Raw genomic sequence first — 51,944 nt, 5'->3', positions numbered from 1 at the left:
GAATTGGTATCTCAAATTCGGTGGAGAGTAAGTTCTTGACCGGACGTTTTTGACATTTCCGAAGCTATTGACAAAGGCCCGCCCCATTACGGAAGCGGGCCTTTTGTCATGTGATCCCCGCCCTGGGGATTGGTCAGGCCGTTCCGAATGTTCGAACGGCGCAACATCTCAAAAGGACATCACATGACACATGCTCTCAAATCCATCTCGGTCGCCATTGGTGATCTCACGTCGCATCCTGCCAATGTGCGCAGCAATTCCCCTGAAACCTACGAGTCTGAGGCGATCTCCCACCTCACGGCCAGCATCGGTGTCTTGGGCATCATCCAACCGTTGCTTGTGCAAAAGATCGATGGCAAGTTTGGCGTCTTGGCAGGTGGTCGACGTCGCGCTGCCTTGAACGAACTGGTCGCCGACAAATCCGCCAAAGGCTTCACCAAGAAAACCAAGATCGAATGCCGCCTGGTGCCGGAAAACTGCGATGTGACCACGGCCTTGTCGCTGGCAGAAAACATCACACAGGCACCGATGAACGCTATCGACGAGTTCGAGGCCTTTGCGCGTATGATGGAAGTCGATGGGCAATCGCCTGAGACGATTGCCAAGACGTTCGGCACCACAGTCGCAGCCGTCAAAGGCCGTTTGCGCTATGGTCTCATTCATCCCGACATCCGCGCGGCAGCCCGCGCCAAGTCTATCACGCTCGATACGATGAAGGCCTTTGCGGACCATCCAAGCCATGCCGTGCAGCTTGAGGTGTACGAGGCGCTGACCAGCGATGACAGCTACGTGCAGGCTTATACGGTGCGTCAGGCGCTTAAAACCCGCGGTGTGCAGGTGAGCGACGATATCGGGGCCTTCGTGCGCGAGGAATACGAGGCGCAGGGTGGTCCCATCGCTGCCGATCTCCTCGAGGAGCATTCGGTGCTAGAAGACATCGCACTGGTCGAGGCTATCATGGTCGAAAAACTTACCGCGGCCGCCGAAGAGGCACGGGCCCACATGGGATTTGCGTGGGCAGAGGCATTGGTGCGCTACGATTATGCAACAATGGCAGAATATGGTCGCGTCTATCCTGGTCCGGTCGAGCCTGATGCCGCTGGTCAAAAGCGCTTGGATGAGATCACCGAGGAGCTCGAGAAACTGCAACTTGAGATGGAGGACGAGACCCTCGAGACCGATGCCTACAACGCCCTCTACGACCGCGTGGATGCGCTCGAAGAAGAGGCGCGGGATCTGCAGGAGGCCTACAGTGCAGACGATCTTGCGCAGGGTGGTGTCATCGCCTCCTGGTCGAACGGCAAGATTACCCTGCATGTCGGTTTGGTACGGCCAGAGGACAAGCCTGAGGCGACAGCGCAGACAACCAGCGCTGGCGGCACATCAAATGATGCACAAGACCCGACTGGCGATCACATCGTCTATCCCGCCTCCCTGACCCAAGACCTCAAGACCGAACGGGCAATGGCCCTCGGGGCGGCGATGACGCTGCATCCGGAGGCTACGCTTGATCTGACATTGTTCAAACTGGTCACGGACGTGCTTGGCGGCATGAGCACAACTCACGCCGTCAAGGTCGAGGCCCGCAAAGAATATCGCAGCCATGCCAAGATGGACGAGATCGACGGCACCTCACTGGAACAGGTGGCCGAGGCGCATGACGCACTCGATCTGTCCTGGGCGGATGAGGCGAAGTCTCCGGCAGATCAGTTTGCATCGTTCCGTGCCCTTGAGGCGGGCGAGAAGGCCAAACTGGTCGCCTATGCCACGGCTAGCACGACGCAATCGTGTTTTGCCCGCAGCGTTAAGAGCGACAGCCTGATGCACGACTTCGAGATCGAGGTGATGCCTGACATTCGCGCGCATTGGACGCCGAACGCGGCGCTGTTCAACCGGTTCAAAAAGGCATGGCTGCTCAAAATCCTTGGTGAAGAGCTAGGCCTTGCGCAGGAGGCGGTGACACTTGCCTCCATGAGCAAGAAAGAGATCGTCGCCTTTTGCGACAAGCTCTTCGCCGAGCCATTTGCGACCCTCACAGACGCACAACACGCGGCCGTTGCGGCGTGGTGCCCGCCGATGATGCAAACGACCGGTGGTGTCAGCTTGGATGTCGACGCGGCGGAAGTCGCCGCTCAAACCGAGCCCGTTCAAGCAAAAGCTGCCTGATCCATTGAGGCGACCCGCGCTTGGAAACATCAGGCGCGGGTCAGATCCCGACATTCCCTAGAAACACCAAGAAAGACATTCCCATGGCTATTCTCAAATTCTCCGCGTCCGCTGTTGCGGCGCAGATCGCGCATGCGCGCTCCTGTTCGACCTTCCTGCCCAATTGGAACGGGCCATTCGGCTGGCAACCGATGGCCATTCCATTCGCGTCTTCGTGCGCCGCGCCTCGGACTTTCTGATCGGCGGTATTTATGAAGTGCCTTCAGGTCTTGGCGGAACATTCCGAGTGGTCCTGAAGGACGCCTGTGACACCTTCGCCATCGTTCAAAACTGCGGCAACTGTGAGGACTTCGATGCCATGCAGCCGTATCGCGTGCCGCTCGATGTGTTGATGGAGCTTGATGAGCGGAGGGCAGCATAATGGGCTGGTTGTTTTACACCGACCGGCGGGTTCAGAGCTATGCCGATGAGAAGGCTGAGATCAGACGTCTCTGCACCTTCGAGAATGAAACCCGCCGCACCACACTGGTCAAAACCTCCAAAGTCGGCTCGACGTGGTATGCGGCGGCAAAGGTTGAAATCCTTGATGGCACGCCTTTGGAAGACAGGACTTACATGATCGACGATGACGGGTCATTCACCTTCGGTGCAGTGTTCCTGACGCGATACGACGACGGGTGCTGGGGCTATAAGGACATGGAGGAAAGCGCCGGCCCCTGTGAGTCCCGCGCGCCGCTGAGCATCCTCAATCTGCTGTCCGAGTTGAAAGACCCCGACAGCTATGCCCACGCCTGGCGGCAGCGGTGTCGGGACTGGGCCGCGATCCCTGACTACGCAGAGGGCGACAAGATCAAACTCGCCTCCCCTGTGACGCTCAGCGATGGCAGCACCTGCCAGATGGTCACAGCAACCCATTACAGGCGTGGGAGTCAAAAACGGCGCTGCTACCGCATTGCGGAAACCGGCGGCCTTGTGCGGCTTTCAAAGGCGTCACTGGTGGGATCGACGCTCATAAGTCGCGAAATAGCTGAGGGCAGTGCGGTGTTGGCGGAGTTTTTTGCGGCGCGAAGCTCTTAGAGTGGAACTTTCTGCCATCTTGATTGCGTATCTCATTTGAGATACAACAGCAACCAAAGGAGACTCCTATGCCCGCACAAACATCCATGATCCATGTCCGTGTTGATGATCAGCTTAAAGCACAGGCCTCGGATGCGCTCTCGGGCGTCGGCCTGACGCTCTCGGATGCCGTACGCATTCTTTTGACGCGCGTGGCCGCAGAGGGCGGGTTGCCAGCGGGACTGACCGCGGATCCAGACGCCTATGACGCATGGTTCCGTTCCAAAGTGCAGGAAGCATTGGACGACTCAAAGCCGACAACACCGCAGGCTCAGGTAATGCAAGACGCTCAGGCGCTGATTGATAAGAAGCGCCGTGCCTGATCTCGAATGGAAGGCCACGGCCATCGCTGATCTGCTGGCGATTATCGACTACATTTCTGACGACAATCCAGATGCGGCCCAAGCTCTCAAGGACGAAATCGAGGCCAAGACATCACGATTGCCAGAGCACCCCCAGATGCACCGTGTGGGACGTGTTGACGGCACCCGTGAAATGGTTGTGCGTCCAAATTACATCGTGATTTATGCTGACGAACCAAGTTCCATAGTGATCTTGCGGGTGCTGCACGCAGCTCAGCAGTGGCCATAGGTAGGCCTGTTTCAAAGCCATTCAGTTAAAAGCCCTCTCGGCACTCACAAAGTGCAAAGGGGGCTTTTTGTCCTGTGAACCACAAACCGGATCACAAAGGACAGACAACATGGCCCACGCCAACCAGAAGCAAACCATTCAATCCACATCCAATGCGCAGCTCAAATCAGCCCTGTCGTTGATCGCCGCCGAGATCGCGCGCGGTCCTCTGCGCAGCTCCTCTCTCTCAAAGATCATGCGCGACACCTTTGGCGGCAGCGATGCCAGCGGGGCATGGAGTTGGCGCATGGCCTACGACATGATGCAGACCGCTGCTGTTCAAACACTTCTCTTGGATGCGAGCGGGTCAGACCCACTTGGTGCTGCCAAGAACCTCGCTATGCGGCTCCTGACCGAAACCCGCCGCTCTGAGCAACAGATCCGCCTGCAACAGTTCTCGACCCCGCTGCCTTACGCAGCCCTCGCTGTGAGCGCGGCGGCTATCCGCAACGGTGAGACTGTGCTGGAACCCTCTGCGGGAACCGGCTCATTAGCGGGCTTTGCCAAGCGGGCAAGGGCCAAGCTTATGCTCAACGAAGTTGACCCGTTTCGCCAGCGACTGCTCGATGAGGTGTTTGCCGCGCAGGTGAGCGGACATGATGCGGAACATATTGATGATCTGCTGACACCAACAACAGCCCCCAGCGTTGTCGTGATGAACCCGCCGTTTGCATCCTCAGTCGATCGCTCCCGTGACAAGCACATTGCTGCCAAGCATCTCATAGGGGCCGCGAAGCGACTGGCACCCGGCGGAAGACTTGTTGCGATCATGCCGATGGGCTTCAGCCCCGAGCGGGATGCTGCACATTGGGCCCGCGCGGTGAGCCTTCTTACCCCGCGCCTGGCACTCACCATTCCCGGTCCTGTTTATCGCAAGCTTGGCACCAGTGTGGACACGCAATTGATGGTCTTTGATAAGGTCGATGATGACGTCGAGATGAGCCGCACCTCGATCGATGATCTCGACGCGGCGGTCGGTATTGTAGACCAGATTGCCAAGGCGCGTCCGATTGTGGCTTCTGTGACGGCGGCACGCTCATTGAATGTCGGGCGCCCTCTGATGGAACCCGCGCCCCACAAAGCGCGCAAGCCTGCAGTATCAAATCCATCTGGTGACAAAACTCCAAAACACGCAGCAATACCGCTGTCGTTCACCACGCTCGAGACGCCGCGCGAAAACACTCCCATATCCGAGATCTACGCCCGCTATCGCCCGCAGCGGATCGACATTGCGGGCGCACAGGAGCACCCAACGCCGCTCGTTGAAAGCATTGCGATGGCCTCGGTCGCACCCCCTGTGCCGTCCTTGCAGGCCGCCGAGGGGCTGCGCTTGCCGAACCGCCTGATCGCAGAGGGCCATCTCTCTGAGGCCCAGCTGGAAACCATTATCATGGCCAACGATGCCCATGGGCGGGATTTGCCCGGCAAGTTCACCATCGATGAGGATCAGACCAAGATGTTGCGCAGTGATGAGGATGCGGAAGCACGTGCCTACCGCTTGGGGTATTTTCTCGGAGACGGCACCGGCTGCGGCAAGGGCCGTGAGTGCGCGGGCCTGATCTTGGTCAATTGGCTCTCCGGGCGGCGCAAGGCCGTATGGGTGTCGAAATCCGCAACCTTGATTGAGGACGCCGTGCGCGACTGGACCGATCTTGGTGGCTCGCCTGCAGATATCCAGCCTCTCTCGAAATGGAAGCCCGACAAGCACGTCACCATGGGCGACGGTATCTTGTTCGTGACCTACGCCACGCTGCGCTCCGCCGGCAAATGCGGCACCACGCGCTTGAACCAGCTTCTCGACTGGATGGGGGGCGACTTTGACGGCGTGCTCGCCTTTGATGAGGCACACGCAATGCAAAATGCGGCCGGATCGGAGCAGGGCAGGGGGGCAAAGCCGTCCCAGCAGGGTCTTGCGGGTCTGCGCCTGCAACTCGCCACTCCGCGCGCCCGCGTCTTCTATGTCTCGGCGACGGGAGCCACATCGGTCCACAATCTCGCCTATGCGTCCCGGCTCGGGCTTTGGGGCCAAGGACCTGAATATCCCTTCCCGAGCCGCGAGAGCTTTGTCTCAGCGATGGAGGCGGGTGGTGTGGCCGCGATGGAAGTCGTGGCCCGCGATCTCAAAACACTCGGGTTCTACACCGCGCGGGCGCTGAGTTTTGACGGGGTCGAATACGATGTGCTGGAACATGCACTGACGCCTGCCCAAACAGAGATCTACGACGCTTATGCGGGCGCGTTCCGCACGATTCACCATAACTTAGAGGCTGCACTGACCGCGACAGGCGTCAATGATGCCTCGGGAGAGACAAATGCCTCTACCGCAAAAGCCTCCGCCAAGTCGCGGTTCGAGAGCACAAAGCAGCGCTTCTTCAATCATCTGCTGATGGGCATGAAAGCTCCTTCGATTGTCAGCGCCATTCAGCAGGACCTATCTGATGGCTATGCCTGCGTCGTCCAAGTGGTCTCGACGGGCGAAAGCCTCTTGAAGCGCCGATTGGAGGTGATGGACCCCGATGATGAACTGGTCGAAGGCGCGCTCACGCCGCGCGATTACGTACTTGGGTATCTTGAACAGGCTTTTCCGATCCACACCCAAAAGCTGGTAGAGATTGACGGCAATGTCGTTGCAGAGCCGCTGCGGGATGAAACAGAGGCCTTGGTCGTCTCTCGCGAGGCATTGGCCTTACGTGATGAGGCGATGACGGACCTGATGGCGCTGGCCCCGATCCCCGCGGCACTGGATCAAATCCTGTGGGCATTCGGGGAGGATGCGGTCGCAGAGGTGACGGGGCGGTCCATCCGCCCGCTCAAATCGAGCGGCGGCGCACTTTTCATCGAAAAACGCAGCCCGAGCAGTAATTCCTCCGAGACGCAGGCGTTTATGGATGGTGAGAAGGACATCCTGATCTTCTCGGATGCGGGTGGCACGGGGCGATCCTATCACGCGGCAAAAACGGCCAAGAACCAGAAGCGGCGCCGCCATTACCTGCTGGAGCCTGGCTGGCGCGCGGATGCGGCGATCCAAGGGCTTGGGCGTACGCATCGCTCCGCCCAGGTCAGCGCGCCGTTCTTCCGGGTCTGCACCTCGGATGTGCACGGTGAAAAACGCTTTACCTCAACAATCAGCAAACGTCTTGATCAGCTTGGTGCGCTCACCAAAGGCCAACGCGAGACAGGCTCGCAAGGCATGTTCCGTGAAGAGGACAATCTTGAAAGCTCCATCGCGCGCTCCGCACTGCGCGGATACTACGCCGATCTTGCCGCAGGGCGTGCGGAGGCAATCGGCTATGAGGTCTTCACCGATTGGACGGCATTGCGCCTGATCGACAAAGATGGCTTGCTGCTCGAAGAATTGCCGCCTATCCAGCGGTTCCTCAACCGGGTGCTGGCGCTACCGATCCATATGCAGAACGCGCTCTTTGCAGAGTTTATGCAGCGCATCGCGGACCAAACCGAGAGGGCACGGGATGCAGGTACGCTTGATCTTGGGGTGGAAACGCTGCGGGGCGAGACAATCAAACAGGTCTCGGCGGAGGATCTCTGGACCTGCCCGCAATCAGGTGCTGTGACACGTATCATCGGATTGGAGGTGACAGATCCTGTTCATATTGCGCGCGCCGATAGCGCCCTTCGCAATAACTTCGATAAAATCCCGATGGTCAATCCCGCATCAGGGCGGGTTGGGCTCATCTCAAAACGCCCGATGCAGATGTATGACGAAGACATTGTTACGCTGATGCGGAAGGTCGTCCGCCCAACTGGCAAATCCTATCTCGAGGAGGGCAAGTTCGAAGCATCGGCCTGGGAGGCGGTCGAGCAATCAGAGTTTACCCGGCTTTGGGACGATGAGGCCGACAGCTTGCCCAAAACTACCACGACAAAGCTCTACTTGCTCACGGGTCTGTTGCTTCCGATCTGGAAGACCATCCCGACAAGCAACGAGCGTATCTATCGCGTCACGCCCGAGGGCTGCGCCAGCATGATCGGCCGCACGCTCAGCGAGGACGGGGCCGCCGCCCTTCGGGCGCGGTTCATGACAGGAACGCCGGAAACACCGGGTGAAATGCTGACGGCTGCTCTTGGCACGACAGCACCGGTCGATTTGGGGCGTGGCCTGACGCTCACGCGCCGCCGTGTTGCAGGCGATGTGCGCTTGGAGATTGGTGGAGCGGATAAGGGTACGATTGAGGGTCTCAAGGCCCTTGGATGCTTTACCGAAATCATCGCCTTCCAGCTGCGGGTCTTTGTCCCGCACGGGGCAGGAGTTGATACGGCGGCAATCCTCGCCCGCATTGTTGGCGATGGGCATACGCGTATCCGCAGCGCAGCCTGACCCAAGTCGCTGACAGTCATTACAATCCCCCAAACGCATCAACCAAGAACCCGCCCATTCAGTCGGGTGCTTGGCCGGAGTTCGTCAATCTAAGTGGAGATAACCATGAACATCGCAGAAATCCAAACGGCTGTGGACGCAGAGAAGGCTGTTCATTGGTCAAACGAGGGATATGTGATCCGCAAGGATACACTGGGCCAGTATCTCATCGTCTTTGAGCACAACGGCAGTGCCATTGGTCTGACTGACCGTAGTGGAGGCCATCTAAATGGTCAGGAAGAGGAGTTCTTCCTTTCCGATCGTGATGTCTGAAACATCCCAACAGACCATTGGGCAAAGAATGGGTCGCGCTGGTGTTGTGGTGACGAGCGTCCATTTAGCGCTCTGCACCGTCTGAGAGGCCGGGAGAAAGTTGAAAGCAGGCTTTCTGTTTTGTGACTCCATGAGGGGTCGAAAAGCAATCTCGGATGGTCTGGCAAGATGTCGGGCCCCGATAACCCAAGAAGGATAAGACCCATGTTCGCAGGAACCCTTACCAAAACCGCCGACACCGCAGCCGCAGTCTTCACCGGCACAATCCACAACACCAAGTTCGACATCGCGATCCAGTTGGAAACCCGCGCAAAGATGTCGGAGCGCAGCCCGGACTATGACGTCACGGCGGTCAACAAATCTGGCCGCAAGGTGCGTATTGGCACAGCCTGGAACGAGACCGGCAACACCAGCGGTAATCCCTACATCTCGATGCAGCTGGATGTTGGTCTTGGGCCATTCCGCGTCAATGCCGTGCAGACGCAGGAAGCCCGCAATGCTAAGAGCGAAGACTACGAGATCATCCCGCTGGTCTCAAACGGCACGATGAAATCCGGCTCGATCTCGGGCGAGCTAACGGCGATGGATGCTGACAACGCCTTCGCGGGTTACATCGCCAATATGATGTTCGATTTGGACTTCATGCTCATCGAGAACGACTACAAGACCGAGGAAACCCATCCCGACTACCGGATCGAAGTGAGCTCCCCAAAAGGGAAGCCGATCCGTGTGGGTTCGGCCTGGATGGCGAAAAGCACCCGGACTGGTAATGAATACCTTTCGTTGCTGATCAACACGCCTGACGGTGATCTGCGGGTCAATGCCGTGCAGAACGAAGAGCAACGGGGTGGGCAGACGTTCTCGATCATTCCGTTTGTGCAGAGCGATGATCAGCAGCCGGACGCTAGCGGTGGATTGTCGTTGGTTGCTTGATCGGATCGAAACCATCGACTGACAGAACAGGGGAGCCGCGGCAACGCGGTTCCCCTTTTTTGTGTGAGTGTGCTTGAAAGACACCCGTGCCTAGCCCGGTGCTTTGATTGGCACCCGCAACACCATCGCTTGATATGTGCGGCCTTGTCGAACCACCCAAGTTTGCTACAAGGATATACTAACGTAGCATGGTTCTTGAGAGGGCGGATGGCTCGAAAACCGAAAACAGACCGCGTTTGGTTCGAAAACTTTGACCTCGAAGTGGAAATCACTGCGCTGATCACGCGCATTGAGACATGTACCAAGTTTGGGCTGCCAGACAAAAAGCGGGACATGGTGTTTTCTTACGCAGCGACGAAGCTGGGTAAAACGAAAGAGGCCTACGCCAACGCGAAGAGCGAGGGCAAACCGGTCTCTACATCTCGCCGTGACTTTTTAGAAACCATCCAGGATATGATTTTCTTGGCGATCCCGGCCGAGAATGTCGCGTTGATGCCAATAAGCGAATATGTCCTGAACGATCCATCGTATTATCAGGACGCGATGTGTCGCGCGGCATCCCTCACCGAGGACGAGCTCTTTATGGCCCTCTCTCCCATACTCAAAGATATGACGGTGCAGGATGCCCGCGACTTTGTATCGAAGCTTTGGCATGACGGGATCGACGGCAATGCCAGAAAGTATGCGGAAGCACTGAAGCGCCCCGAGCGTGAGCGTGTTCCATTGCGGCTGGATCGAATTGTTTAAGCTGCCGACGTTGTCTGGCCTACAGCGGACCTTCATTAAATCTGCGGCAAATGACTGCTCGGAGCCCATTTTGACCGATGCTGCCTCAAGGACAAACGACTGTTTTGATAGAATTGTGATCAGACGGTTGTCCCAACGCGTTGCACCCGAAACAGAACCAAAGAAGTCGCCGAGCCACGCGGATCAAAAGGCATATGGCCTAAATGACACGGCTTTATCCCCAAAGCCCAAATCCATGGTTGTTGAGCTGGATTGAACTGATTAGTTTAGTTTTTGAACTCGGGAATCAAGCCCAGTCATCTGTTGCGGTATGAAAGGGTCAAAATGAAACGGTTGAAGCTGGTGGTGCAAGGTATTGCGACCGCTTTTGTCTTGGCGTTGCCACATCAAAGCGAAGCGCAGACATCCATTGTGAAAATTGAAACCGTTGAAGCCTCGGGGTCTGGTCTCAGCCGTACTTTCTTCGGCCATGTCGTCGCACGGGAAACCGTGGATTTGGCCTTTCAGGTTTCGGGGCAAATCATTGATTTCCCGGTGGATGAAGGCGCTGATGTGCCCAAAGGCGGTTTGGTTGCCAGCCTTGATCTTGTCCCGTTCGAGCTGGCCCTGGAAGAGGCCCGCCTTAATAGCGATCAGGCCAATCGCACATTGGACCGGTATCGCCAACTGGAAGGCAGCGCCGTGAGCCAGACCACAGTTCAGGACGCCGAAACGCAAGTCGAACTAGCCAGCGTTGCGATGCGCAATGCTGAACGCGCGCTGGAACAAGCCACCTTGCACGCGCCTTTCGAGGCACTGGTCGCTTCACGTCTGGTGCCGAATTTTTCAACCACGAGCGCCGGAATGCCGGTTGTGCGGTTGCATGACATGTCCGATCTGCGGATCGAAATCGAAGTGCCCGAGACCTTGTTTCAACAAGCGGGCCGCGACCCAAACATCGAGATTTACGCCGAGTTTACGGGTAATCCGAACCGGTACCCCCTCGCGGTAAAGGAAGTGAACGCAGAAACGGCTGCGGTCGGCCAAACCTATTCAATCACGCTTGGCATGGCGCCAAAGAATGATTTGACCGTCTGGCCCGGATCGTCAGTCAAGGTCACGGCTAGCTTGTTCGCCGACGATGCCCCGATACTCGTTCCGGCGTCCGCGATTGTCATCGGCAATGACGGTAGCACCAGCGTTATGGTGTTCACTCCGACGGGCGGCATCGAGGGCACAGTCACACATACGCCCGTTGAGATTGCTGCCACCGAGAGTGGTGAGGTCGAAATCCTGTCCGGACTAGAGGTCGGGCAAGAGATTGTCGCCGTTGGCGCATCTACACTTGTCGATGGCCAAGACGTACGCCGTTTCACCGGTTTCGGGGGCTAAGGGCCGATCATGGATGTTGCTCGTTTCTCTATTGTTAATCCGATCTACACTTGGATCGTAATCCTGATGTGTCTGTTGGGTGGCATCTGGGGGTTCTCATCGCTCGGGCGGCTCGAAGACCCTGCGTTTACGATCAAAGTGGCTATTGTTGTCACACAATATCCCGGCGCCTCTGCCGAAGAAGTCGCGACGGAAGTGTCCGAGCCTATTGAATCAGCCATTCAAAAGATGGGTGAGGTCAAGCTGATCGAAACCATGAACCAACCGGGGCTGTCGTGGATCACCGTGGAGATGGAAGATCATTACGACGGCAGCGAGCTGCCAAGTATTTGGACAAAACTTCGCAATCGGGTCAGTGAGGCCGCGTTACCAAGCGGGGCAACCGCGCCCTATGTCAATGACAGTTTCGGCGATGTTTATGGACTCTACTATGCGATCACCGCGCCCGGCTTCAGTGATCGTGAAATCAATAATCTGGCTGATTTCTTACGGCGAGAGGTGCTCTCGGTTGAGGGCGTCGCCGATGCGGTGATTTCCGGCGCACCAAACGAACGCATCTATGTTGAGCCCGATCTGGCGCTGTCCACATCGCTAGGCATTCCGCCTGCCATGATGCAGGCCGCGCTGGCCAACGCCGATGAAATTGTCGAAGGCGGGTCTATTCAGGACGCCGAAGGCCGCACACTTATTCAACGCCCTGACGGGTCTGACAGTGTTTCAGCCATTGCGGCGCTTTCCGTTGGTGTTGGCGGGCAGATCGTGAACCTGTCAGATTTCGCAGATGTTTACCGTGGACGCGAAGACAACCCCGATCTGATTCTCCGCCACAATGGAGTTGAAGCGTTCAGTCTTGGCGTTGCGGGCCTTTCGACAGAAAACATCGTCGAAGTTGGCCATGCCGTCGACGCAAGACTGGAACTGCTAAAACAATCCATCCCCGTCGGTATTACGATCGAACCCATCTACCAACAACACGTCGTCGTCGAGGAAGCCTCGAACTCCTTTCTTGTGAACCTCGCCATGTCGGTAGCCATCGTGATCATTGTGCTCGCCGTTTTCATGGGTTGGCGGGCGGCTGTGGTTGTCGGGGTAACACTATTACTCACCGTCGTCGGCACTTTGTTCTTCATGGCGCTTGGCTCCATTGAAATGGAACGCATCTCGCTTGGCGCGTTGATCATCGCGATGGGGATGCTGGTGGATAACGCCATCGTCGTCGCAGAAGGCATGCAGATCAATATGCAGCGCGGCCAGACATCCCGTGAAGCCTCGACCGAGGCAGCCAGCAAGACGCAAATCCCACTTCTCGGGGCCACGGTCATCGGCATCATGGCCTTTGCCGGGATCGGCCTGAGTCCCGATGCGACGGGCGAATTCCTGTTCTCTTTATTTGCCGTCATTGCCATTTCGCTGATGTTGTCGTGGGTTCTGGCAATCACCGTTACCCCGCTGCTGGGCCACTACTTTTTCCGCCAAGGTGAAAAGGGCGCGAGCGGCGGCTACGATGGTGCCATCTTCCGCGGCTATGCCAGTCTGCTGCGTGCCAGCCTCAAACTGCGCTGGCTGGTTCTTGTCGGACTTATCGGCACGACGGTAGTTTGTTATGCCATGTTTGGCCAAATCAAGCAGCAGTTCTTTCCTGACAGCAACACGCCGCTCTATTTCGTGAACTATAAACTGCCCCAAGGCGCCGGCATCGATCAGACGTCCAGCGACATGCAAACGCTGGAGAATTGGCTGGTTGAACGCGACGACGTGATCGCCGTGACGTCCTATTCCGGTATGGGCGCGTCGCGTTTCATGCTGACTTACGACAGCGAAGACCCTAACCCCAGCTATGGCCACCTGATCGTCCGCGTCACCACGCTGGACGTGATCCAGTCCGAAATGGACGAGCTGGAGGCCTTTGCAGTGGAAGCAGTTCCGCAGGGTGAATTCCGCGTCAAACGTCTGGCATTCGGCCCCGGTGGCGGTGCCCCGATCGAAGTGCGGTTTTCCGGCGCTGATCCGGCGGTCCTGCGTGATCTGGCGGACGAAGCCGTTGAGCGGCTGAGTGCCGCGTCCCCCAACATTATATCCCCCCGTTATGACTGGCGTGAAAAAGAACTGGTGCTGCGCCCGATCTATGCCGGAGACCGTGCTCAGGAGTCCGGCATTTCACGCTCCGACATCACCAGCATCTTGCAGTTCGCCACCGAAGGCACCGCGGCTGGCGTGTTTCGTGAGGGCGACCGCCAAATCCCGATCATTCTGCGCACCGCGCCGGATGCGGGCCTGTCGCTGATGGACCACGTCATCTATTCCGAAAGCAACGATACTTTGGTGCCGATGGCGCAGGCGATCGACGGGTTCAGGTTCGAGCCGCAGGATACGTTGGTATTTCGCCGTGACCGCGCGAATGTCATCACTGTTGGTGCCGATATCCCCCGCAACCTGACGGCAGCCGGAGTTCTGGCCGAAGTGCGCGCCACCATTGAAGATATGTCCATTCCGGATGGGTATACGATGGAATGGGGGGGCGAATACGAAAGCTCAACTGATGCGCAGGCCTCTCTCGGCTCCCAGCTCCCGATGAGCATTATCATTATGGTGCTCATCACCGTTCTTCTGTTCAACGCTCTGCGTCAGCCGCTTATCATCTGGCTATTGGTGCCAATGTCGGTCAACGGGGTTAGCCTTGCACTGTTGGGCACTGGTTTGCCATTCACCTTCACCGCGCTTCTTGGCCTCTTGTCGCTGTCCGGCATGTTGATCAAAAATGGGATCGTGCTGGTCGAAGAGATCGACCTCACACGAAAGGCCGACCCCGACATGCCACTGGAAGACGCCATTGTAACCGCTTCGACATCGCGCTTGCGGCCGGTGTTTCTTGCGGCGGCAACGACGATCCTCGGCATGTTGCCGCTTCTTTGGGATGCTTTTTTCCAGTCCATGGCCGCAACCATTATGGGCGGACTAGCCTTCGCATCCCTGCTGACGATGGTTGCCGCACCGGTGCTGTATTACGTGTTCTTTAAGCGATCAAAGGGGCCCGTAGACAATTCCGCAAAAATGGTTGCGTGAACGGGTCCGGTGGTTCAGAGCAAGCGGGAGTTTGCGTGGTCGGCGGCAGGTTTATGTTTCATTTCATGACCCGGCGGCATGAGCGGTGCCAACGGCGAAAGCCAGCTTTTGCGCACCGAACGGCCGGAAAAGACAAACTTGTAATCATGCAAGGGAGCCATCGTTTTTTTGTGGACTACAGATACGACAGCTGTGGCCTGTTCGCCGAAGGTGTTATTCCGAAAACGGCCATTGGCGTACCTGCAGCGAAAGAGCGCTTTGTCCGCTCTACGGACATACGCACCGAAAGCAGCGAAGGGCCGGTATTTGAGCAACTCAGCACGCTCAAATTCTGGCAGCATGATGGCAAAGCTGCCTTTGACAGCGCTAGTAGTTCACCTGTTCGAAGCCGTAGTTGCCCTCATAGTCACGCCAATCGACGAAGACAGATCGGTGATAGATACCCGGGCAATTCTGGCCCCAACGTTCAAGTCCCACATGGGCCTCGGGCAGGGCAGTTATGGAAGATCGCTGCCATGAGAAATCGCCTTGGGTCCCGTAAGTGCCAAGGGCTATAGTCGCGCTGCGATTGCAGTCACCGTCACGACCAGATTCGTGCTGCCGCGCATAACGAACGTCAAAGACGCGGATGGACCGCACGAAGTTGAACTCAGGTCCGCTGATATCGATGTCCGCGCGGTCCTGAATGAGCCGTAGGGCCCAGTCGGTGGGAACGAGATCGTCGACTGGCAAGGATTGGAGAGGTCGATGGGTGCCGGGCCGGTATAAGACTTCAAAGATGCGGCCAGCGTTGTTTGAAGGCCGATCGCTCTCATAAGAGGCGCCCATGGGACAGCGCCAGATTTGCAGCGGTGGTTCGACTGGCCAAGGTGTAATCCGCCGGATAAATTCGGCGCGGGCTCGGGCGCAAGGGACGGAGGCAGGCCAGCCGCCAGACAGGCACAAGAGGATCGCGCAATCGATCGGGTATGTCTGCGCGCGGGCGGGTACCGGCAGCGAAAAACCGGTCACGGTCAAAGCGACTGCGACCGAGGGGAGGAGCTTCTTGAGTAAATGGCGCATGCTGTGGAGCCTCCTTGATAGGAGTTCAGCATACTTACAATAATATACTATCGCAACGCTAAGTATAAAGTCGCATAATGAAGTTTATGTTAATTATGAAAGTGCTCCTTCAAAAATCCGAGAGTCCATCTTATGTTAAATCTTTAATAAAATCGGCGCTGTTTGAATAGGCAACAAATTTAGAATCAAGTATTCTTCGCACCCACGCCATGGATGATTAGTTCCAGCATTTCATCTGCAATACTCTCTGGGTTAAGCGGCCCTTTCGGATTATACCAGATCGGCATCTGGTTGAAGGCCGAAAAAAGCACATGTGCGAGGCGCTTTGAGTCGCAATCGCGGATAGAACCGTCTTTGATCCCTTCTGCGATAATACTTTCAAGAAAATTCTGACCGTCTATCAGTGTCTGACGCAAATTCTTCTGATTTTCTCCGGTCAGATTGCGCCGCGCTTCGCGCATCAAGGCAGAGCCGAATTCGCTCACAACCATGTTCGCATAGACTCTAAAGAATACGCGGATACGATCAAGCCCGTTACCCTGAACTTCCTGTGCCGATGTGAAGCATAGCTCGACCCGCTCCAGCGAGATGCGGGCGCATTGCATCAGGATATCTTCTTTGTTTTTGGCGTAATAATAAAGCGCGGGCTTGGTGACTGCGAGTGCCGCTGCGATGTCATCCATCGATGTCTGTTTGTATCCGACTGTTGAAAACGAATGCGCGGCCAGATTGAGCATGGCCCGCCGTTTCAGCTTTTGCTGGCCTTTGGCATCTTTGGTTTTTTTGTGCCAATGGATTCTAGTCAAAGCTACTCTTTCAAAACCAACGGGCGGAACCGAAGCACCGCCCGCATTTATCACTGACAGATTAGTAGTCGAGCCCGCGGGCCGCAATAGTCCATTTACCGTCTTCGACTTTTGCCATAATCAGACTTTCGATGCCCTGATGGTCTTCCGGGCCAAAGCTGACCGACTGGCCGCCGATCGGATCAACATAGCTAGTGATCGCTTCGGTTGCGGCCAGAAATCCTTCGGTCGTCAGATCGCGACCAGCAGCTTCGAGCGCCACGGCAATCAGGTCGATGAAAACGTAACCAAGCTGCGCTTGTGGGGCCATCTTTTCACCGTAAATTTCGCTGTAACTCTCCAGGATACGTTTTGCTTCCCCTTCGGAGTCTCCTGCGTTCGCAAAAACAAAAGGCGATACCAGATATAGACCATCCATCGCGCCATCAGCGGCAGTCGCAACTGCATCCATATAGGACACCATTCCAGTCACGAAAGTCGGTTCAAAACCAAGCTTTTTAGATGTTGCAACAACTAGAATTGTATCGCGCACCCCACCCGCCAGAAACACGATATCGCAACCGGCGTTTTTCAATGTGGTTACAGACGAGAGCATATCGGATTCGGTTGCCGAATGCTCCGTTTTGGCCGCGACTTTCATGTCATACTCTGCCAATTGCTGCGTGACGCCAAGCGCCATTGATTCACCAGCTTCATTTGCGAGTTGCGCAATGCAGGGTGTTGAGAAATCACCATTTTCCTTGAAGTATGCAACGCCCGCGCGAAACTGGTCTGTATAGCTGCGAAAAAATGCGTATTTCATCGGATCCAATGGTTCATACATCTCGACCTCGGCCGACATCGGGAACATGTTGGGAATTCCCGCTTCAATTTGTTGCGGCATGATCGCTAGGTTCATCGGTGTGCCAAGCGCGCCAACCATCGCAAAAATCTGGTCGCGGCGCATCAGTTTGTTTGCAACCTGAATCGCGCGGGGCACCTGATATTGCGTGTCCTCGATTATAATCTCAAGCTGGCGACCGTGAATGCCGCCCGCCGCATTGATCTCGTCCACGCGCATGCGCAGGCCATTCGCCTCGGGCACACCCCAGACTGCCAACGGCCCGCTTAGGTCCGTATAGGTGCCAAGCGTGATCATGTCGTCGGTCACGCCCTGCAGCCCCTCGGCCATCGCGCCGGTGGCTGTCATTGCGGTAAACGCAAGTGCTGTTGCTAGTTTCTTCATTGGTCTCTCCCTTTGGTGTTTCAATACATCGTTTCGATCAGGTCTTTGTATTTGCGCTCGATCTCGTTGCGCTTAAGCTTCATCGTCGGAGTCAGCTCGTCGTCTTCGGCTGTCAAAAGTACGTCGATCAGCCGGAATTTCTTTACCTGCTCGACCGGCGCGAAACCGCTGTTCGCCTGTTCCACCTCGCCTTCGATCAAGTCCTGGATTTGGGTGTTTGCGCACAGGGATTTGTAGTTGGAAAACGGGATACGCTTTTCCTGCGCGTATTTTTCAACGTTTTCGTGGTCGATCATGATCAGCACGCTCAGGTATTTGCGCTTGTCCCCGATGATCACCGCATCAGAAATATAGGGCGAGAATTTGAGCTCGTTTTCCAACTGCGAAGGCGTAATGTTCTTGCCGCCTGCGGTGATGATGATGTCCTTCTTGCGGTCCAGAATAGTTAGGTCACCATTGGCATCCATCGTCCCAACATCACCCGTATAGACCCAGCCATCGACCACGGTTTCCGCCGTCTTTTCAGGCTGGTTCAGATAACCCGAAAAATTGCTGGATGAGCGAATGAGGATTTCACCGTCATCGGCCAGTTTCGCTTCGACATTGCGCATTGCCCGGCCGATGGAACCGATCGGTGATCTGCCCGGTATGGTTGCAGTCACAATGCCGGTTTCGGTCTGGCCATATGCCTCTTGTACTGTCACCCCAAGGGCATTGAACCAGCTGAGCAGTCGGGCTGAAATCGGTGCCGCACCCGATACGATCGTATGCGCGCGCGCCAGTCCCAGTTCGACCCTGATATTTCGAAGCACCAGAAAGTCCAGCACCTTATGCCTAAGCCTAAGCATCGTCGGCACAGATTTTCCCGCAGCAATCAATGCCTCCCTGCGTCCAGCCGTTTTCAGGGCTTGGTCATAGGCAAACCGGCCAAATGCGGTGGCATCATTCATCACAAAATTGATACGGGAATAGAATTTTTCCCACACGCGCGGCACCGCAAAGATGAATGTTGGCGCGACTTCCTGAATGTCAGCGGCAAATGTATCGCCGCTTTCCGCGATGTTGATGGTTATGCCGTGACGGATCGGCACGCAGACAGACAGGATCCGTTCGGCCGCGTGACACAGCGGCAGGAACGTCAAAACTTCATCGCCCGGTCCGAGCGGCAATTCGGGGTAATTATCCGATTGCGCTAGAAAGAAGCGGTGCGACATCGCGGCACCTTTGGGAGCACCGGTTGTGCCGGACGTATAGATCAGCGTTGCGATATCTTCGGGATCGCCCGCATCAACGCGGCGCTCAAATTCAACGCTCAGTTCTTCGATTTTAGCGTCCGACAGTGCGAGAAATTCTTCCCAGCCTATGACTTTGTCATGCTGGAAACTGCGCAACCCTTCCATATCAAATACGATAACTTTTTCGAGATGATCAAGCTGGTCCTCCACACCCAGATACTTATCTAGCTGCTCTTCATCCTCAACGAATAGCACCTTCGCTCCGCTATCGTTCAACTGATAGGCAACTTGCTTTTCCTGCAAAGTAGGATATAGCCCGTGAGTCGTGGCCCCGATGCACTGGATGCCAAGGTCGGCAAACACCCACTCCTTGTTGTCTTCACTAATGATCGCGGCCACGTCACCTTCACGGTAGCCCAACGCCATAAGTGAACACCCGACCCTGCGCGCGGATGCGTAATAGTCCAGCCAGCTGAATTCTTTCCAGATGCCGAAATCCTTTTCGCGGATTGCGATTTTGTTGCCGAACTTCTTGCAGTTCTGCCGGAACAGTTTGGAGAACGTGTCACAGCCGTCAATCTGGACCGGCGGCGGCGTCCATCCTGCGGTGGATTGGTCTTGCATTGTGTTCATCGCCACGTCTTTCTTGCTTTCCAGCGGCGGTCGCCGCGCGCACTTTCTGCTTTGATGCCAAGGTAGAATTCGCGAATGTCAGCACTTTTCATGAGAACGTCGCGTTCACCTTCCATAACGATCCGGCCGGTTTCAAGGACGTACCCGAAATCGGCGGCCGGCAGCGCAACACTGGCGTTCTGTTCAACCAGCAACATGGTCACGCCTTCTTCGACGTTGATCCGTTTGATGATCTGGAAAATCTCGGAAATCAGGAGCGGTGACAGGCCCAGCGACGGCTCGTCCAGCAACATCACGCGCGGACGCTGCATAAACGCGCGACCCAAAGCCAACATCTGTTGTTGCCCGCCAGATAGATAGATCGCCTGCTTTTCCAGAAAGGTGCGCAGCACGGGAAACCAGCCCAGCACCTTTTCCAAGTCACGCGCCACTTCATCGCGATCCTTGCGGCAATAGGCACCCATCATCAGGTTGTCCTTGACCGACAAGAGGGAAAACACTTCGCGCCCTTCGGGTGAATGGGCGATGCCGGCGCGCGCGATGACATCTGGGTCAAGCGCGGTGATATCGCGCCCTTCAAATTCCACCTGCCCCTTGAACGGATCAAGCGCGCCGGAGATGGTTTTCAAAATCGTCGTTTTGCCCGCCCCATTGGAGCCCATGACCGTAACGACCGACCCTTCCTTGACCGTCAGGCTGATGCCGCGAATGGCCATCACCCTGCCATACATCGTTTCGACGTTGCTGGCGCGCAGTACCTCGGTCATGCTGCCTGCCCTCCCAGATATGCCGCCTGAACATCGGGATCGCTTTGAACTTCGGATGCGCTGCCGCTTGCAAGAAACCGGCCTTCGTTGATGGCCAGCACCATGTCCGAAACTTTGTTCACCAGTTTCATGTCGTGTTCGATCATAACAACGGTGACACCCAGGACCTCGCGGATATCTTCAATCACAAAAGCAGTATCGTCGGTTTCCTCGCTGGTCAGTCCGCTTGACGGTTCGTCCAGCAACAGGATCTTTGGCTCCGACACCAACGCGCGGGCCATTTCGGTCTTTTTGCGCACGCCATACGGCAAATCCGCAACCCGTGCATGACGGTAGCCTTCGAGATCAAGAAACTCGATTATTTCTTCGGCTTTGCGGCGGTGGGCCAGTTCCTGACGCATCTGCGAACGGGTAAAAAACAGCTCACTCAGAGGCCCGAATTTGCCGTGACGGATGCGCCCGATCAGCAAGTTATCAAGCAATGACGCATGTTCGAACAGTTCGATATTCTGGAACGTCCGCGCAATGCCGTGGTTGATTACCTCATGGGATTTCGCTTTTCGCAGGCTTTTGCCGTTGAACCGGATGTCGCCTTGCGACGGATCGTAAATCCGGCAGATGAGGTTGAACACCGTGCTTTTGCCCGCGCCATTGGGGCCAATGATGGTGAACACCGACCCCGGTTCAACTGAAAAGCTCAAGCCATCCACCGCTTTCAAACCACCAAAGGAAAGCGATACGTTATCTATCTCCAACCCGTTCATCTTAAACGCTCCGTTTTGAGGAATGTCTTCTGACGCTGGAAACTGCGCTTCTTGTACATCGGGAACACGTTGAAATAGTGATGGATCTTGGTCCAGCGTCCATAAAGTCCGTCAGGTTCGAACAGGATGAACCCCAGCAGGATCAGACCGAATGCAAGACTATCGAAACCGCCGGACGTGGCGACTGCACTGGGCAGCACGATCTTGACCCAGCTCAACACGGTTGGCAGCAGCACGATAAAGAACGCCCCAAAAACCGCGCCGTGGATGGTTCCGATCCCGCCGACGACGATCATCAACAGCAGACGGATGGATTCCCCCATTCCGAAGGTTTCCGGCGTGATGTAGAAGAAGGCGTGCGCCAGCAGCCCGCCCGCGAGGCCCGCAAAAACTGCCGAGATGAAGAACGCATATGCCTTGAAGAAGGCCACATTGGTTCCCAACGCCCGCGCCGACACTTCGGAGTCGCGGATCGCAATCATGGCGCGACCCGACCTTGTGCGTGTCAGGTTGCGAACGATCAGGATACAACCCACGAAGATGACAAAATTCAGCAGATAAACTTTCCAGCTTTCGTCGATGGCCAGCCCGAGAATATTGATTTCCGGCACCGAAAGGCCACGATGACCGCCTGTGAAATCGCCCGCACCACCGATGAGCCGTTCGGTCACAATCGCAATCGAAAGCGTGGCAATCGCCAGATACAGCCCGTGCATCTTTCCGCAGATCCGTCCGACGGCCAACCCGACCAGCCCAGCCACCAACGCCGCTATCGGCAGCGACAAAAGCCACGGCACGCTGTAACGGGTCAGCAGGATCGTGTGAGTGTAGGCACCGATTGCGACAAACGCCGCCTGTCCGAAACTCACCTGCCCGGAAAATCCGGTCAGCACCATTAGCCCGAGACCCGCGATAGCATAGATGAATACGAATGAGAGTTCATCCAGAAAATAGCCGTCCAGAAACAGCGGCGCGGCCAGTGCGATCGCGGCAAACAGCAGATACCAGAATGCCTGTCCACGGTCGCGGAAAAGCTGGATGTCCTGAACATAGGATTTGCGAAAAATTACGCGCATGGCTTAGACCTTCTTTGCATAAATTTGGGCCAGCAGGCCTTGCGGACGGATCAACAGCACAAGGAACATGATCAAGTAGGCACCAATTCCTTTGAGGGTCGGGAACATGATATCGAAAAACGGTTCCGTCACACCGATCAGCAAGCAACCGATCACCGCACCGGGGATGGAGCCGAAACCACCGACAATTGCCCCTGCAAATGCCTTGAACCCGATAAAACCCATCTGCGTCGAAACCAACGTCATTGGCCCCAGGAGCAGTCCGGCAATCCCGCCAAAGATCGCGGACATTGCCCAGATCGAGGATGTCAGCCGTTTCACAGGAATACCCATGTAGAACGCTGCTAACTGGTTCAGGGACAACGCCTGCATGGCGACACCCTGCCGAGCGTAACGGAAAAACAGGTACAGCGCGCTGGCGACAACCGCGGTGACAACAATCGACAACACGCTGGCCCAAGAAATGATCACTGGGCCCAGTGTAAGATTGCCATCAACCGGAGCAGGCAACGAATAGTTGCCAAACCCCCAAATTATCCCTGCAACCGCCCTGAGCGCGATACCCAATGCCAGCGTCAGGATAAAGACAGTGAACACCGGCTGGCCCGTCAGGCGCCGCACCACAAGCGCTTCGACGCCGTAGCCGAATGCGCCCATGAAGACCAATGTCAACATCGCACCCAGCCAGTAGGGCATCCCCATCAGCACGATGAACTGATACCCGACAAATGCCCCCAGCATCATGAATTCGCCTTGGGCAAAATTCACCTGCTCAGTCGCCTTATACACAAGCACCAGACCAATCGCGATCAGGCTATAAAGGCACCCTTGTGACAGGCCGACCACAAAAAGCTGCATCGCATCGGCAAAAGACAAGGCAGTCATGCGTTGTTCCCCCAGTGTTCAAGGATTTCATCAAGGCTGATTTCTCCCGCATCTCCGGTCGTCGGTGTGTCGGGTTGTGTTCGCGAGAATCGCGGTGCGGGCGTCGGCATCTCGATGCCACCTACTGTGACAAAGCTGCCCCGGGCGCGATTATGCGCATGATCCGATGCGTCAGCCAGAGAAACCACAGGTGCGAAACACGCGTCGCTGCCTTCCAGAATATCGCACCATTCCTGTTGGGTCGCAGTCAGGAAAATCTCCGTAAGCGCGTCCATCATACTGGCCTGCGCGGTGGGTGCGTATTGATCGGCAAAGCGCGGATCGTCTGTGAGGCCCAGAAGTGCCAGAAGTTCGGCAAAAAATTGCGGTTCGAGACATCCAACGGACACATATTTGCCATCGCCCGTTTCGTAACAACGATACCACGCAACGCCGCCGTTGATAAAATCGCCAGACCGTTTATCAGACCAAGCGCCACATGCGACCAACCCGTGCTGCATGGTCATCAGCAGGTTAACCCCGTCCGTCATGGCCGTATCGACCACCTGCCCCTGCCCCGTGGCGCGCGCATGAGTCAGGGCTGCAAGGATACCAACGTTCAGCATCATCGCGCCGCCGCCCTGATCCGCGATCAGGTTCATCGGTGCAGGTGGCGGGCGGTCCGCATCGCCCAAACCCCAAACCGCACCGGTTATGGCGGCATAATTCATGTCGTGGCCCGCTGCATGTGCCAGCGGCCCTTCCTGTCCCCATCCGGTCAATCGGCCATAGACCAAGGCCGGATTGCGCGCCTGCACCTGTTCCGGACCAAATCCCAGCTTTTCCATTTTGCCCGGCCTGAACCCTTCGATCAGCACCTCGGCACGTTCGATCAACTGCCAGAGCCGGTCGACATCTCTGGCCTTTGTCAGGTCAAGTGTCAGGCTGCGGCGCGAGCGGTTGAACAGATTGTATTTCGCATCAATCGGCAACGGAAATTTCTGACCGGGCCGCGCGATGCGCACCACTTCAGCGCCCAGATCAGCCAGATGCATCGCAGCAAACGGCGCAGGGCCAAGACCTGCCATTTCAACAATGCGTACACCTTTGAGGGGACCTGAGCGTTGCAGCATCGCCCTATCTCGCCTGCAGGCGCGTGGCAGCATCAAGCCGCACGGTTTCGCCGTTCATATATGAATTCTCGATCAGAAAGGCGCAGCAATGAGCGAATTCTTCCATCCGGCCGACACGCTTGGGCGCTTCGACAGAGGCTTCGAGGTTTGCGATCACGTTGTCGGGCAGCGACATGACCATCGGCGTGCCGAACAGGCCGGGTGCAATCGCGTTGACGCGAATGCCCTTGGCACCCAGTTCGCGCGCGGCAGGCAGGTTAAGGCCCATCACCCCCGCCTTTGACGACGAATAAGCCGGCTGGCCGATTTGCCCTTCCATCGCAGCACCAGAGGAGACGTTGACAACAACACCGCGCTCTTCGCCGTTTTCGGGTTCATTCAACAACATCCGCTGAACAGCTTTGCTCATTACGTTGAATGTGCCGACAAGATTGATATCAACCGTGCGGCGGAATGTGTCGAGCGACGCGGCCTTGCCGTCACGGTCGATCACTTTCATCGGGCTGACGACCCCGGCGCAGTTGATGCACCCATGCAGCGCACCGAATTTTGAAACCACGGCGTCAACTGCCGCGTCCACGCCTTCATCGTCGGTCACATCGACGTTGCAGAACATTGCGTTTGAAGCACCCAGTTCCTTGACCAGCGCATCGCCAGCGCCCTGCGACATATCGAAAATACCAATCTTGGCACCGCGTGCTCGCAGATATTTCGCCGTCGCCGCGCCAAGACCCGATGCCCCGCCGGTGACGATGATTGTCTTGCCTTCGATTTCCATGACCGCTCCTATTTGAATGCCTGCACGCCGGTAAGCGTCCGTGCGATCAGCAATTTTTGTATTTCTGTAGTCCCGTCCGGGATCGGCCCGATAATGGCCTCGCGCGCCAGCCGTTCGACGATAAAATCGGTGGTGACACCATTGCCACCGTGGATCTGCACTGCTTGGCGCGTTGCGTTCACTGCGATTTCCGTGCCGTACCATTTGGCCATGGCACATTCCTTGTCGCAGCGTTCGCCGCGGTCGATCATGCCAGCGGCACGGAGGGTCAAAAGCCGCGCAGCATCAATCTCTGTGGCCATTACGGCGATCTTGTCTGCGATGAGCTGGTGACCCGCTATCTGCTTGCCGTGCTGGTTGCGTTCCTGCGCATATCTGATCGACTCTTCCAACGCGCGCCGTGCAAGGGAGATTCCCCACATGGCCATGTGAACGCGCGCCCGTTCAAACACCACAAGCGTTTGCTGCAAGCCGCGGCCGACCTCGCCTATCGTGTTTGCAATCGGCACACGCACGTCATCAAGAAAGATCTGTGCCGTGGATTGTGCGTTCAGACCCATTTTTTTGATGTCGCGGGTTTCATAGCCATGCTCTTTGCGATCCACTAGAATATGGGTCAGGCCCTCATCGGTGGCGCAGGTGCATATCAGGAAATCCGAAAAGCGACCATTGGTGATCCAGGTCTTTTCGCCATTGATCACCCAGTCATCGCCGTCCCGCCGCGCTCGGGTTTTGACAGCGGCCACATCGGACCCGACATTTGGTTCCGATATGCCCATCGACGCGGTAATTTCACCGGCAAGCAACGGACCGATATATTTTTTGCGAATCTCATCAGACCCGAGCTTCAGCAGAATCTCACCTGCCACCACGTTGATCAGAATGGGCAGCGCGATATCTATTGCCGTAACACCAACCTCTTCGAACAGCATCAGGTGGGTGGTCCAATCCAGCCCCATACCGCCCGCTTCTTCGGGATGCGGGGCCGATGTCAGACCGAACTCGGCAAGTCGCGTCATGAAACCCTGAATGACTTCTTTTTCGAACGGCGCATCCTTAACCTTCAGGTATTCCGGTTCGATCTGGTCATCCAGAAACCGGCGCAAGGAATCGCAAGCCATTATCTGCTCTTCGGTTTTGAACATCTTTCGCTCCTAGCGCCCGAGAATAAGGATGGAGGCCACGGCCTCTTCGATACCGATCAAACCGCCGCCATTTTCCGCGATGGCGATCCGCGCACCTTCGACCTGTCTAGGTCCACATTCACCGCGCAGTTGCGATACCAGTTCGTAAACCTGGCCCAACCCAGTCGCGCCAATCGGGTGGCCTTTGCATTCCAGCCCGCCCGACGGGTTCACCGGCACCCGCCCGCCGATGGAGGTGTCACCGCGCTCGGATGCAGCACCCCCTTCGCCAAATGGGAACAGCCCAAGGTTTTCGATCTGGATCAACTCACCCACCGCTGTTGCGTCATGCACTTCGGCAACTGATACGTCTTGGGGACCGATACCGGCGATTTCATATGCCCGCCGTGCCGCAATCGCGGTCAGGTGGTTCTCATAATCCTCCGGCGCGCGGTTTGATCCGGTCTGGATCACGCTGGCGCGCACTTCGATGGCACGATCCCGGCTGATCCCGAACTTTTTCAATCCGGCCTCGGTCATCAGAACCGCAGCGGCACCGCCATCGCTCATCGGGGCGCACATTGGCAGGGTCAAAGGATAAGTGATCGGTGGTGCGCTTAATATTTCGTCAACGGTATAAGGCGCGCGGAATTGCGCCTTTTCATTTTCAACCGAATGCATGTGGTTCTTTGCTGCAATCGCAGCAATCTGTTTTTGGGTCGTGCCGAACGTGCGCATATGCGCCAGCCCGAACGCTCCGTAAATCGCCATAAAGACTGAAAACGGCTTGTCCGAAGTGGTGTCATTCGGCACGTCGATGCCTTTGCCCAGCGCCATCAGTTTTTCGGTATTTTCCTCAACGGTGGACACATCCCACGCGCCATCGAAAAAGCTGAACATCTTAGCTTTGTCACCTGTCCACATTTTTTCGGCCCCAACGGCCAAAGCCACGTCACCCTCGCCTGCTTTGAGAAATTGAGCCGCAAGGTTCAACGCGGTTGACCCGCTGGCACATGCATTTTCGACGTTTACCATCGGGATGCCCTCAAATCCCATCTCGCGCAGGGTGATCTGGCCCGGGATCATCAACTGCGCCTCAAGATGTCGCTGTGTTGTGTTCGCGTAGTAGGCAGCCTGAATGTCATCCTTGCCAATGCCGGCGTCCGCCATCGCGCCATCGACAGCCTCGCAGGTCAGCGACTTTACCGTTGCCCCGTCGAGGCGTCCCATTTTGGTCATCGCGACCCCGGCAATGTAAATTTTTGTCATTTCAATCTCCGCTCATGTGCCGGTGAAAACCGGCTTTCGTTTTTCACCGAATGCGGCAAGTCCTTCGGCCGCATCGTTGGATTTCAGATGTTCGCGCAGCACGGCAAGTTCCTGTTTCAGCGCCTCCACCTGCGTCATTTCGATGGATGCATTGGCTACCCGCTTCATCTGCGACAGGACCAGCGGGCTTTTGGTCGCCAGCAACTGGCTGAACTCGTGCAGCCGCGCTTCAAGCGCGTCATCACCAACCACTTCCTGCACCAGCCCCATGCGCATCAATTCGCGCGCTGGTAGACTTTGGCCCGAAAACAAGAGGTATTTCGCGTTTGCGAGTCCGATCCGGCACGGCAAGACAGCAGCGCCGCCTGCGCCAGGGAACACACCAAAATTCGAATGAGCATCGCCAATTCTGGCGCTCTCGCCCGCAATCAGCACATCGCAACACATCGCGAGTTCCAGCCCGCCCGCAACGGTAATGCCATTCAGCCCGCCGATCACCGGTTTCGGCAAATCACGCAGCGCTTGAAACGTCGCGCCGATAGCGTCAAGAAAATCACCCTTTTGCGTATCGGCATCATCCAGACCAGCGAGGACTTCCTTCAGATTGGCACCGGCGCAAAACGCACGCCCCGCAGCCGTCAGCACAATTGCGCGCACCTGTTTTGCCACAGCGATCTCTCTTATCGCGGCGCGCAGTTCCCCAATGAGGTCGACAGAAAGTGCATTAAGACTGTTGGCCCTGTTCAACGTCAGCCACGCAACCGGACCACGGTATTCGACCAGTACATTCGCTTGAGTCATGCGTGCGTCTTTCTATTTACTTACCAGTAAGTAATCAAAAATATATAATCAAATCAAGAACTAATTTACGTTAGGTTACATAGGCTTGTAGGTTGTCGGTTTCTCCCGTCCGATTTGATCGGAGAATCAGCAATCCGGCGACATCAAGATAGTGCGTTCCCCGATGATGCGCGCGACATGAAAAAATGCCTCGCCGCGCGACACCTTGTGTTCAGGACGAACTTTTTGTGCCCAGATCCAGCGAGCCAGTCTGCATCATGCCGCCACAGACATATCCACCATCAACGACCAGTGTTTCACCGTTCACATATCGCGCATCAGGCGAGCCCAGATAGGCAACTGCCGCCGCGATATCCGCAGGGTCGGCCATGTAACCCGCCGGAATCATCGGCAACAGGCGCGCAACCGTTTCTTCGGTATAGGTGCTTTCGGTGAGCGGAGTTGTAATGGCGCCCGGTGCAATCGCGTTTGCCGTGACGCCATGCGCCGCAACTTCAAGCGCAATCTGGCGTGTCAGCCCCACCAAGGCCGCCTTGGACGTGCCGTAAGCCGTGCGCCCGACCCCTGCGCGGATGCCGCTGACCGACGTGATATTGATGATCCTGCCATATCGCTGACGAACCATTTCACGCGCAGCAAGTTGCGCGCACAACATGCTGCCTGTCAGGTTGATAGCCATAACGCGGTTCCAGTCTTCCAAAGGAAAATCGAGGAACGGATTAATCCCGACGATACCCGCATTGTTCACCAGCACATCCACGCATTTGTCCCAGCGTTCCGTCTCGTCAAATGCCGCATTCACCGATGCCGGATCCGACACATCAAGCTTTTGCCCAAGCGCTGTACCACCTGCCGCTTCGATCTGCTTGACCGTATCGGCTATGCCTGTTTCGGCAATATCAGTGACAACAACCCTCGCGCCCAACTCCGCCAGCCGCAAAGCAATCCCCTGTCCGATGCCAGAACCTGCACCGGTGACAAGTGCCACGCCGAAATCGTCACGATCTCTCATTGGTGGTTTTGTCATGCTGTAATCCTTTCATAAAGTGTAACAACCGCCGCACCGCCCAGCCCAACGTTATGCTGGAGGGCAAGCCGCGCATTATCGACCTGCCGGTTCTCTGCCTTTCCACGCAGTTGGTTGGTCAACTCAAAACACTGTGCCAGCCCCGTAGCACCCAGTGGATGCCCCTTTGACAGCAGACCACCAGACGGGTTCGTGACGTATTTCCCGCCAAAGGTGTTGTCGCCATCATCGACCAACTTTTCGCCATCACCTTCGGCACATAGCCCCAGGGCCTCGTAGGAAATCAATTCGTTCTGCGCGAAACAGTCATGCAATTCGATCACGTCGATATCGTCAGGACCCACGCCCGCCTTTTCATAGACCATGCGCGCGGCATCACGGCTCAGCCTGGCGCCAACCACTTCGATCATGTCGCCGGTTTCAGGGTCCAGCAGTTTATCCGTTGTCATTGCCTGCGCGCGGATTTGTACAGTTGTATCAAGGCCCATTTTTTCAGCGAACCCTTTGGACACCACAAGCGCCGCCGCAGCGCCGCAGGTGGGCGGACAAGCCATTGGCCGTGTCATTACACCGGGCCAGATCACCTGCGCACCCATTACATCCTGCGTGGTCATCTCCTTGCGGAAAACCGAGAGTGGGTTGTTCGCGGCATGGCGGCTAGCCTTGGCCCGAATTTTGGCGAATGTCTCCATCTTCGTACCAAATCGTTCCATATGCGCCTTGCCCGCACCGCCGAAATACCGAAGCGTCATCGGCAGATCGACGTCCCCTATCAGCCGGTCCGTGGCGGCATCAAATTCCGCCAGCGGTGACGGGCGATCGGGAAAGACAACACCCAACGCACCGGGGGCCATCTGTTCAAAACCCACCGCCAGCACACATTCTGCCACACCGCTTTCGACAGCCTGCCGTGCGAGGAAAAGCGCTGTTGAACCGCTCGAACAATTGTTGTTCACGTTGATAATCGGGATGCCCGTCATGCCCACGCGGTAAATCACACGCTGCCCGCTTGTGCTGTCGCCGTAAACATAGCTGGCATAGGCCTGTTGCACGTCTTCGAACGCGATACCGGCGTCATCCAGTGCAAGACGGATCGCCACCTCGCCCATCTCGTCGTAAGGTGCCGATGCGCCCGGTTTTGCAAAAGGGATCATGCCGACACCGGCAATAATGGCAGTCATTTTGGGTCTCCTTTTTTATGGTTTTTCGAATTGTGTATCGGGGTCGGTCAGCATCTGGCGCAACTCTGTCTTAAGTATTTTGCCGTAGCTGCTTTTGGGCAGTTCGAGAACAAAGCAATAGGCCTTGGGTCGCTTGAACCGCGCTATGTTATCCAGACAAAAACGGTCCAGCGCCTGTGCGGTCACGCCCGGCTCTGCCACGACAAACGCGATGACTTCCTCGCCCCATTCGGCCTCCTCGCGGCCAACAACATTAGTTTCGACCACGCCGGAATGACGCAGCAGCACCTCTTCGACCTCGCGCGGATAAATATTTGACCCGCCAGAAATGATCACGTCCTTGGACCGGTCCTTGAGCGTCAGGAAACCGTGGGCGTCCACGCTGCCAATGTCGCCGGTATGGAGCCAGCCGTCCCGCAAGGCTGACGCCGTTGCCGTTTCATTGCCCCAGTATCCCGCCATCACCACATCGCCACTGACGATCACTTCGCCCGCGACATCTGGGGGGCATTGTGTGCCTGTTTCATCCACCACACAGACCGTGACGCCGGTGCGTGGAATGCCGACGGATCCCAGCCAACTATCCGGAATTTCCCAGCTCAATATATGCGGTGGTAGATAGGTGATCGTACATGGTGCCTCGCCTTGTCCGTATCCGATCCAGATGCGGTTGCCCAACAGCGCCATCGCCCGGCGCAGGTCTGCGACATAAATCGGCGCACCGCCGCAGAACAACAGATCAAGGTTTTCGATGGCCGCCGTGTCAAGCGCAGGACAGGCCGTCAGACGCGTCAGCATCGTGGGTGCGACAAAAAAAGATGAATGGGGATATTCATGCAGCAACGTCACGATTTCATGCGGATCGAATCCACCGCTTTGCGGCACAACATTCGCCGCGCCCCGCTGCGCAAACGGTAGCATAAACAGCCCTGCCGCATGAGACAGCGGTGCCGGATGCAGCGCCGCCGACATTTCCGTAACCGGACACATATCGGCCAGAAAACTCGTGGTCATGGTCCAGAGGTTGCGGTGGGTCAGTATCGCCCCTTTCGGGCGGCCCGTCGTGCCGCTGGTATAAAAAATCCATGCCGGATCGGTTTGCGCAGCGTGTGCAGGCTGCAAATCCGCTGACGCTTGTAACGCCGCATTATATTCCGGTCCACCGACCGCAATGACTGCTGAAAACCCTTCGACGTCTTCCGGCCGGTCGGTAAAGGCAAGTGCGGCATCACAGTTAGCATGGATATAGGTCACTTCGTTAGGGTGCAGTTTGGCATTCAACGGAACGGCAACACATCCGGCAGTCCAGATGGCAAACAGGATCTCGATATATTCGGGCCGGTTGCCCATGAAGATCAGAACACGGTCACCTTTTACCAGATTGCGCTGTTTCAGCGCAGCGGCCAAGGCCGCGCTGCGGTCCTGTAATTGGGAGTAGGTGCTGAACGTCGACAACCCCAAGCAGACGGCAGGTCGATCGCAATAGGCGCGCGCGGACTGTGTCAAAATGTACGCGATGTTCATAATTCTGCTCCCTAAATTCTGCGCGCTTGCCCCTGCCAGAACGTATCCCTGATGTCCTTTTTGCGCACTTTCCCAACGGGGCTGCGCGGCAGTTCATCCCAGAAGTCAACCGTTTTGGGGGCCTTTACGCTGCCAAGGTTTTCCTTGCACAATGCAATGATTGCTTCGGGTTCCACCGTTGCATCGGGTTTGAGTTCGATCACCGCCTTGATCGCTTCACCCCATTTTTCGTCAGGCACACCGATCACCGCGCAATCCTGCACGGCAGGATGCGACCAGATCACCTGCTCGACTTCCGAGGGATAAACGTTGAAGCCGCCCGAAATGATCATGTCTTTCTTGCGGTCCACGATATAAAGGTAACCCTCGTCATCCAGATACCCGATGTCGCCGGTATGGTGCCAACCGAACTGGGAAACCTCTGCGGTTGCTTCGGGGTTTTTGTAATACCCCTTCATCACCAGATTTCCGCGCACAACAATTTCACCATGCTCACCACGCGGCATAATGTTACCGTCATCATCCATGATCGCCATCGGTGTCAAAAGTGCGGGCCTGCCGCAACTTGCAAGCCGGTGTTCGCGGGCCGGATCTCCGATAACATTGTGATCCTCTGCCGTCAGCAGCGCGCAGAACATCGGCGATTCTGCTTGTCCGAAACACTGCGCCATGACCGGCCCAAAAATCTTCAGGCATTGGCGCAGCTTGTCAATGGCCATAGGTGCGGCGGCATAAAGAAAGAACCGCAATGACGGAAAGCTACGTTGCGCAACTTCCGGTTGCGACAACAGCATGTAAACGGCGGTCGGCGGCAGGAACAGATGGGTCACTCCCTCGCTTTCAATTGTGTCTAGAACGTTGGCGGCATCAAATCCCGGCAGGATGACGCTGCGCGCACCAGCGGCCATCAACGCAATGGCAAGCACCCCTGACGCGTGGGTCATAGGCGTGATCAGCAAATGCACAGGGTCAGGTCCGGCATCAAAACTGGCATAATAGTTCGCGATTAGCGTGGTCCAGTTCAACTGCGTCAGCATGATCCCCTTGGGCCGCCCCGTTGTCCCACCAGAGGATAAAATTCCGACAAGATCATCAGGGCCAAGCGGCACATCGGGATCGGTTGAAGGGGCCGCGGCCATCCAGTCTTCCAGCCATGGTGCCGCGCCGTCTTGTTTATCCAGACAGATGAATTTTTGTATCTTTGGGCAAAGTTCACGCAATTGTTCCAGCGCCGGTGCAAGATCGCTGTGATAAAACAGAATCTCCACATCATTATGATCCAGGATATACGCGTTTTCTTCTACGCCGTTCTTGGCATTGACGGGAACCCAGATCGTGCCGGCACGAAACAAGCCCAGCATAACTTCAAGGCCGCTCACGCAGTTGGGGCTGTAAACGCCGGCCATCTTGTCGCGTCCGTACCCTTCGGCAGTGATGGCATTGGCGAAACGATATGTGCGTTCCTGAACTTCGCCGTAACTCCGGCCGATTTTAGCATCTTCCAAAGCGATCACGTTAGGGTTGATTGCGACACCCCTGTCGAAGAAATCGATCACACGCATAACGGTTTCCTATCTTGGTTTCCGGGATTTTCCCGCCTTGCCAGTCTGAACTCATACACTGATGAGCTTTTCGATCTCTTCGCGGTTGGCCAGCAAATCTGCTGTCGTGCCGCTCCACTGGACGGTCCCGTTGTCGACAACGTACTGTCGATGGGCCAATTTCATCGGCACGCGCAGGTTCTGTTCAACCAGCAAAAGCGTCATACCTTCTTCGTTGATCCGCCGCATCGAATCGACCAATTCATCAACGATCAGCGGGGCAAGGCCTTCAGTCGGTTCGTCCAGCAGCAACAGTTCCGGATTAGTCAAAAGCGCGCGCGAAATCGCCAGCATTTGCTGTTCGCCGCCCGAAAGCGTGTTTCCCGCCTGTGACGCGCGATCAAGCAGCACCGGAAACATTTCAAAAATCCGGGTTTCGGTCCATGCGCCAGTGCGTCCCATGACGGTTGCGATGCGCAGGTTTTCATGCACTGTCAGATTGTCAAAAATGCGCCTGTCTTCGGGGACATACCCAATGCCCAGACGGCCCAGTTGGTTCGGGAGTCGCGCGGTAACGTCGTCCCCTTTCCAGACTCTGCGCCCTGAAACCGGTTGCTTTAAACCGATGATCGTCTTGAGAATGGTGCTTTTGCCTGCGCCATTGCGCCCGATCAGCGAAACAACTTCGCCCTGTGCGACTTCGATCGACACGCTATGCAACGCCTGCGCCTTGCCATAAGTGACATTGCAGCTTTCCAACGCAAGCAGCTTCATTCCTCTTCTCCCAGATAAGCCGCTCGCACCTCGGCGTTTGCGCGGATTTCTTCAGGGCTGCCAGACGCCAGAATTTGCCCTTGAACCATCACGACCAAAGCACTGGAGACCCGCATTACAACGTCCATGTTGTGTTCGATCAGCAGCACGGTGCGGCCCTTGACGATCCGTTTTATCAGCTCCATCGCAGGCCCGATCTGGTCATGTCCAACACCGGCCAATGGTTCATCGAGCAACAGGACCGATGGGTTGCTCAGCAATGCCAGCCCGACTTCCAATGCGCGTTGATCGCCGTGAGACAAGGTTTCGGCGGGGCGGTGCGCCATCACCGTCAGGCCGATCTCTTCGAGAACGCTTTCGGCCCGTTCCCTGACTGCAGGAAAGCGGCCCGCCGGAAGCCAGAAGGGCTGCAACCTGTACAGATGCGCAAAAGCAGCAAGTTGAAGGTTCTCAAGCACCGACATGCCGGCGAAGATCTTGGTGATCTGGAAACTGCGGCCCAGACCGATGCGGGTCCGTTTATGCACCGACAGGCCCGTTACATCGCGCCCGTCCAGCATCACTTGACCACCGCTTAGCTTGGCATGACCCGAAAGCGCATTCATCAACGTGGTCTTGCCCGCACCGTTAGGTCCGATAATCCCGTAAAGCTGACCCGGCTGGAAGTCGAACGTCACACCGTTGACAGCTTTCAACCCGCTGAAGGAGACCTGAATATCGTTGCAACTCAATGATCCGGCAGTCATTGCATGTCTCCTTCGTCCTGATCACCTTGGAACATTCCGGCAATACCGTTGCGTAGGAAGATGGTGGCAAAAATGAACACCAGACCAAGGATGCCGTACCAATATTGGGTGATTTGGCTCAGTTCTTCTTTCAGTAATTCAAACAAGGCCACGCCAAGAATCGGACCTAGCAATGTGCCTTTGCCGCCCAGCACGGTCATGATCAAAACGTCGCCCGATGTGGACCAATGCAGCATTTGCGGAGAGATGTAGAAGATCAACGATGCCAGCAGGGCTCCTGCAACACCTGCATACGCACCCGAAACGATAAACGCCGATTGGCGCAAGCTATGGACGTTGTATCCGAGTTGCGCGGCGCGCACGTCGTTCGCCTGTACCGCGCGCAATGCCCGCCCGAATGGCGACCCACGCAGCAATGCCATCAGCGCCAGTCCGATCAGGAAAACCGCCACGATAAACCCATAATAGTTGTGGTTGTCGTAGAAATTGATCCCGAACAAGTCAGGCCGCGGCACGCCTGGAATACCGTCCAATCCGCCGGTGATTGCGCGCAGCTTGTTGGACGCAAGGATGTACATCATCTGCGCCAGGGCCAGTGTCAGCAGTGCAAAAAAAAGCCCCGAAACCCGAAGCGCAAAAAGCCCCATCAGGTAAGCCAGCACCGCTCCGACAATCGCCGCTGCAAAAAGGCCCGGTATAAAACCGACGCCATAGCTGAGGGTGAGGATTGTGAGCGCATAACCCCCTGCCCCGAACAACGCCGCATGGCCGAATGACAGCATACCTGTCACCCCGAAGACCAGATCAAAGCCGATTGCGAACAAGGCCCAGATCAGGATCAGGCTGACAAGGTTCACCCATTGCTCATCCTGCACAAAAAACGGAACGATAATCATAACTGCGATAATAATGCCCATCAGGGCCTGACCGATAATCCTGCGTGTCATGCCGAACGCCCCTTTGTGCTAAACAAGCCCGCAGGCCGGAACATCAGCGTTCCGATCAACAGGGCAAAGGTAAGTAGTTCGACCCATTCAGTTGCGTAGGTATATCCGGCCGCCCGCGTCATGCCCAACAGCAACGACGCAAGGATTGCGCCGCGAATGTTCCCAAGCCCGCCGATGATCACCACGACAAAACAGTCGATGATAACGCTGAATCCCATGCCCAGTTCGATCGGCACCAACGGTGCGCTAACCACGCCACCAAGAGCCGCAAGATACGCACCAAGCGCAAAGACGCCGGTGCGAACCCGGTTTACATTTACACCGAGTGTCTGAGCCATTTCCGGATCGGAACTGGCGGCGCGAATAATCATGCCCCATTTGCTACGGTCCAGCAGCAAGAACAGTGCCAGAGAAACCGCTGCACCAAAACCGATTACAAAAAGCCGGTATGACGGTATTTGACTGCCAAACATGGAAATCGGTGCCATGAAGATTTCTGGTGTCGGCACTTGCTTATAGTCAAATCCCCAGATCATCTTTGTCGCGTCGTCGATGACCAGAATGAATCCGAAAGTGAGTAAAAGCTGAAAAATGTGGTCGCGGTCATAGACCTGTTTCAGCGCCAAAATTTCGATCAGCGCACCAACACAGGCGACGATCAGCGGCGCAAACAGCAGTCCCAACCAGAACGATCCGGTCATATGAACAATTTGATACCCGACAAACGCGCCAAGCATATAAAGCGCGCCATGGGCAAAGTTGATCACCCCCAACATGCCAAAAATAAGGGTCAAGCCCGCTGCCAGCAGAAACAGCAGAAAGCTGAGACTCAGCCCGATCACGATAATGGACATATTCAGGGTTCCTCAGTTTCACCCCAAAAAAGCGGGCGACGCATGTCGCGAGGGAACAGCGCCGCCCAGTTCAGGGAGGATCGATTAACAGTCGCTAAACAGGCTATTTGCCGAAAACTCTTCGGTGATTTTCATGGTGAGGTCCGGCAATGGTGCCTCGCCCTTCACAACTTCACCCCAAAGACCGACCTGTTTGGCCTGATGGTCACAAGCGCGCATTTCCTTGCGCCCTTCGACCGAATTTTCATAGACCGATGTTTCAAATGCATCGACCCAGGTTTCCACATCCCAGCTGTCAGTCGCTTCGATGACATCCATCCACCAGCGAAGACCGTCAAATGCCTCGCCCGCGAAGGCCGAAGGGTAGTCACCGTTTGCGTCACGGTAGGCCGTCACGAATTCGGCGTTTGCCGGATTGTCGAGCGAGAAGTGATAACGCACGCCGGAGTTCACGCCCAATGCGGCCTCGCCTGTCGCGGCTGCAAAGATTTCATCCTGAAGCACGGGGCCGAACAGCACTTTGTTCTGACCCATCCCAACCTGACCTGCCTGCTTGCAGAAGGTGACGCCGTCATTGCCCGTTGCCACAACCAGAATACCATCGGCGTCCGAACGCGCCATCTTGTCGATGATGACCGAAAAGTCGCGGTTGCCAAGCGGGGCAAAGTCATTCCCGACGATCTCGACACCGGCGGCTTTTGCTTTTGCGGCAAAGTCGTCAAAGGCGCTGCGCGTGGCCTGATAATCAGCCGTGACCGCGTATACTCTCTTGATCCCGCGTTTCTTTACGAATTCAACACACATGTTCATTTCCATGGCCAACGTGTTGGACGTACGGAATGAGTAACGCGCACCGTCCATCTTGGTAATGCTGTCGTCTGCGGAAATCGTGACCAGATGCGGCACCTTGCGCTGTGTGGACAGGCTTTGCAGTGCCAGAGTCGACGCTGAGCTGACCGCGCCAAACATCAATTGCGTGCCTTCCGCCAACAGCCGGCTTGCTTTTTGTACGGCGGGCTGGGGTTTGGTTTCATCGTCTTCCCAGCTGAAGCGGACTTTTTTGCCCAACAATTCGCCACCCCGCATGGCCACGGCAAGTTCCGCGCCTTTGCGCATGTCATTGCCGATCAAGCCGTATGCGCCCGAGAAAGACAGAATGCCCGCAATGTGATAATCTTCGGGCGTTGCGGCCCGCAGAACCATTGGCGCAGGCAAGGTACTGGCCAAAGTTAGCGCCCCGGCGCTGCGTAGAAAATTCCGACGTTTCATAGTTTTCCTCCCGGTTTCACGCCCCAAGAAGTTTCTCCTGCAAGGCGAATGATGCGCTGCCCGGGATAAATCGTTCCCGGAAAAGCAGAATACTATCAGCAAGTTTGGCGGGTTTTATCATACGTCGGATCAGCAATCGGGCGGTAACAAATCATGGATTTGCAAATGGCGCAAAAGTGCATCTGATCGCGACCGTGTCCCTAACCCTCCCCCATCTCTTGCATCAAGCATCGCAGGGTTAGGACTGGCAGGGAATGTCCGAAAACGCCACAAATTTGACATTTTCTGCCAAATCGATATTATTTACCCATCAGTAGAATTTTGAGGTCATCGTCATGAAGGTGGGCTTGCTCCAAAACCTGCGTCTTCCCAAACATAGCATCCAGTTCATGTGTGACGTGCTGATCGAACACGGCATTGATCCTGACCCATTGCTCAAAGAAGCAGGTTTGCAGCTCAGCCTTCTCTCGGATCCATGGGGCACGCTGGACGGTATTCAGGAACTCACATTCCTGCGTGCCTTTTGCCGGAGTACAGCGCATATTGAAGGTGTCGCTTTTGTCACCGGTCTGCGTTACAGCCTGATCTCGTATGGCCCTATCGGGCTTGCCACGCTAGTTTCAGAGAATGTGACAGCGGGGCTGAGGGTTTTCACGCAAATGCAGGGGCTGGGATACGCACTGCTGGCATATGACATCACAGAGGACGATGAAGGTTTTGCAACAGGGTTTGTTGCCGACGACCAGTATGTACCGCCCGATCTTCTGGATTTTGTTCATGAACGGCTGCTTGGGTCCGGCCCGACCTTCTTCCGGGACCTGCGTCAAGAAAACCTGCCCATCCGTCTGATCGAATGCCCGTTGGACCGCCCGAAAGGCTGGATGAACCTAGAAGCGCGCTGGCAAACCGAAATCGTGTATCGCGCACCGCGCAGTTGCATTCACTTTCATCCTGGAACAGGCGCGCTGAAACTGCCGCTGGCGAATGCCCTTCTTGCGGTAAACTATCGTGTTTTGTGCGAGAATATGCTTGAAACCGGCCCCAAGCATACCGGAACAGCAAATTCGGTTTATCAGGTGTTGATGCAGGTGCGCGGCGTTTTTCCCAATGCGCCGGAAGTGGCCGAAACGCTTCATTTGTCAGAACGCTCTTTACATCGAAAACTTGCCAGTCAGTCGATGAGCTATCGCCAGATTATCGATAGCGTGCGCTTGCGCCGCGCACGGGAGCTTCTTGATACATCCGAGTTACCGCTGGCTGAAGTTGCAGATCGCCTCGGTTTTTCGGAAACTGCCAGCCTGTCGCGATTTTTCCGGCGGGTTTCAGGGGATTCGCCGTCCGCATATCGAAAAACCAGCAAAGGGTTATTCGCCAGTTCACGTTAGGATTAGACGACGAGACGCTAACACGACCATATATCAGAACGGAGTGACGCCATGAACAAGTCCGATGACGAAACGCTCACCTTCAAAGAGATGGTCGGGAAATTCGACGTCACCCCCCGAACCCTGCGGTATTACGAATATCTCGAACTTCTCAAACCCACGCTACAAGGGCGTGAACGAAGTTATGATCGCAAACAGATCGCGCGGTTCAAGCTGATCTTGCGAGGTCGTCGGTTCGGAATGAAGCTTGAAGATATAAGAGTTTGGTTAGAAATATATAAAAACAGGGGCTCAAGAGCGCAGCTTCGCGAATGGGCAAGGATATCAAAAATCCTCGAAAATAAGCTTCGCGCCGAGATAAAAGAAAGAGAGGAAGCTCTGGCAGAATTACGAGAAACCTCAAAGCTCGCCAATGAATTGAATTTCAAAAAGTGATCCCGAAACCCAACGCACCGACCAAATAGATGGCTGGTTGATGCAAACACCCATAATTTGGAAGCGAATGGATGGAGCTAGCTCTAAAACACAATCGACAAAGTGCTGGGACGTAAAATTCGCTTTTACAACATACAGCGGGTCCCTGCGCATTATTTGCCATAAGCGCGCTTATGCGTGTTTCTGCCCACATTCCAGGCAAATACTAAGTTGCAATCCGCCACATTCGAAACCGCCCCAGCCCTGTCACCTCACGAACCAAGTCCTTTTCCTCCATCAAGGCAAGGTTTCGCTGCACGGCTGCGCGGCTGGAACCAATCTGGGACTCAGCCATTGGAGCAGACACAAGGGGCCATTCTGCAAAGAGAGCTCGTAAGGCGGGAGGGGTTTTGCCGGATAGTGGCGCCATTTCAGCCTCTGCCTGAACCGTCCAAGCCTCAGTCTGATCCAGATGCCGCATCGCCGTTAGAACAGCGCTCTCCATCCCCGCCAACCAACGGGCCAATCGTTCGTCCGGAGAACCAGATGCACGCAGCCCCCCTGCTCCACCCATGGCGAGCGGCGCAAATATAGCACCGTTTCCGTTGCTGCTCGCAATCCTGGCCGCCGTGACGGCGGCTTCGATCTGGTCTCCTTGCTGTCCGATGCCCGCCAGACTCCAGAGATGAAAGCCCATACAAGCCCGCGTGATTGGGTGGAGATCGGCTGCGGCTGCCATTACGTCCAGCCATCCGCCAGCGCGATCTTCGAAACGCTCAGTGCTGTCCTCGATGTTCTCGGGATCGCGGCGATCTAGGAAGGCGGCCAAGTCACCTATTGGTCCGGGACCGCCAGTCAGGCGCCGAACAGCCCATCCAACTCTTGCTAGGGCATTTGTGTCATCCTGTACGCCCGAGAGCCGCATCGATACCCAGAGCGCCAGACGATCAGAACTCACCCGATCCCCTGCAAGCCAGCTGAGGTCTGCCGCCTCGATCAGTGCAAGTCTGTGTCGCCAGCCATTCGGGCCACGCAGCAACCGGTCATCCAGCGCACCCAAGCGTCCAGCCACCTTTGCCAGCCGCGCAGCGTGAGCCCCCTCTGCCTTTGCCCAATCGTCGATGACCGCGGTGTCGGGCGGTTCCGCCCGTGGCCCGGGAGGCAAATCATCCGGTTCTTCTTCGAGCGGCCCCGGCAGAAACCAGACGTCGTCTTCGTGAGTCTCCTCATCCCCCTCGATAGTGATGAGGGGATCATCGAAATCATCATGAAAAGTAGATGCTTGCGGCTTCATATGTGCAAAATACTAAAATTATGCGTATTACCCAAGCGGTTTTGTGGCCATTGCCCATGCTCTTTATATAGTATGCGCGCGCGACTGCCGGCGGAACTTCTCAGATCGCGCTCAGCGCAAGGAAACTAAGGGGTTCTGCACCAGCACGACGAGAGAGCACTCTCTTGCATTCGTTTACAAACGGTCGTTTAATAACGGTACCCTAAATTGCAAACGGCCCGTTTTCATGCCCCTGATAGGCTATGCACGCGTATCGACAGAGGATCAGACCCCCCTGCCCCAGTCTGAGGCCCTACAAACCGCAGGATGCGTCGAAATCTTCGAAGAGCACGCCTCAGGCGGCAATCGCGCGCGTCCTGTGCTCGCGCGGGTGCTCGAACGCGTCCAGAGCGGCGATACGCTGGTCGTAGTGCGGATCGACCGACTTGCGCGGTCTCTGTCGCACTTACTGGAGGTGATCGAGCGTCTGGAGGCCAAGGGCGCCTTCTTCCGCTCCCTGCAGGACCCCATCGACACTTCATCGCCGCAGGGCAAATTCACGCTGCAAGTTCTGGGCGCTGCGGCCGAGTTTGAGCGCGCTCTGATACGTGAGCGCACAAAGGCCGGGCTTGCCTCTGCGCGCGCCAAAGGGCGCATTGGTGGCAATCCTGGGCTTCGCACCAAAGACCCCGCCGCACTGCGCAAGGTGCGGCTGGCACGACAGGACGGCTACATGGAGCGCCTGAACGAGACCGCGCAGGATTGGGTGCCCCATGTGCGCCGCCTGCGCCCCGATATGGCTTGGGAAGACATCCTGCGGATTATCAATGCCCCCCTGCCCCCAGATCGCCATTGGACACAAAGCCGCCTGCTCCGCGCCGTGAAGGCATATGTACGCGACGGGTTTCTACCCGCCGAGGTCCTAGCCCGAGCTGGACGCCGCGAAACCGACGATCGCCTGCCGGCGATTGTCGCCGCCATCAAAGGCGCGGACCCCGACATCACGCTTCAGGCGATCTGCACCCGGCTGGAAGCGATGCGCGAACGCACGCCTCGTGGCCGAACAAGATGGCAGCCGTCTTCGGTGAAAATGCTGTTGGAGCGGGCGGAACGACTTGGCCTCATGCCGTACGAATCGAGCCAAAATCAGATGTAGCTTCTGACCCGAATCCAAAAAATTTCACCGGGAGAAAACTCCGCAGGAGGCAGAAAGTGCCATTAGTTGCTTGGGGTTAGCTGCTAATGTGCCAACTCAACAGAGTAGCGGCTCGATCTGGTTAGATCTGCATTTAATATATCTATATCAATGACTTGCTGAGTTTTTTACACGACAACACCTATAGGTGTTGTGGATAACTTTCACACTACATTTAGATTCTTCTTGCCGGACTCACTGGATCGTGGCATTCCCATTCTGACGGCAAAACGCGTCAGACACGCTGTACACCGTCAGAATGACTAAGAGCCTCAACAGAGGCCGAGAGTGGGCGGCAGGACATGGATGATCGTAACATTGGATACACGCAAGGCATAGGCTCTTCCGATATCGGAGCATTTGCCGACAATCTGGCTGAGTCTTTGGATCGCCAGATGAAGATCGCTTTCGAACCCGAAGAACGAAAGTCCCTACGTCGCTTCAGTTCCACCGAAGTCGCCGGCCTCCTGCGCGTAAGCACATCTAACCTGCGCAACCGGCACAAGGACGGCAGCTTCCCGGAAGTGCATACAGACAACCGCGGACACCGGTTCTACACAGCCCAAGAGATTGATGAGTTGCGCGATGTTCTTGGACGCACTGGAAAGAACGCAGAAAGCTACCGCCCAGGTCGACGTGATGGCGATCGTCTCCAGGTGATATCCGTCGTCAACTTCAAAGGCGGCTCATCAAAGACTACTGCAACGATTCATCTTGCGCAAAGGTATGCCTTGCGCGGTTACCGCGTGCTGGTCCTAGACCTCGATCCGCAAGCAAGTTTGACCACGTTTTTCGGCTTTCGGCCCGAGCTTGAGTTCGCCGATGGCGGCACAATCTATGATGCTTTGAGATATGAGGACCAAGTTCCTCTCTCGAACGTCATCCAAAAGACCTACTTCCATAAGCTCGACATGGTGCCCGCCGGTTTGATGCTCTCGGAGTACGAAACCGAGACCGCAAACGCTCTCGCCCGTCGCGTACAGCCCATCTTTGCAGAGCGCCTCGCCTTGGCGCTTGAAGAGGTTGAGGCAAACTACGACATCGTCCTGATCGACTGCCCGCCTCAGCTTGGATTTCTAACCCTGACTGCGCTGGCAGCCTCGACGGGGCTTTTGGTTACCGTGGTACCTGGCATGCTTGACATCGCATCTATGAGCCAATTCCTGAAGCTTGCTTCAGAAACGGTCAAGGCCGTGGAGGAAGCCATCGGTCGGCGTGTCACATGGGATTTTGTCAAGTTCCTGATTACCAGATATGAACCGTCGGACGGTCCGCAGACCCAAATGGCAGGCTACCTGAGATCAATTCTGGCAGGTCAGGTCATGACAGAGCCAATGCTGAAGTCTACGGCGATCTCCGACGCGGGGATGACCCAGCAGACCGTCTACGAAGTCGATCCAAGCCAATTCATCAGAAAGACAATTGATCGCGCCCTGACCAGCGTGAATGGCGTTGGCGATGAGCTAGAGCAGACGATCCAAATGGCATGGGGGCGTCGCTGATGGCCCGAAACATCTTCAACCAGCCTCCAAGGAATGAGACGGAGAGCGGAGCCCCCTCCCCTACCCCGCCAAAAGCGGCAAAGCTGCCGGGATCTGTTGGAGGATTGCGCGACTCTTTGCGCGAGATCACAGCAAACTCGATTCGCGATATCGAACCCGATCAGATTGACATGGATGGGCTGCGCGATCGGTTGGTGCTGGAAGATTCCAGTATCGATGAGTTGGCCGAGAGCATTCGCAAGCATGGCCAACAAGTGCCCATCATGGTCCGTCCATCTGCCCAACCGGACAGATACCGCATCATCTACGGCCGCCGCAGGCTTGCGGCGATCCGTAAGGTCGGTGGAACGGTCAAGGCAATTGTTCGAACCTTGGACGATGACGCATCTCTGATCGCTCAAGGCCAGGAGAACAACCTCAGGCTTGATCCGTCTTTTATAGAAAAGTCTCTTTTTATCAAAGAGATGCAAGAATCCGGGTACAAACCCGGTGTCATTCAAGATGCTCTAGGTCTGACCCGGCAAGGCGTATCCAACCACAGGGTCGTCATAGAACAACTGCCAGACGGTCTTGTTCAACTCATCGGGCCAGCACATGGGATCGGACGACGGCAGTGGGGTGATCTAGCTGCCTTGTCGGTGAAGGTAGATTTGGTGGACATCGCCAAAGAGGCGCTCGCCGCCCTGCCCGACGACACTCCTAGTTCCGAAAAGTTCCAAGCGGTCTATTCGGCTTGCTCGAGCAAAGCACGTAGCGACAAGAAGCCGCCCAATCGTGGGCTGACTTCGGTCATCAATGATGAGAACGGCAGTTCATTGGGCACGCTGACAATCGATGAGAAGGCGATCGCGCTCAAGGTCACCAAGAAGGACAATCCAGAATTCGGCCAATGGCTCGAAGAGCACGCGGAAGCTACGCTTTTGCAACTCTTCGTACAGTGGCGGAATGAGAGAGGCTCTGGGTCCTAACCCAGGCCACACAGAGCAACACGAGCAGAGGAGAAAAGCGAAGACCCGAAAGAAAAGAGCCCCCCAAAGTTTCCCCTGGAGAGCCCTCATCATCTGATTAGCATCTTTGATGTAGCAACCTCCAGCATACCGGTCAAGAGTCACCGATTCGGTGGACTGATATTTTTTGCCTTTTTCCGCGAAAATTCGAGGAAAGAGACGGGGAAGTTGTGGGCCGAACGGTCGTCGTGAACAAGCCATGGCATTTACAAAACTTTCGATCGAAGCCGCAGGTGCTGATGCAACCCGCGGCTCATTTCCCGCATCTGAAACCGACGTCTGGACCATCTTCAGAGCCCTGAGAGATGCACGCAGCGTGTTTGGTCTACGTCCTGGCCACATACAGACACTTCAAGCAATGCTCAGTTTTCTGAAACCTGGCCATGGCGAAACGGTTTTTGCGTCTAACAATTCACTTTGCCAGCGCGTTGGCGGAATCGACGAACGGACACTCCGGAGGCACATCAACCGCTTCGTTGAACTCGGATTCATCAAGCGCAATGACAGCTCGAACCGAAAGCGCTACCGCGTTCGCTCATCCGGCGGGGAGTGCATCAGTTATGGATTGTCTCTCACCCCCCTGCTCCAACGTGCGAGCGAGCTTATAGCCATCGCGCAAGAGATGGAGAATAACCGGCGAGATCGGATATTTGTCCGCAAACAGATCCTTACAAAGCTCGCCCATTTGGAAGAGCACGATCCTAGCAACGCATTCATCAACCACGCACGGAAAGCTCTACGCAGGAAGCTGAGCCTCCCCGAATACCACGCTCTGCTCGCCAATACAGATGCAGAATGCCAGAGTTTGTCTACCCCGGATGACCCGCCTGAAACTATGGAATTGCCCGCCAATGACGGACAAACTGTCCGGCATCAATCTAAGTCTGAAGAAGAAAAAAAAGATTTAGATAGCAACATAGGCCTTGAGGCCCTGAAACCAGACTTGCTGACCTCAGTCTGCGATCAGGCGACATCGTTCTCCACAGAGAGACTTAGAAACTGGTTGGACATTGAAAACCATGCTCGAACACTTGCACCCATGATGGGCATTCACCCAGAGACTTTCGAGAAAGCCAAGAATGCTGTAGGAGCTCAGAAAGCGTCATGCGCGATCTTCATCATGCTACAGCTTGGAAAACGCATCAGGGATTTTGGAGCGTATTTTCACAGTATCACCCTGGGTCAAAGGCAAAACCAATTTGATCCATTAGCTTTGATCAAGCGACTGTCCGAAAACAATGAGCGAACTGTCTAATGTCCACCGCGGTGGACTTCGAACGAGAAGCGGCGCTTGTGGCAACCAAAACTGTCCAAACGCACGTAGCGGCGCATGGTGGTTCTTCAGTTTATCTCAGACCAGCAGATGTCCACCGCGGTGGACAAGTGACACACGAGCAAGCCTTGATGAAAATCTGGCCGCCCATGGAAGAAATCGGCGGCCAGGCATTACACCCTAAATGCCTAAAGTTATTGTGGGAGGTCACCGTCTCCAAAGAGGTTTGGAAAGAGCCGCTCTCGATAATCCAACGGAAACGCCAACCGTACTGGCGTCTTCGGCGAGGCGGACGTCATGTATCCGGCGGCGGTCAGTTTACTCAGCGTGTTGCGAGCAGTACGCTCGGACGTCTTGAGCACAATCTGCGCATCGCCTCGTTCCAGTGCCCCATGACGAAGAACCGCCGAGATTAGTTCCGGCGCTCGCTTGTCATCGATGGTATCTGCAACAAGACGACGATACCGTTGGTCTAGTCCGCCGAGATCGAACAATCTTGCTGAGAAGGTGATCTGGTCGAGCGTCACCTTTAGGAACCATTCACTAAACGTCTTCAGTGCCGCTTCTGACAGGTTCCCCCGTCCGTCGCGGTCTCCGCGGCGTGGACTGTCGGCCAGATCCATCATCCGTTTGTACTCGCCCCGATCGGTTAGCCCGCGGGCCAGCCCACGTGATACGGACCAGAGCCCTTGGCCACCAATCCCCGCTGTGAGGGCCATGGCATGAGACATCAGTCTGCTGACACGACCGTTCCCATCCGGGAAAGGGTGGATGTAGTTGAGCCGGTGATGTGCAGAGGCGATCGCGATGATCCGTCCGCTCGAAGACCGCGCCGCAATCTGAAATCGTTTGTCGAAATGGTCCATGAATGCCGCGACGCGCGACGATGAAGGAGGTAGGTGGCGCCCGACCGCAACTTCCCGATCATCATCCTGGCGCATGCGTCCCGGAACGATGGGCTCTTGAGTGCCGTCGGGATGTTCGATGACCCGAAACTCATCCGGCATCTCTTCGTAGAAGCTCTTATGGACCCAAGTCAGGAATTCGACGGATGTGGGGCGGGGCAGGGTGCCCTTGCGATGCATCTCGTCGATGGCCCGTTGAACGATGACGTGCGCTCGGGCCTCAAGGGCGAGGGGACGGGTTTCTTCCTCAAGCTCGGCGCCCGCCAGCGCCCTTTCGATGTCGCGGGGGCGCGTGTTGTGTCCTTCGATCAGGTTGGAGTAGTAGCAGTTCATCACGCGGACGAGATCGGCAAGCTCGGCTGCGCTGTCAGGATGCAACCCTTGTCCCAGCCCGGTGGCTTCCCTCTGGATGTCGACCGAAAGGTCTGCCAGTTCTGTGGGAATATGCTCCTCGAAGAAGCAGGGTTCGATCCTGGCGGGTGTTTCCAGCATTTTTGCCGATCTTCCATGTTTGCAAAGTAATTGAAAAATAAACACATTTCGTACTTTCAAGCAAGGTTTTGCCGATATGCGTTGCCGATCTTGCCTGCCGATCTGGAATTGCTGCATGAAATCAATGGCTTCGGCAGAAGGGCCGGGCTTTTCGGTTTTGTTGTGTGCCCAAAGGGGCCGGAAAAAGAGAAAGTGTCCTTCGGGTTTTGTGACTGACGGATGAGGGCCTTTGGGGTCCCTCAGATGGGTCCGGGCCGGATTCCGGTCTGCTGTTATTGATGAAGGGCATTCCGATGCAAACAGGTGTCTTGTGCGTGTTACGCGCGACCGCCGCCTCGTGGTGGCGGCACAAGGAACTACGCCGAACCGGCCAGACGGGCCAGGCACTGCAGCTCGAGCGTGAGACCGTCCTGCGTGATCTCGGCTATCTGAAGCAGGCGGTGCCATTGCCAAACGCGCACGTGATCTGCGGGGAGGGTGGGACATTCCTCCATCTCGGTTGGACCACCGTTTCGACCTTCGCGCCGATCGAGCGCTTTCCCTTGGCCACTCTTGCGGTCGCACGAGGGACGCCCTTCATCGATATCCGACCCGTCACCGATGTCATTGCCTTCGCGCGACTGCCGCGGGTGGCGCGGGACGGATCGGTCGACCCTGATCCTTGCGGTTCTGGCAGATCCGTCTCGCTGACCGCCTACATCGACATGGTCGAAGCCCTCGGTGCCAGGATCGCCAACGATCCGAGGCCCCTTCAGTCAATCTGATCACCATTCCCTCTCACCAAAACTCGAAAGGAGGCCAGCCATGGCCCGATCCCGCACGACCAAATTCGATGCCTCCGAGGTCATCACAAACGAAATCATCCGCATCATCGAGCGCGGCGTCCTGCCGTGGCGCAAGCCCTGGACCGCAGGCGGCAGCTCACGCCCCCTGCGCGTGGGCGGCGAACCCTACCAGGGGGTGAACAACTTCCTGCTGACGATGCGGACCGTGATGGCGGGCCACAGCTCTCCCTTCTGGATGACTCTGCCTCAGGCCAATGCGTTGGACGCAAAGGTCCGCAAGGGCGAGAAATCCTCTGTCGTCGTCTATTACGGCCAAAGCCGGAAAGACGCGGGCGGCGAGGACGACCGCAGCGATGGCGATGATCGCTCCGAGGAAGCCCGCATCTTCCGCTTCCAGAAATCCTACCGCGTGTTCAATGCCTGCCAGATCGATGGCCTGCCCGACAGCTTCTTCCCAGACCCGGAGCCCGCGCCCGAGCATCCGCCGTCCGAGCCCATCCCGCACATGCAGGCGTTTTTCGATGCCATCGACATCACGACCGTCTTCACGGGCACGGAGGCGTACTATTTGCCCCCCGTGGACAAGGTCTACATGCCATCCATCACGCGGTTCCAGGACCCGCGCAATTTCTACGGGGTCTGGGCGCATGAGCTGGCCCATGCCACGAAGGCCCGGCATCGACTGAACCGTGATTTCGGGCTCTCGAAGTTCGGCAACACCTCTTACGCACGCGAGGAGATCGTCGCGGAATTGACCTCGGTGTTCCTGGGTCAGACGCTCGGCTTCACGGCTCATACGCTCGAGTTGAATGCCGCCTATCTCCACAACTGGTTGCGCGTTCTTCGGTCGGACAAGGGCGCGATCTTCCGGCACGCCGCGGACGCGCAACGTGCCTGCGACTACCTGATCGCCAGATCGGAGACGGGCAGGGCAGGGCGCAGCGCCGAGGCCGCTTGACCTATGCTTTGCCGCAAAGCAGAAAATGGCAGCTGTAAGCCCATTTCAACCGATGCTGCAGGATGCACAAATGTTCGCACATGCGCGCCGGTCAATACCGCTCACCGAGCAATCGATAGCACCAAAAAGGCTCCTCGGCTTCAATGGCTTTATTGAGCTCGGCCGGAGAGAAGCCCGTCGCGCGGCGCACGGCACGTCCCATGTGGGACTGGTCGGAATATCCCGCATCGATTGCGATTTCTGCCAATGGCTGACCTGCTGCATTTCTTGAAATTTCATGGAGCTGTTCGAAGGCCGAAAAGAACGCCAAACTGCGCCGCGTGTGACCGGAGTAACGCATGATCCTGCGTTCAATGCTGCGAACGCTGCGCCCCGACCCCGACAGAGCCGCGCGGGTCGCCAGTGCCTTGGTCCAGTCTGAAATGCGCGCGGCAGGCTGCCAGGTTTTCGGTCGGGCATCACGCCAAGTATTTTCGAGCGTTTCGCAGAACTTGATCCATCCTGCGGTCGCGTCGTCTTCGGTATCAAAGCCCTCCAACGCCTGATCAAAGACGGGTGCTAACGTTGTACAAGCGCTATCCCCCCCGAGGGCAAGCCATGCGTCAGGATAGACCCCGACCGTCAGTGCAACAACATCGCCTTGCGCCCAACTGGACACTGGCACGTCCTGCGGTGGCAGCACCGATTTTTTGGGGAGGATTGGCGCGTCAGCAGCGCCCCGCCAGCTTGTCCTCGCTGGGAGCATGTGAATCGTGCCGTGCTGAACGAGTGTGATCGCAACAAGCGGAGAGGCCGGAAAATGGTTCATCCGGTTCGCGGCCGATAGATCTGCGCCACGCGTGTCCCGAAAAATTCCCGCCATGAGGCAGCCCCCCAAAGCAGGCGGCGGCAGGAACAGTTTTGAGACCGGCGACATGAAAAACTCCTTGTGACGCAATCATTCTATATTTCGCCGCGCCTCCTGAGGCAACGAAGGCCAAAACTGGCAACGAGGATATCAACGTGGTTAAAATCGTCTATTCAGGCCCGCTCGCGCTTCGGCTGCGCAGCCTTGCAAAACTCAGTCAGATCGCAATCGCAACGTCGATACGGCATGCGCTCGGGAGGCGTATGGCCGATGATTGGGATGCCAATATGGAAACCGGAATCCGGTTTGTCCGTCATCAATTCACCGCGGCAATGCGCCATCGCGATATCGCGCAGGGGCGCGAACTGTTCGACAGTCTCCAGACGCAGACAGATGATATCTACGAGGTGACCTCTTCGGCGGCACAGGGGATAAGCGGGCGCTGGTATGACCCAAAACACCGTGAGAGCGAGGCGGTTCTGCTGTATTTCCACGGCGGCGGGTATACGTTCCATGGCGGGGTAAGTGGCCGTTTCGCGCAGATGCTTTCTCACCATACCGGCGCCAGATTGTTTGCGCCTGACTACCGCTTGACACCGGAACACCCTCATCCTGCACAGGCCGAAGACGCTATCGCCGCGTGGAACTTTCTGGCGGCGCAGGTGACTGCAGAAAAGATCGTCGTGATTGGCGACAGCGCAGGGGGGCATATGGCATTGATGCTGCTACAATCGCTCAAGGCTCAGGACAAACCGCAGCCTGCGCTTTGTATCGGGCTTTGCCCATGGACTGATATTGGGGATCGCGGCGCAAGCCTGCAGGGCAACAATCCCACTGATCTGGTTCAAGGCTGGATGGCGCTACAATTCGGCAAATGGCTTGATCCCGATCAGGCGTTTGGGCGCGAAGCTTTGTCTCCGATCTCCCATGACTATAGCGGTCTTGCTCCGCTATATCTGCAAGCCGGAGGGCGCGAGGTCTTGCGGGATATGATCATCGAGTTCGCGCAGGTTCAGAAAGAAAACGGTGCCGACGTGTCGCTCGATCTTTGGCCGGACATGCCGCATGATTTTCAGGCCTACGACAGCATGACGACGTCATCTACAGCCGCGCTGGCCAGGATCAGACACGCGATCGATACTCATATAGCGGCGGGCGGATCGCTTACTGGTCTGCAGGATATTACTATCGTGTAAACTGTTTGGTTCTGGCAAGTTTGGACCGGGCTTTCCGCCGCACGGAAAAGAAAAAGCAGGCTTTGGGAAGGGTGTTTCAACTTCTCAAAGGAGATTCCCATGTCCATGAAGTTTCAACCCCAGCCAGACCTTCCGGATCCGACCGTGATCGCGGCGCAAAACGACGCGTTTCGCAAGCTCGCGTGCCTTGGGGTGCCGCCTGCGCAGCCCATCCAGGGCCGCATGCATGTCACCCGCGCGCTTATGGAGGCCGGTGACGGCTTCATGGCCGAGGCGGTGAAGGCAACCGGTGAGTTTGCCACGTTCGAGCCTGAGAATGACCCAGAAGGCTGGCATGATTTCGGGGCGGTCGAGATCCGGGGCGAGACCGTGTTCTGGAAAATCAATCTCTATGAGGCGGATTCGGACTTCCGCTATGGGGCGGAGACCCCAGACAATCCCGCCACCACCGTCCGCGTGCTCACCATCATGCTGGCGCGCGACTGGTAGGGCAGGGGACACCCCCTCCTGAAACCCCAGGCGATGAAGGCCCACTGACCCCTCAAAGGGAAAGATGCCGTAATGGGGCTTACCGCGAATCAAACACGTTTCGCTTGTCTGCTAGCTTAATTTGGAGTGCCGTTGCCCTTGATGCGCCT

46 protein-coding genes and 1 pseudogene are annotated in these 51,944 nt (G+C 56.4%); 21 read left to right on the top strand and 26 right to left on the bottom strand.

Going from position 1 to position 51,944, the window contains the following annotated elements; all coding sequences use genetic code 11:
• Positions 1-183 precede the first annotated feature (183 nt).
• From BDE40_RS18080 to BDE40_RS18030, 11 genes and pseudogenes are all read left to right on the top strand, one after another.
• A complete protein-coding gene (locus BDE40_RS18080; RefSeq protein ID WP_134016987.1) occupies positions 184-2,166 on the top strand; it encodes a ParB/RepB/Spo0J family partition protein in 1,983 nt (660 codons plus the stop codon).
• 83 nt (positions 2,167-2,249) lie between these two features.
• Positions 2,250-2,587 (top strand): annotated as a pseudogene (locus BDE40_RS18075) (hypothetical protein).
• Positions 2,587-3,243 carry a DUF6927 domain-containing protein gene (locus tag BDE40_RS18070; RefSeq protein WP_134016985.1) on the top strand — a complete coding sequence of 219 codons (657 nt, stop codon included), beginning with the start codon at positions 2,587-2,589 and terminating at the stop codon, positions 3,241-3,243. The pseudogene BDE40_RS18075 and the gene BDE40_RS18070 overlap by 1 nt, the downstream one beginning before the upstream one ends.
• A gap of 68 nt (positions 3,244-3,311) precedes the next feature.
• Positions 3,312-3,605 carry a type II toxin-antitoxin system RelB/DinJ family antitoxin gene (locus BDE40_RS18065; RefSeq protein WP_134016983.1) on the top strand — a complete coding sequence of 98 codons (294 nt, stop codon included), beginning with the start codon at positions 3,312-3,314 and terminating at the stop codon, positions 3,603-3,605.
• The gene (locus BDE40_RS18060; RefSeq protein ID WP_134016981.1) at positions 3,598-3,873 is read left to right on the top strand and encodes a type II toxin-antitoxin system RelE/ParE family toxin; all 276 of its coding nucleotides are present in this window, start codon (positions 3,598-3,600) and stop codon (positions 3,871-3,873) included. The genes BDE40_RS18065 and BDE40_RS18060 overlap by 8 nt, the downstream gene beginning before the upstream one ends.
• Before the next feature lie 109 nt (positions 3,874-3,982).
• Positions 3,983-8,248, top strand: coding sequence for a strawberry notch-like NTP hydrolase domain-containing protein (locus tag BDE40_RS18055; RefSeq protein ID WP_134016979.1), 4,266 nt, complete (start codon positions 3,983-3,985; stop codon positions 8,246-8,248).
• 105 nt (positions 8,249-8,353) lie between these two features.
• Complete coding sequence (locus BDE40_RS18050; protein ID WP_134016977.1) at positions 8,354-8,560, top strand: hypothetical protein; 207 nt, start codon at positions 8,354-8,356, stop codon at positions 8,558-8,560.
• A 204-nt stretch (positions 8,561-8,764) separates the two neighbouring features.
• Positions 8,765-9,493 carry a DUF736 family protein gene (locus BDE40_RS18045; protein WP_134016975.1) on the top strand — a complete coding sequence of 243 codons (729 nt, stop codon included), beginning with the start codon at positions 8,765-8,767 and terminating at the stop codon, positions 9,491-9,493.
• A gap of 207 nt (positions 9,494-9,700) precedes the next feature.
• Entirely contained in the window at positions 9,701-10,240 is a 540-nt protein-coding gene (locus BDE40_RS18040) for a hypothetical protein (RefSeq protein WP_246030516.1), read from the top strand.
• 324 nt (positions 10,241-10,564) lie between these two features.
• Complete coding sequence (locus BDE40_RS18035) at positions 10,565-11,611, top strand: efflux RND transporter periplasmic adaptor subunit (protein WP_134016973.1); 1,047 nt, start codon at positions 10,565-10,567, stop codon at positions 11,609-11,611.
• 9 nt (positions 11,612-11,620) lie between these two features.
• Positions 11,621-14,674, top strand: a complete 3,054-nt coding sequence (locus tag BDE40_RS18030; RefSeq protein ID WP_134016971.1) for an efflux RND transporter permease subunit — start codon at positions 11,621-11,623, stop codon at positions 14,672-14,674.
• A 14-nt stretch (positions 14,675-14,688) separates the two neighbouring features.
• Here BDE40_RS18030 and BDE40_RS18025 read toward each other — a convergent pair whose 3' ends face one another.
• The 23 genes from BDE40_RS18025 to BDE40_RS17915 form a co-directional block, all read right to left on the bottom strand.
• On the bottom strand, positions 14,689-15,015 hold the full coding sequence (locus tag BDE40_RS18025) for a hypothetical protein (protein WP_134016969.1): 327 nt from the start codon (positions 15,013-15,015) through the stop codon (positions 14,689-14,691).
• A gap of 25 nt (positions 15,016-15,040) precedes the next feature.
• Entirely contained in the window at positions 15,041-15,736 is a 696-nt protein-coding gene (locus BDE40_RS18020) for a hypothetical protein (RefSeq protein ID WP_246030515.1), read from the bottom strand.
• Positions 15,737-15,921: 185 nt separating this feature from the next.
• Positions 15,922-16,596 carry a TetR/AcrR family transcriptional regulator gene (locus BDE40_RS18015; protein WP_138058617.1) on the bottom strand — a complete coding sequence of 225 codons (675 nt, stop codon included), beginning with the start codon at positions 16,594-16,596 and terminating at the stop codon, positions 15,922-15,924.
• A 7-nt stretch (positions 16,597-16,603) separates the two neighbouring features.
• Positions 16,604-17,767 carry an ABC transporter substrate-binding protein gene (locus BDE40_RS18010; protein WP_039965744.1) on the bottom strand — a complete coding sequence of 388 codons (1,164 nt, stop codon included), beginning with the start codon at positions 17,765-17,767 and terminating at the stop codon, positions 16,604-16,606.
• Positions 17,768-17,787: 20 nt separating this feature from the next.
• Positions 17,788-19,635, bottom strand: a complete 1,848-nt coding sequence (locus BDE40_RS18005) for an AMP-dependent synthetase/ligase (protein ID WP_009808039.1) — start codon at positions 19,633-19,635, stop codon at positions 17,788-17,790.
• Positions 19,632-20,402 carry an ABC transporter ATP-binding protein gene (locus tag BDE40_RS18000; protein ID WP_064223630.1) on the bottom strand — a complete coding sequence of 257 codons (771 nt, stop codon included), beginning with the start codon at positions 20,400-20,402 and terminating at the stop codon, positions 19,632-19,634. The genes BDE40_RS18005 and BDE40_RS18000 overlap by 4 nt, the downstream gene beginning before the upstream one ends.
• The gene (locus BDE40_RS17995; protein ID WP_009808037.1) at positions 20,399-21,166 is read right to left on the bottom strand and encodes an ABC transporter ATP-binding protein; all 768 of its coding nucleotides are present in this window, start codon (positions 21,164-21,166) and stop codon (positions 20,399-20,401) included. Before BDE40_RS17995 ends, BDE40_RS18000 begins: the two co-directional genes overlap by 4 nt.
• The gene (locus BDE40_RS17990; protein ID WP_009808036.1) at positions 21,163-22,242 is read right to left on the bottom strand and encodes a branched-chain amino acid ABC transporter permease; all 1,080 of its coding nucleotides are present in this window, start codon (positions 22,240-22,242) and stop codon (positions 21,163-21,165) included. The genes BDE40_RS17995 and BDE40_RS17990 overlap by 4 nt, the downstream gene beginning before the upstream one ends.
• 3 nt (positions 22,243-22,245) lie before the next feature.
• A complete protein-coding gene (locus tag BDE40_RS17985; RefSeq protein WP_009808035.1) occupies positions 22,246-23,127 on the bottom strand; it encodes a branched-chain amino acid ABC transporter permease in 882 nt (293 codons plus the stop codon).
• The gene (locus BDE40_RS17980) at positions 23,124-24,239 is read right to left on the bottom strand and encodes a CaiB/BaiF CoA transferase family protein (protein WP_009808034.1); all 1,116 of its coding nucleotides are present in this window, start codon (positions 24,237-24,239) and stop codon (positions 23,124-23,126) included. The genes BDE40_RS17985 and BDE40_RS17980 overlap by 4 nt, the downstream gene beginning before the upstream one ends.
• Before the next feature lie 4 nt (positions 24,240-24,243).
• Entirely contained in the window at positions 24,244-25,017 is a 774-nt protein-coding gene (locus tag BDE40_RS17975; protein WP_009808033.1) for an SDR family NAD(P)-dependent oxidoreductase, read from the bottom strand.
• An 8-nt stretch (positions 25,018-25,025) separates the two neighbouring features.
• Complete coding sequence (locus tag BDE40_RS17970; protein ID WP_009808032.1) at positions 25,026-26,162, bottom strand: acyl-CoA dehydrogenase family protein; 1,137 nt, start codon at positions 26,160-26,162, stop codon at positions 25,026-25,028.
• A gap of 9 nt (positions 26,163-26,171) precedes the next feature.
• Complete coding sequence (locus BDE40_RS17965; protein WP_009808031.1) at positions 26,172-27,410, bottom strand: thiolase family protein; 1,239 nt, start codon at positions 27,408-27,410, stop codon at positions 26,172-26,174.
• A gap of 12 nt (positions 27,411-27,422) precedes the next feature.
• Entirely contained in the window at positions 27,423-28,211 is a 789-nt protein-coding gene (locus BDE40_RS17960; RefSeq protein WP_009808030.1) for an enoyl-CoA hydratase/isomerase family protein, read from the bottom strand.
• Positions 28,212-28,422: 211 nt separating this feature from the next.
• A complete protein-coding gene (locus BDE40_RS17955) occupies positions 28,423-29,238 on the bottom strand; it encodes an SDR family NAD(P)-dependent oxidoreductase (protein WP_229678646.1) in 816 nt (271 codons plus the stop codon).
• A complete protein-coding gene (locus BDE40_RS17950) occupies positions 29,235-30,419 on the bottom strand; it encodes a lipid-transfer protein (protein ID WP_009808028.1) in 1,185 nt (394 codons plus the stop codon). The genes BDE40_RS17955 and BDE40_RS17950 overlap by 4 nt, the downstream gene beginning before the upstream one ends.
• A gap of 15 nt (positions 30,420-30,434) precedes the next feature.
• Positions 30,435-31,943 (bottom strand): class I adenylate-forming enzyme family protein, encoded by a 1,509-nt coding sequence (locus tag BDE40_RS17945; protein WP_134016967.1) that lies wholly within the window; start codon positions 31,941-31,943, stop codon positions 30,435-30,437.
• 11 nt (positions 31,944-31,954) lie between these two features.
• On the bottom strand, positions 31,955-33,505 hold the full coding sequence (locus tag BDE40_RS17940; protein WP_067296559.1) for an AMP-binding protein: 1,551 nt from the start codon (positions 33,503-33,505) through the stop codon (positions 31,955-31,957).
• Between the two features lie 51 nt (positions 33,506-33,556).
• The gene (locus BDE40_RS17935; RefSeq protein ID WP_176832926.1) at positions 33,557-34,258 is read right to left on the bottom strand and encodes an ABC transporter ATP-binding protein; all 702 of its coding nucleotides are present in this window, start codon (positions 34,256-34,258) and stop codon (positions 33,557-33,559) included.
• Positions 34,255-35,004: an ABC transporter ATP-binding protein gene (locus BDE40_RS17930; protein WP_064223626.1), complete on the bottom strand. Its 750-nt coding sequence runs from the start codon at positions 35,002-35,004 to the stop codon at positions 34,255-34,257. The genes BDE40_RS17935 and BDE40_RS17930 overlap by 4 nt, the downstream gene beginning before the upstream one ends.
• Positions 35,001-35,951: a branched-chain amino acid ABC transporter permease gene (locus tag BDE40_RS17925; protein ID WP_082894733.1), complete on the bottom strand. Its 951-nt coding sequence runs from the start codon at positions 35,949-35,951 to the stop codon at positions 35,001-35,003. Before BDE40_RS17925 ends, BDE40_RS17930 begins: the two co-directional genes overlap by 4 nt.
• Entirely contained in the window at positions 35,948-36,805 is an 858-nt protein-coding gene (locus BDE40_RS17920; protein WP_064223625.1) for a branched-chain amino acid ABC transporter permease, read from the bottom strand. The genes BDE40_RS17925 and BDE40_RS17920 overlap by 4 nt, the downstream gene beginning before the upstream one ends.
• A gap of 84 nt (positions 36,806-36,889) precedes the next feature.
• Positions 36,890-38,074, bottom strand: coding sequence for an ABC transporter substrate-binding protein (locus tag BDE40_RS17915; RefSeq protein ID WP_067296557.1), 1,185 nt, complete (start codon positions 38,072-38,074; stop codon positions 36,890-36,892).
• Between the two features lie 398 nt (positions 38,075-38,472).
• Here BDE40_RS17915 and BDE40_RS17910 point away from each other — a divergent pair, with 398 nt between their 5' ends.
• Together BDE40_RS17910 and BDE40_RS17905 are read left to right on the top strand one after the other, a co-directional pair.
• Positions 38,473-39,459: an AraC family transcriptional regulator gene (locus BDE40_RS17910; protein ID WP_211342457.1), complete on the top strand. Its 987-nt coding sequence runs from the start codon at positions 38,473-38,475 to the stop codon at positions 39,457-39,459.
• A 51-nt stretch (positions 39,460-39,510) separates the two neighbouring features.
• Positions 39,511-39,894, top strand: coding sequence for a MerR family transcriptional regulator (locus tag BDE40_RS17905; RefSeq protein ID WP_064223622.1), 384 nt, complete (start codon positions 39,511-39,513; stop codon positions 39,892-39,894).
• Between the two features lie 205 nt (positions 39,895-40,099).
• Here BDE40_RS17905 and BDE40_RS17900 read toward each other — a convergent pair whose 3' ends face one another.
• Complete coding sequence (locus tag BDE40_RS17900; RefSeq protein ID WP_134016965.1) at positions 40,100-41,167, bottom strand: helix-turn-helix domain-containing protein; 1,068 nt, start codon at positions 41,165-41,167, stop codon at positions 40,100-40,102.
• Between the two features lie 226 nt (positions 41,168-41,393).
• Between BDE40_RS17900 and BDE40_RS17895 the strand changes: the two genes are divergently transcribed.
• The 4 genes from BDE40_RS17895 (at position 41,394) to repC (ending at position 46,105) form a co-directional block, all read left to right on the top strand.
• Entirely contained in the window at positions 41,394-42,302 is a 909-nt protein-coding gene (locus BDE40_RS17895; RefSeq protein ID WP_134016963.1) for a recombinase family protein, read from the top strand.
• Between the two features lie 341 nt (positions 42,303-42,643).
• The gene (gene repA / locus BDE40_RS17890) at positions 42,644-43,843 is read left to right on the top strand and encodes a plasmid partitioning protein RepA (RefSeq protein WP_009807965.1); all 1,200 of its coding nucleotides are present in this window, start codon (positions 42,644-42,646) and stop codon (positions 43,841-43,843) included.
• Positions 43,843-44,811 carry a plasmid partitioning protein RepB gene (gene repB, locus BDE40_RS17885; protein WP_024099295.1) on the top strand — a complete coding sequence of 323 codons (969 nt, stop codon included), beginning with the start codon at positions 43,843-43,845 and terminating at the stop codon, positions 44,809-44,811. Before repA ends, repB begins: the two co-directional genes overlap by 1 nt.
• Before the next feature lie 238 nt (positions 44,812-45,049).
• Positions 45,050-46,105 (top strand): plasmid replication protein RepC, encoded by a 1,056-nt coding sequence (gene repC / locus BDE40_RS17880; protein WP_134016961.1) that lies wholly within the window; start codon positions 45,050-45,052, stop codon positions 46,103-46,105.
• Positions 46,106-46,317: 212 nt separating this feature from the next.
• Here repC and BDE40_RS17875 read toward each other — a convergent pair whose 3' ends face one another.
• Positions 46,318-47,520: a Fic family protein gene (locus BDE40_RS17875; RefSeq protein ID WP_134016959.1), complete on the bottom strand. Its 1,203-nt coding sequence runs from the start codon at positions 47,518-47,520 to the stop codon at positions 46,318-46,320.
• Between the two features lie 278 nt (positions 47,521-47,798).
• On the opposite strand from BDE40_RS17875, the gene BDE40_RS17870 reads away from it, so the two are divergent.
• Together BDE40_RS17870 and BDE40_RS17865 are read left to right on the top strand one after the other, a co-directional pair.
• On the top strand, positions 47,799-48,284 hold the full coding sequence (locus BDE40_RS17870) for a hypothetical protein (protein ID WP_134016957.1): 486 nt from the start codon (positions 47,799-47,801) through the stop codon (positions 48,282-48,284).
• Between the two features lie 40 nt (positions 48,285-48,324).
• On the top strand, positions 48,325-49,263 hold the full coding sequence (locus BDE40_RS17865; protein WP_134016955.1) for an ArdC family protein: 939 nt from the start codon (positions 48,325-48,327) through the stop codon (positions 49,261-49,263).
• A gap of 91 nt (positions 49,264-49,354) precedes the next feature.
• On the opposite strand, the gene BDE40_RS17860 is transcribed toward BDE40_RS17865, so the two are convergent.
• Complete coding sequence (locus BDE40_RS17860) at positions 49,355-50,179, bottom strand: helix-turn-helix domain-containing protein (protein ID WP_134016953.1); 825 nt, start codon at positions 50,177-50,179, stop codon at positions 49,355-49,357.
• An 86-nt stretch (positions 50,180-50,265) separates the two neighbouring features.
• Between BDE40_RS17860 and BDE40_RS17855 the strand changes: the two genes are divergently transcribed.
• Together BDE40_RS17855 and BDE40_RS17850 are read left to right on the top strand one after the other, a co-directional pair.
• Entirely contained in the window at positions 50,266-51,306 is a 1,041-nt protein-coding gene (locus BDE40_RS17855; RefSeq protein ID WP_134016951.1) for an alpha/beta hydrolase, read from the top strand.
• Between the two features lie 99 nt (positions 51,307-51,405).
• On the top strand, positions 51,406-51,795 hold the full coding sequence (locus tag BDE40_RS17850) for a DUF3768 domain-containing protein (protein ID WP_134016949.1): 390 nt from the start codon (positions 51,406-51,408) through the stop codon (positions 51,793-51,795).
• The last annotated feature ends 149 nt before the right edge of the window (positions 51,796-51,944 follow it).

The sequence above is a fragment of the Litoreibacter halocynthiae genome (genome assembly GCF_004365635.1).
Lineage (GTDB): Bacteria > Pseudomonadota > Alphaproteobacteria > Rhodobacterales > Rhodobacteraceae > Litoreibacter > Litoreibacter halocynthiae.
Note: the sequence above shows the minus strand (reverse complement) of the source record. Positions and strands in the feature narration are given on the sequence as shown.

Excerpts from the sequence above, each read along its gene's own strand:
- BDE40_RS18080 (WP_134016987.1), top strand. The coding sequence starts at position 184 with ATGACACATGCTCTCAAATCCATCTCGGTCGCCATTGGTGATCTCACG.
- BDE40_RS18070 (WP_134016985.1), top strand. The coding sequence starts at position 2,587 with ATGGGCTGGTTGTTTTACACCGACCGGCGGGTTCAGAGCTATGCCGAT.
- BDE40_RS18065 (WP_134016983.1), top strand. The coding sequence starts at position 3,312 with ATGCCCGCACAAACATCCATGATCCATGTCCGTGTTGATGATCAGCTT.
- BDE40_RS18055 (WP_134016979.1), top strand. The coding sequence starts at position 3,983 with ATGGCCCACGCCAACCAGAAGCAAACCATTCAATCCACATCCAATGCG.
- BDE40_RS18050 (WP_134016977.1), top strand. The coding sequence starts at position 8,354 with ATGAACATCGCAGAAATCCAAACGGCTGTGGACGCAGAGAAGGCTGTT.
- BDE40_RS18045 (WP_134016975.1), top strand. The coding sequence starts at position 8,765 with ATGTTCGCAGGAACCCTTACCAAAACCGCCGACACCGCAGCCGCAGTC.
- BDE40_RS18040 (WP_246030516.1), top strand. The coding sequence starts at position 9,701 with ATGGCTCGAAAACCGAAAACAGACCGCGTTTGGTTCGAAAACTTTGAC.
- BDE40_RS18035 (WP_134016973.1), top strand. The coding sequence starts at position 10,565 with ATGAAACGGTTGAAGCTGGTGGTGCAAGGTATTGCGACCGCTTTTGTC.
- BDE40_RS18030 (WP_134016971.1), top strand. The coding sequence starts at position 11,621 with ATGGATGTTGCTCGTTTCTCTATTGTTAATCCGATCTACACTTGGATC.
- BDE40_RS18025 (WP_134016969.1), bottom strand. The coding sequence starts at position 15,015 with ATGCTGCCAGAATTTGAGCGTGCTGAGTTGCTCAAATACCGGCCCTTC.
- BDE40_RS18020 (WP_246030515.1), bottom strand. The coding sequence starts at position 15,736 with ATGCGCCATTTACTCAAGAAGCTCCTCCCCTCGGTCGCAGTCGCTTTG.
- BDE40_RS18010 (WP_039965744.1), bottom strand. The coding sequence starts at position 17,767 with ATGAAGAAACTAGCAACAGCACTTGCGTTTACCGCAATGACAGCCACC.
- BDE40_RS18005 (WP_009808039.1), bottom strand. The coding sequence starts at position 19,635 with ATGAACACAATGCAAGACCAATCCACCGCAGGATGGACGCCGCCGCCG.
- BDE40_RS18000 (WP_064223630.1), bottom strand. The coding sequence starts at position 20,402 with ATGACCGAGGTACTGCGCGCCAGCAACGTCGAAACGATGTATGGCAGG.
- BDE40_RS17995 (WP_009808037.1), bottom strand. The coding sequence starts at position 21,166 with ATGAACGGGTTGGAGATAGATAACGTATCGCTTTCCTTTGGTGGTTTG.
- BDE40_RS17990 (WP_009808036.1), bottom strand. The coding sequence starts at position 22,242 with ATGCGCGTAATTTTTCGCAAATCCTATGTTCAGGACATCCAGCTTTTC.
- BDE40_RS17985 (WP_009808035.1), bottom strand. The coding sequence starts at position 23,127 with ATGACTGCCTTGTCTTTTGCCGATGCGATGCAGCTTTTTGTGGTCGGC.
- BDE40_RS17980 (WP_009808034.1), bottom strand. The coding sequence starts at position 24,239 with ATGCTGCAACGCTCAGGTCCCCTCAAAGGTGTACGCATTGTTGAAATG.
- BDE40_RS17975 (WP_009808033.1), bottom strand. The coding sequence starts at position 25,017 with ATGGAAATCGAAGGCAAGACAATCATCGTCACCGGCGGGGCATCGGGT.
- BDE40_RS17970 (WP_009808032.1), bottom strand. The coding sequence starts at position 26,162 with ATGTTCAAAACCGAAGAGCAGATAATGGCTTGCGATTCCTTGCGCCGG.
- BDE40_RS17965 (WP_009808031.1), bottom strand. The coding sequence starts at position 27,410 with ATGACAAAAATTTACATTGCCGGGGTCGCGATGACCAAAATGGGACGC.
- BDE40_RS17960 (WP_009808030.1), bottom strand. The coding sequence starts at position 28,211 with ATGACTCAAGCGAATGTACTGGTCGAATACCGTGGTCCGGTTGCGTGG.
- BDE40_RS17955 (WP_229678646.1), bottom strand. The coding sequence starts at position 29,238 with ATGACAAAACCACCAATGAGAGATCGTGACGATTTCGGCGTGGCACTT.
- BDE40_RS17950 (WP_009808028.1), bottom strand. The coding sequence starts at position 30,419 with ATGACTGCCATTATTGCCGGTGTCGGCATGATCCCTTTTGCAAAACCG.
- BDE40_RS17945 (WP_134016967.1), bottom strand. The coding sequence starts at position 31,943 with ATGAACATCGCGTACATTTTGACACAGTCCGCGCGCGCCTATTGCGAT.
- BDE40_RS17940 (WP_067296559.1), bottom strand. The coding sequence starts at position 33,505 with ATGCGTGTGATCGATTTCTTCGACAGGGGTGTCGCAATCAACCCTAAC.
- BDE40_RS17935 (WP_176832926.1), bottom strand. The coding sequence starts at position 34,258 with ATGAAGCTGCTTGCGTTGGAAAGCTGCAATGTCACTTATGGCAAGGCG.
- BDE40_RS17930 (WP_064223626.1), bottom strand. The coding sequence starts at position 35,004 with ATGACTGCCGGATCATTGAGTTGCAACGATATTCAGGTCTCCTTCAGC.
- BDE40_RS17925 (WP_082894733.1), bottom strand. The coding sequence starts at position 35,951 with ATGACACGCAGGATTATCGGTCAGGCCCTGATGGGCATTATTATCGCA.
- BDE40_RS17920 (WP_064223625.1), bottom strand. The coding sequence starts at position 36,805 with ATGTCCATTATCGTGATCGGGCTGAGTCTCAGCTTTCTGCTGTTTCTG.
- BDE40_RS17915 (WP_067296557.1), bottom strand. The coding sequence starts at position 38,074 with ATGAAACGTCGGAATTTTCTACGCAGCGCCGGGGCGCTAACTTTGGCC.
- BDE40_RS17905 (WP_064223622.1), top strand. The coding sequence starts at position 39,511 with ATGAACAAGTCCGATGACGAAACGCTCACCTTCAAAGAGATGGTCGGG.
- BDE40_RS17900 (WP_134016965.1), bottom strand. The coding sequence starts at position 41,167 with ATGAAGCCGCAAGCATCTACTTTTCATGATGATTTCGATGATCCCCTC.
- BDE40_RS17895 (WP_134016963.1), top strand. The coding sequence starts at position 41,394 with ATGCCCCTGATAGGCTATGCACGCGTATCGACAGAGGATCAGACCCCC.
- repA (WP_009807965.1), top strand. The coding sequence starts at position 42,644 with ATGGATGATCGTAACATTGGATACACGCAAGGCATAGGCTCTTCCGAT.
- repB (WP_024099295.1), top strand. The coding sequence starts at position 43,843 with ATGGCCCGAAACATCTTCAACCAGCCTCCAAGGAATGAGACGGAGAGC.
- repC (WP_134016961.1), top strand. The coding sequence starts at position 45,050 with ATGGCATTTACAAAACTTTCGATCGAAGCCGCAGGTGCTGATGCAACC.
- BDE40_RS17875 (WP_134016959.1), bottom strand. The coding sequence starts at position 47,520 with ATGCTGGAAACACCCGCCAGGATCGAACCCTGCTTCTTCGAGGAGCAT.
- BDE40_RS17870 (WP_134016957.1), top strand. The coding sequence starts at position 47,799 with ATGAAGGGCATTCCGATGCAAACAGGTGTCTTGTGCGTGTTACGCGCG.
- BDE40_RS17865 (WP_134016955.1), top strand. The coding sequence starts at position 48,325 with ATGGCCCGATCCCGCACGACCAAATTCGATGCCTCCGAGGTCATCACA.
- BDE40_RS17860 (WP_134016953.1), bottom strand. The coding sequence starts at position 50,179 with ATGTCGCCGGTCTCAAAACTGTTCCTGCCGCCGCCTGCTTTGGGGGGC.
- BDE40_RS17850 (WP_134016949.1), top strand. The coding sequence starts at position 51,406 with ATGTCCATGAAGTTTCAACCCCAGCCAGACCTTCCGGATCCGACCGTG.